This window comes from Erwinia sp., assembly GCF_049696395.1.
Taxonomy (GTDB): Bacteria; Pseudomonadota; Gammaproteobacteria; order Enterobacterales; family Enterobacteriaceae; genus Erwinia.
Genome location: NZ_JBAVTT010000107.1, coordinates 1 through 41991, shown reverse-complemented (window position 1 = coordinate 41991; position 41991 = coordinate 1). Strand labels below are relative to the sequence as shown.

The 41991-nt window shown below is 54.2% G+C and carries 34 protein-coding genes and 1 riboswitch; of the genes, 18 read left to right on the top strand and 16 right to left on the bottom strand.

Annotation, left to right across the window (positions count from 1 at the left end; genetic code table 11):
* The 8 genes from ftsI to WCC56_RS13860 form a co-directional block, all read right to left on the bottom strand.
* A partial coding sequence (gene ftsI, locus WCC56_RS13895; RefSeq protein WP_424692944.1) for a peptidoglycan glycosyltransferase FtsI occupies positions 1 to 1132 on the bottom strand: 1132 nt, incomplete at its 3' end.
* A gap of 8 nt (positions 1133 to 1140) precedes the next feature.
* Complete coding sequence (gene ftsL, locus WCC56_RS13890; protein ID WP_424692943.1) at positions 1141 to 1461, bottom strand: cell division protein FtsL; 321 nt, start codon at positions 1459 to 1461, stop codon at positions 1141 to 1143.
* Positions 1458 to 2399 (bottom strand): 16S rRNA (cytosine(1402)-N(4))-methyltransferase RsmH, encoded by a 942-nt coding sequence (gene rsmH, locus WCC56_RS13885; RefSeq protein ID WP_424692942.1) that lies wholly within the window; start codon positions 2397 to 2399, stop codon positions 1458 to 1460. The genes ftsL and rsmH overlap by 4 nt, the downstream gene beginning before the upstream one ends.
* 2 nt (positions 2400 to 2401) lie before the next feature.
* Positions 2402 to 2860, bottom strand: a complete 459-nt coding sequence (gene mraZ / locus WCC56_RS13880; RefSeq protein ID WP_424692941.1) for a division/cell wall cluster transcriptional repressor MraZ — start codon at positions 2858 to 2860, stop codon at positions 2402 to 2404.
* 546 nt (positions 2861 to 3406) lie between these two features.
* Positions 3407 to 4417 (bottom strand): catabolite repressor/activator, encoded by a 1011-nt coding sequence (gene cra / locus WCC56_RS13875; RefSeq protein WP_424692940.1) that lies wholly within the window; start codon positions 4415 to 4417, stop codon positions 3407 to 3409.
* Positions 4418 to 4613: 196 nt separating this feature from the next.
* The gene (ilvN, locus tag WCC56_RS13870; RefSeq protein ID WP_013200745.1) at positions 4614 to 5105 is read right to left on the bottom strand and encodes an acetolactate synthase small subunit; all 492 of its coding nucleotides are present in this window, start codon (positions 5103 to 5105) and stop codon (positions 4614 to 4616) included.
* Between the two features lie 2 nt (positions 5106 to 5107).
* Complete coding sequence (gene ilvI, locus WCC56_RS13865; RefSeq protein WP_424692939.1) at positions 5108 to 6832, bottom strand: acetolactate synthase 3 large subunit; 1725 nt, start codon at positions 6830 to 6832, stop codon at positions 5108 to 5110.
* Between the two features lie 16 nt (positions 6833 to 6848).
* Positions 6849 to 7208, bottom strand: a complete 360-nt coding sequence (locus WCC56_RS13860) for a hypothetical protein (RefSeq protein ID WP_424692938.1) — start codon at positions 7206 to 7208, stop codon at positions 6849 to 6851.
* A gap of 542 nt (positions 7209 to 7750) precedes the next feature.
* On the opposite strand from WCC56_RS13860, the gene leuA reads away from it, so the two are divergent.
* From leuA to leuD, 4 genes are read left to right on the top strand one after another with little or no spacing between them, the layout of a single operon-like run.
* Positions 7751 to 9319 (top strand): 2-isopropylmalate synthase, encoded by a 1569-nt coding sequence (gene leuA / locus WCC56_RS13855; RefSeq protein ID WP_424692937.1) that lies wholly within the window; start codon positions 7751 to 7753, stop codon positions 9317 to 9319.
* Between the two features lie 2 nt (positions 9320 to 9321).
* Complete coding sequence (gene leuB / locus WCC56_RS13850) at positions 9322 to 10410, top strand: 3-isopropylmalate dehydrogenase (protein ID WP_424692936.1); 1089 nt, start codon at positions 9322 to 9324, stop codon at positions 10408 to 10410.
* Positions 10411 to 10412: 2 nt separating this feature from the next.
* Positions 10413 to 11810: a 3-isopropylmalate dehydratase large subunit gene (leuC, locus tag WCC56_RS13845; RefSeq protein WP_424692946.1), complete on the top strand. Its 1398-nt coding sequence runs from the start codon at positions 10413 to 10415 to the stop codon at positions 11808 to 11810.
* Between the two features lie 9 nt (positions 11811 to 11819).
* A complete protein-coding gene (leuD, locus tag WCC56_RS13840) occupies positions 11820 to 12425 on the top strand; it encodes a 3-isopropylmalate dehydratase small subunit (protein WP_424692935.1) in 606 nt (201 codons plus the stop codon).
* A 40-nt stretch (positions 12426 to 12465) separates the two neighbouring features.
* Here leuD and WCC56_RS13835 read toward each other — a convergent pair whose 3' ends face one another.
* The gene (locus WCC56_RS13835; protein WP_424692934.1) at positions 12466 to 13644 is read right to left on the bottom strand and encodes a sugar efflux transporter; all 1179 of its coding nucleotides are present in this window, start codon (positions 13642 to 13644) and stop codon (positions 12466 to 12468) included.
* Between the two features lie 243 nt (positions 13645 to 13887).
* On the opposite strand from WCC56_RS13835, the gene sgrR reads away from it, so the two are divergent.
* From sgrR to thiQ, 4 genes are all read left to right on the top strand, one after another.
* The gene (sgrR, locus tag WCC56_RS13830) at positions 13888 to 15549 is read left to right on the top strand and encodes an HTH-type transcriptional regulator SgrR (protein ID WP_424692933.1); all 1662 of its coding nucleotides are present in this window, start codon (positions 13888 to 13890) and stop codon (positions 15547 to 15549) included.
* 35 nt (positions 15550 to 15584) lie between these two features.
* Positions 15585 to 15691: riboswitch (TPP riboswitch) on the top strand.
* 42 nt (positions 15692 to 15733) lie between these two features.
* A complete protein-coding gene (thiB, locus tag WCC56_RS13825; protein WP_424692932.1) occupies positions 15734 to 16720 on the top strand; it encodes a thiamine ABC transporter substrate binding subunit in 987 nt (328 codons plus the stop codon).
* Positions 16696 to 18306 carry a thiamine/thiamine pyrophosphate ABC transporter permease ThiP gene (gene thiP, locus WCC56_RS13820; RefSeq protein WP_424692931.1) on the top strand — a complete coding sequence of 537 codons (1611 nt, stop codon included), beginning with the start codon at positions 16696 to 16698 and terminating at the stop codon, positions 18304 to 18306. The genes thiB and thiP overlap by 25 nt, the downstream gene beginning before the upstream one ends.
* A complete protein-coding gene (gene thiQ / locus WCC56_RS13815; protein ID WP_424692930.1) occupies positions 18290 to 18991 on the top strand; it encodes a thiamine ABC transporter ATP-binding protein ThiQ in 702 nt (233 codons plus the stop codon). Before thiP ends, thiQ begins: the two co-directional genes overlap by 17 nt.
* Here the strand turns inward: thiQ and WCC56_RS13810 are convergent.
* Positions 18978 to 19745 (bottom strand): DedA family protein, encoded by a 768-nt coding sequence (locus WCC56_RS13810; protein WP_424692929.1) that lies wholly within the window; start codon positions 19743 to 19745, stop codon positions 18978 to 18980. The two genes, thiQ and WCC56_RS13810, sit on opposite strands and share 14 nt — an antisense overlap.
* A gap of 229 nt (positions 19746 to 19974) precedes the next feature.
* Between WCC56_RS13810 and polB the strand changes: the two genes are divergently transcribed.
* From polB to rluA, 3 genes are all read left to right on the top strand, one after another.
* The gene (polB, locus tag WCC56_RS13805; protein WP_424692928.1) at positions 19975 to 22335 is read left to right on the top strand and encodes a DNA polymerase II; all 2361 of its coding nucleotides are present in this window, start codon (positions 19975 to 19977) and stop codon (positions 22333 to 22335) included.
* Between the two features lie 132 nt (positions 22336 to 22467).
* Positions 22468 to 25374 (top strand): RNA polymerase-associated protein RapA, encoded by a 2907-nt coding sequence (rapA, locus tag WCC56_RS13800; protein WP_424692927.1) that lies wholly within the window; start codon positions 22468 to 22470, stop codon positions 25372 to 25374.
* A gap of 42 nt (positions 25375 to 25416) precedes the next feature.
* Complete coding sequence (rluA, locus tag WCC56_RS13795; protein ID WP_424692945.1) at positions 25417 to 26070, top strand: bifunctional tRNA pseudouridine(32) synthase/23S rRNA pseudouridine(746) synthase RluA; 654 nt, start codon at positions 25417 to 25419, stop codon at positions 26068 to 26070.
* 53 nt (positions 26071 to 26123) lie between these two features.
* On the opposite strand, the gene djlA is transcribed toward rluA, so the two are convergent.
* On the bottom strand, positions 26124 to 26951 hold the full coding sequence (gene djlA / locus WCC56_RS13790; protein ID WP_424692926.1) for a co-chaperone DjlA: 828 nt from the start codon (positions 26949 to 26951) through the stop codon (positions 26124 to 26126).
* Between the two features lie 148 nt (positions 26952 to 27099).
* Here djlA and lptD point away from each other — a divergent pair, with 148 nt between their 5' ends.
* The 6 genes from lptD to apaH all read left to right on the top strand — a co-directional run bounded on the left by lptD (position 27100) and on the right by apaH (position 33937).
* Positions 27100 to 29499, top strand: coding sequence for an LPS assembly protein LptD (lptD, locus tag WCC56_RS13785; RefSeq protein WP_424692925.1), 2400 nt, complete (start codon positions 27100 to 27102; stop codon positions 29497 to 29499).
* 54 nt (positions 29500 to 29553) lie between these two features.
* Complete coding sequence (gene surA / locus WCC56_RS13780; protein WP_424692924.1) at positions 29554 to 30849, top strand: peptidylprolyl isomerase SurA; 1296 nt, start codon at positions 29554 to 29556, stop codon at positions 30847 to 30849.
* A complete protein-coding gene (pdxA, locus tag WCC56_RS13775) occupies positions 30839 to 31831 on the top strand; it encodes a 4-hydroxythreonine-4-phosphate dehydrogenase PdxA (protein ID WP_424692923.1) in 993 nt (330 codons plus the stop codon). The genes surA and pdxA overlap by 11 nt, the downstream gene beginning before the upstream one ends.
* Positions 31824 to 32657, top strand: a complete 834-nt coding sequence (rsmA, locus tag WCC56_RS13770; RefSeq protein ID WP_424692922.1) for a 16S rRNA (adenine(1518)-N(6)/adenine(1519)-N(6))-dimethyltransferase RsmA — start codon at positions 31824 to 31826, stop codon at positions 32655 to 32657. Before pdxA ends, rsmA begins: the two co-directional genes overlap by 8 nt.
* Before the next feature lie 4 nt (positions 32658 to 32661).
* Positions 32662 to 33039: a Co2+/Mg2+ efflux protein ApaG gene (gene apaG / locus WCC56_RS13765; protein WP_424692921.1), complete on the top strand. Its 378-nt coding sequence runs from the start codon at positions 32662 to 32664 to the stop codon at positions 33037 to 33039.
* 67 nt (positions 33040 to 33106) lie between these two features.
* Positions 33107 to 33937 carry a bis(5'-nucleosyl)-tetraphosphatase (symmetrical) ApaH gene (gene apaH, locus WCC56_RS13760; protein ID WP_424692920.1) on the top strand — a complete coding sequence of 277 codons (831 nt, stop codon included), beginning with the start codon at positions 33107 to 33109 and terminating at the stop codon, positions 33935 to 33937.
* An 83-nt stretch (positions 33938 to 34020) separates the two neighbouring features.
* On the opposite strand, the gene folA is transcribed toward apaH, so the two are convergent.
* Positions 34021 to 34503 (bottom strand): type 3 dihydrofolate reductase, encoded by a 483-nt coding sequence (folA, locus tag WCC56_RS13755; protein WP_424692919.1) that lies wholly within the window; start codon positions 34501 to 34503, stop codon positions 34021 to 34023.
* A 189-nt stretch (positions 34504 to 34692) separates the two neighbouring features.
* Between folA and WCC56_RS13750 the strand changes: the two genes are divergently transcribed.
* Positions 34693 to 35307, top strand: a complete 615-nt coding sequence (locus tag WCC56_RS13750) for a LysE family translocator (protein ID WP_424692918.1) — start codon at positions 34693 to 34695, stop codon at positions 35305 to 35307.
* A 189-nt stretch (positions 35308 to 35496) separates the two neighbouring features.
* Here WCC56_RS13750 and WCC56_RS13745 read toward each other — a convergent pair whose 3' ends face one another.
* From WCC56_RS13745 to dapB, 4 genes are all read right to left on the bottom strand, one after another.
* Entirely contained in the window at positions 35497 to 36240 is a 744-nt protein-coding gene (locus tag WCC56_RS13745) for an acid phosphatase (protein WP_424692917.1), read from the bottom strand.
* A 210-nt stretch (positions 36241 to 36450) separates the two neighbouring features.
* Positions 36451 to 39675 (bottom strand): carbamoyl-phosphate synthase large subunit, encoded by a 3225-nt coding sequence (gene carB, locus WCC56_RS13740; RefSeq protein WP_424692916.1) that lies wholly within the window; start codon positions 39673 to 39675, stop codon positions 36451 to 36453.
* A gap of 14 nt (positions 39676 to 39689) precedes the next feature.
* Positions 39690 to 40835: a glutamine-hydrolyzing carbamoyl-phosphate synthase small subunit gene (gene carA, locus WCC56_RS13735; protein ID WP_424692915.1), complete on the bottom strand. Its 1146-nt coding sequence runs from the start codon at positions 40833 to 40835 to the stop codon at positions 39690 to 39692.
* A gap of 466 nt (positions 40836 to 41301) precedes the next feature.
* Positions 41302 to 41991: 4-hydroxy-tetrahydrodipicolinate reductase (gene dapB / locus WCC56_RS13730; RefSeq protein ID WP_424692914.1), on the bottom strand; the 690-nt coding region annotated here is incomplete at its 5' end.

Below are 41991 nucleotides of genomic sequence, written 5' to 3'. Positions count from 1 at the left end.
TATCTACTAACGCTGAGGATGGCATCGCTAACGCCAGCTTTGAAACACCGACGTTACTCGATTTCTGCAGAACCCCGGTCAGGGTCAGTTCGTTGTAGCGCGCCACGTCTTTAATTTCATGGCCATTCACGCGATACGGTACGGTATTCAGCACGCTGTTTTCTTTCACCACGCCACGTTGCAGCGCGGTCATCACCACCATCGGTTTCACGGTGGAGCCCGGTTCAAAGATGTCGGTAATCGCGCGGTTACGCATCACGTCTTTGGTGGTGCCGGACAGATTGTTTGGGTTGTAAGCTGGGCTGTTAGCCATCGCCAACACTTCACCGGTAGCCACATCTACCAGGACGGCAGTACCTGACTCCGCTTTGTTGAAAGCCACCGCATTGTTCAGCTCACGATAAACCAGCGCCTGCAGACGTTCGTCGATGCTCAGGGCCAGATTGTGAGCAGCACGACTGTCAACAGAGGAGATGTCTTCAATGACACGACCTTGACGGTCTTTACGTACGGTGCGCTCACCGGGTGAGCCAGTCAGCCATTTGTCGAAGCTTTTCTCAACGCCTTCAATGCCCTGGCCATCGATATTGGTGAAACCGATCAGGTGCGAGGTGACCTGACCTGCCGGATAGTAACGGCGGGACTCTTCACGCAGGAAGATGCCCGGCAGCTTCAGTTTCTTGATGTAATCGCCAATGGCGGGATTGACCTGGCGGGCCAGATAAACAAAGCGGCCTTTTGGATTGGCATTGACACGTGCAGCGAGCTGGTCCAGAGGAATAGACAGCGCGTCGGAGAGTGCTTTCCAGCGGCTATCCAGCGTAATACCGCCCTTATCGTGAAGTTCTTTCGGGTCAGCCCAGATAGCATTGACCGGTACGCTGACGGCCAGTGGGCGTCCTGCACGGTCGGTAATCATGCCCCGGGAAGTAGGAACAGCCTGCACGCGCAGAGAACGCATATCGCCTTCACGCACCAGCTTATCAGGATTGATCACCTGCAGATAAGCCACGCGGGAAAGCAGGCCAACCAGGCCGATAAAAATGCAGCCACACAACAACGCAAAACGCCAGCTTACAAAGCTGGCCTGATTCTCAGTGCGTTTTACCTTCTTGTTGCTTCCGGCTTTCATTCAGTCCCTTAAGGTTGTACCACGATGTTTTCCTGCGATGGATCGACATGCTGCATTTGCAGTTTTTCCGTTGCCGTCCTCTCAACCCGACTATGATCGCCGAGGGCATTCTCTTCCAGGATCAGGTTGCGCCATTCAATATCCAGCGCATCCCGCTCCAGCACTAACTGTTCGCGCTGTGCGGTAAGCAGGCGCGTTTTATGCGCCGTCGTCACCACAAAAACCGCTGAGATCAGCACAGCGACAGCGAGGATCACCGGAATTTTACCGTGGCGAAGAATATCGCCGCCGATAACGCCCGGTAAGCTATGCCGCTCGTTGCCAATCATGATGCCGTCCTCTCTGCAACGCGTAAGACAGAACTACGGGCCCTTGGGTTTTCTTTCACTTCCTCTTCACCTGGCATCATTTTGCCAAACGCTTTGAGGTGGCGGCCGCCCAGTTTAGCCAGCTGCGCTTCTGTCATCGGGATCCCGGCTGGAACCTGAGGTCCACGACTTTGTTCGCGCATAAAGCGTTTAACGATGCGGTCTTCCAGCGAATGGAAGCTGATCACCGATAAACGGCCTGCTGGCGCCAGCGCAGTCAGTGCGCCTTTCAACGCCTGCTCAATCTCTTCAAGTTCGCTATTCACCCAAATGCGGATCGCCTGGAAGCTGCGGGTTGCCGGGTGCTTAAACTTGTCTTTCACCGGCGTGGCGGCATAGATTACGTCCGCCAGTTCTTTGGTCCGAGTCATCGGCTGTTCGCGATTGCGTTCAACGATGGCGCGAGCAATACGCTTAGCAAAACGTTCTTCGCCAAAGGTCTTCAGCACAAAAGCGATGTCGCTCTCATCTGCCTGCAGTAACCATTGTGAAGCAGATTGTCCTTTGGTTGGGTCCATGCGCATGTCCAGCGGCCCATCACGCATAAAGGAGAATCCGCGTTCAGCATCATCCAGCTGCGGCGATGAGACGCCAAGATCCAGCAAAATCCCATCGATCTTCCCCGTCAGACCCAGCTCTTCGGCATAGTCAGCGAGGGCAGAAAAAGGGCCATGAATGATCTTGAAACGTGGGTCGGTGATCTCTGCTGCGGCGGCAATCGCCTGCGGATCGCGGTCTATGGCGTAGAGACGGCCTTGCTCTCCCAGTTGAGAGAGGATCAGGCGCGAATGTCCACCTCGTCCAAAGGTGCCATCGAAATAGATGCCGTCAGATTGAATGTTGAGGCCGTTTACCGCCTCATCTAACAGCACCGTGGTATGTTTGAAATTATCCTGCATAGCTATAGTGACAAATCCTGCAAACGCTCAGATAACGGTTCCTGAGTCGACTGCTCTGCGTCAATATCCTCCCTGACTTGTTGATACCAGGTCTGTTCATCCCACAGCTCAAACTTATTGAACTGTCCAACCAGCATCACTTCTTTGGTCAAATTCGCATGCTGACGTAGCGTTGTGGCTACCAGCAAACGACCTGCATTATCCATCTGACATTCGCTGGCATGTCCCAGTAACAGGCGCTGAACGCGGCGTTCGGCTGGGTTCATGCTCGATAAGCTAGCCAGTTTACGTTCAATAATTTCCCACTCGGGCAGGGTATAAAGCAGCAGGCACGGCTGGTGAAGGTCAATGGTACACACCATTTGCCCTTGTGATTCCCCGATCAGCGTTTCGCGATAGCGCGTAGGCACGGCGAGCCGTCCCTTGCTGTCAAGATTGACTAACGTTGCCCCACGGAACATGCCAGCCTCACCCTCCAGTTACCCCTGTTCACCACTTTACACCACAAATTCCCACCAAAGGAGTTTACGGAGCGAAGGAAAACATTGTCAAGGCGCAGCAGAGGTTGAAGAGAATTATTTCTGAGTCGGTTAAAACTGAGAGGAGTTAAAAATAACGCGGTCTGGTCAGGAATTTAAAAATAAACTAATGAATAGTGGCAGGAAATTCTGCGGTAAAATTAGATTGTTCAAAAATATGCCAGTTTTACGCCGTAAATTCTCTGCCCTCAACTTTGCGACGTGGGCGGCATTTTAGGGTATTTCCTAAGAGATTCCCACCTCAGTCGCGCTGCGCCTGAGCTTATGTCGCCTGGTTTATCCTAAATTTTTAATAATCAGGCAGATTTAGATAAATGATAAGCGGCGGCTGAGTCGCCTTTACTTTTATTTACGTGTCATCCGCTATCCAAAAACTCCAGACAATTTAGCCGTACTGAACGTCCGCTGGCTTTTTTAAAGAGTTCAAAATGGAAAAAGGCAGCCAGGCTGCCTTTTTATGTGGAAATGTTAACTAGCTTTACGGCTTAACCTGCCGCGCCGATAAAGGTTTCGCCGGATACGCGTTAATCCTGGCTTCGGTTTTCGCGGTTCATCCAGGCTCGCCAGCACCAGTTCCAGCACGCGTTCAGCCACGTCACGGTGACGCTGACCCACTGCAAGTACAGGACAATCAAGGAAATCCAGCAGTTCATGATCGCCGAAGGTGGCAATCGCAAGATTGCTGGGCAAGCGCCCCTCACGTTTCAGGGTCACGTCCATCACGCCCTGAAGCAGGCCAAAGGATGTGGTGAACAACGCGTCTGGCATAGCGTGCGTCTCCAGCCATTTTTCGAACATAGCAGCGGCCGCAGTGCGTTCAAAGCTGTTGGCATAGATATAGTCGATGGTCCGCTCATCCCCTTTCCAGGCATCCCGGAACCCCATCTCACGCAGGAAGCTGACCGATAACTCCGGTAACGCACCCATAAAGAGAATCGATTCTACCGGTTGCTTACGCAGTTCAGCTGCCAGCATTTCGGCATCATCCTGATCGGCACCCACCACGCTGGTGAAATGCTCGCGATCCAGCGCACGGTCAAGGGCGATGATCGGAAGCGGATCGTTGATCCAGCGTTGATAGAAAGGGTGCTCCGGTGGCAACGAGGTTGAAACGATGATCGCATCAACCTGACGCTGCAACAGATGCTCCACACAGCGCATTTCGTTGTCGGGCTGATCTTCAGAACAGGCAATCAGCAGCTGATATCCGCGTTGGCGGGCCTGACGTTCAAGGTAATTCGCGATACGCGTATAGCTGGTATTCTCCAAATCAGGAATAACCAGGCCTATTGAACGCGTTCGCCCCGCGCGAAGACCAGCAGCCACCGCGTTGGGATGGTAATTATGCTCGCGCACTACTGCCATGACCTTTTCTACTGTTTTGTCGCTGACACGATACTGCTTAGCTTTGCCGTTGATAACATAGCTGGCAGTCGTGCGCGAGACACCGGCCAGGCGCGCAATTTCATCCAGTTTCACAATAACCCCACGCTAGCACCGTGACGGCGCAGAAAATAGCCACGTCCCGGCTATGGATAAGAGATTTGTTACATCTAACAGCAGAACAGTTTAGCGAGCAACCGGTTTTAGTTCTGTGCGTCAGCTTTCAGACAAAAAATAAAAAACCCAGCATTACGCTGGGTTAGCAGAAGAGAGCGATAATCACCTGGCGCGATTAACGCATAATGCGGTCACCACGAGAAACGCCAACGATACCGGAACGGGCTACTTCAACAATTTCCGCGACTTCGCGCACGGTGTTGAGGAACGCATCCAGCTTATCGCTGGTGCCGGTAAGCTGAACCGTATAAAGCGAAGGTGTGACATCCACAATCTGCCCACGGAAAATTTCAGCACTGCGCTTCACTTCTTCGCGACCATAACCAGTCGCCTGAACTTTAACCAGCATCACTTCACGCTCAACGTAAGCGCCCTGACCTAATTCAGTGACTCGCAGCACGTCTACCAGCTTATGCAGCTGCTTTTCGATCTGCTCCAGCACTTTGGCATCGCCAACGGTCTGGATGGTCATCCGTGACAGCGTCGGGTCATCCGTTGGCGCTACGGTCAGACTTTCAATGTTGTAGCCGCGCTGGGAAAACAGGCCAACCACGCGGGACAATGCGCCGGATTCGTTTTCCAGCAGTACTGATAAAACACGACGCATAATTAAGTCCTCTCCGTTTTGCTAAGCCACATTTCGTCCATTCCGCCGCCGCGGATGTGCATCGGGTAGACGTGCTCGGTGCCATCGACGTTAACGTCGACAAACACCAGACGCCCTTTGCCTAACTCTTCCAGTGCCTGAGTCAGTTTGGCTTCCAGATCTTCCGGACGGCTGATGTTAATGCCGACATGACCGTAAGCTTCTGCCAGCTTGACAAAATCAGGCAGTGATTCCATATAAGACTGAGAGTGGCGACCTGAGTAAATCATGTCCTGCCACTGTTTCACCATGCCCAGCACGCGGTTGTTCAGGCTCAGTACCAATACCGGAAGATCGTACTGTAAGGCAGTAGACAGTTCCTGAATGTTCATCTGGATGCTGCCATCACCGGTGACACAAACCACAGTGGCTTCTGGCACCGCCAGCTTCACCCCCAGCGCCGCTGGCAGGCCGAAGCCCATCGTGCCGAGGCCGCCGGAGTTGATCCAGCGACGAGGCTTATCAAACTGATAGTAAAGCGCGGCGAACATCTGATGCTGGCCCACATCAGAAGTGACGTACGCTTCGCCATTGGTCAGACGACAGATAGTTTCGATAACCGCCTGCGGTTTGATCTGGTCACTCTTACGATCAAACTCCAGACACTGGCGGGAACGCCATTGATCGATACTCTGCCACCAGTCGCGAAGACTGTCGAAATCCTGCTGCTTATCGCCCTGCTCCATCAGTTCAAGCATCTGCGTCAGCACTTGCTTCGCATCGCCGACGATTGGCACATCTGCCGGCACGGTCTTCGAAATTGACGTTGGATCGATGTCGATATGCAGCACGGTGGCATTCGGGCAATATTTTGCCAGATTGTTGGTGGTGCGGTCATCAAAGCGCACGCCTACGGCGAAGATCACGTCAGCGTTATGCATGGTCATATTGGCTTCATAGGTGCCGTGCATTCCCAACATGCCCACGCTCTGCCGGTGCGTGCCAGGGAAAGCCCCTAAGCCCATCAGTGAACAGGTTACTGGCAGATTCAGTTTTTCGGCGATCTGACGAAGCTCCTCATCACAACCGGAATTCACCACGCCGCCACCGGCATAGATAACAGGCTGTTTAGCGGCCAGAAGCGTCTGTAAAGCGCGCTTAATCTGACCCTTGTGTCCCTGCGTCGTCGGGTGGTACGAACGCATACTGACTTCTTCAGGCCAGACATAAGGTAATTTGTTTGCCGGGTTCATCATGTCTTTTGGTAAATCGATGACCACCGGTCCTGGGCGTCCACTGGCTGCCAGCCAGAACGCCTTTTTCATGATGGTCGGGATATCTTCAGGCGACTTCACCATAAAGCTGTGCTTCACCACCGGGCGGGAAATCCCGACCATGTCGCACTCCTGGAAAGCGTCGTAACCAATCAGTGAAGAAGGTACCTGACCGGAGAGCACAACCATCGGGATGGAGTCCATATAAGCAGTGGCGATACCGGTGATAGCATTGGTTGCGCCTGGGCCGGAGGTGACCAGCACCACGCCCACTTCGCCTGTTGAGCGAGCGTAACCGTCCGCCATATGGACCGCGCCCTGCTCGTGACGTACCAGTATATGATCGATTCCGCCTACGGTTTGTAGCGCGTCATAGATATCAAGTACTGCCCCGCCGGGGTAGCCGAATACATGTTTAACGCCCTGATCGATCAACGATCGGACGACCATCTCGGCTCCTGACAACATCTCCATTTTTGCCTCCAGGCTTTTAAGGTGCTGAATTATCTTTTACCCCGCAATCCGTCAGTGAAAAAGAGACGAGCGGGCAGATAAGGTCAAAACCTGTGTTTATGCAAAGACGCTGGAAATCATTTCCAGAATCCAGGTACAGGGTGAATCCCTGGCTATTTTTATGCGTTGATGGACGTACCATAACCGTAGAAAAGTTGGCAGGCAAACCTCTGATCTCCGGTTTTACAGAATACCAGGCCCGCAAGGCACTACCGCCAATGGCGACTTGTCGACAAATACACTGACCAAAGGCTGAAAGAAAAGCGGTTTGTCCTGGTAGGGAATTCTTTTGCAGTGCGATCGTTTTGTTATCGAAACACCTGTAGGCTGAATTCAAGCTCACCTGTTCAAACATCGCGCCTAATTTAGTTTAATCTGCTGCCAGTATTTAACTTTCAAACATAATTATCTGAAGAAAATCCCCTTACCCGTGGCAGTAACCCATAAGTTTTTCCTATGCAAGTCATTGATTAACCACTTTTTTAAACACCTCTGTTCTGCGAATTATCCGTGCGCCATCCCTGTTGATAAATATCATCTTTACCCCTCCTTCCTTTTTGTTCTGCGCACAGGCGTCACGTCAGAATATCTTTCCTGAGCCACTTTGCCCGCAGCCGTTATAACCTTACGGCTAAGGTTGACATCGCCCCCGCAAATCAAGTATCAATAAGGGAACAGCAAATTTATGAGGTCTGAAGACATGATTCGTACCGCTCGCCTACTCGGTCTACTACTAAACGCATCCCAATTGCGCGGTAGACTTGTGGGCGAAGAAATGAATCAGTGATTCAGGCTTACAAACCTAAAGAACCCGCGCCGATGCGCGGGTTTTTTTATGCTCGTAGCACTGGTAAAGCAAACACGACAAGGAATATCCCGATGAGCCAACAAGTTATTATTTTCGATACCACTCTGCGTGATGGCGAACAGGCCTTACAGGCCAGCCTGAGTGTGAAAGAAAAGCTGCAGATCGCCTTCGCGCTGGAGCGCATGGGTGTGGACGTGATGGAAGTGGGTTTCCCAATTTCTTCCCCTGGTGATTTTGAATCCGTCCAGACCATTGCGCGTCAGATCAAAAACAGTCGTGTTTGCGCCCTCGCCCGCTGCGTAGAGAAAGATATTGATGCCGCTTATGAAGCTCTGCGCGTCGCTGAGGCTTACCGCATCCATACCTTCCTGGCTACTTCGCCAATGCACATCGCCACAAAATTGCGCAGTACGCTGCCAGAGGTGATTGAGCGTGCCGTCACCATGGTGAAACGCGCCCGTAACTATACCAACGACGTTGAGTTTTCCTGTGAAGATGGTGGACGTACGCCGATTGATGATCTGTGCCGCGTAGTGGAAGCCGCAATCAATGCAGGCGCTACCACCATCAACATCCCGGATACCGTCGGCTACACGCTGCCGGAAGAGTACAGCAACATCTTCGCTCAGCTGCGCAACCGCGTGCCGAACATCGATAAAGCCATTCTGTCTGTGCATACCCATGACGATTTGGGCATGGCAACAGGCAATGCGATTGCCGCCATCCAGGCTGGCGCTCGCCAGGTTGAGGGGACCATCAACGGACTGGGCGAACGTGCCGGTAACTGTGCGCTGGAAGAAGTGATCATGGCGATCAAAACCCGCAGCCAGTTGATGAAGGTGAACACCAACATCAATCACCATGAAATCTACCGTACCAGCCAGATGGTCAGCCAGATTTGTAATATGCCTATCCCGGCTAACAAAGCCGTGGTCGGCACTGGCGCCTTCGCCCACTCTTCTGGTATCCACCAGGACGGCGTGCTGAAGAACCGCGAAAACTACGAAATCATGACCCCGGAATCGATCGGTCTGAATAAAATTCAGCTGAACCTGACGTCCCGCTCCGGGCGTGCCGCCGTGAAACACCGCATGGATGAGATGGGTTATAAAGAAAACGACTACAACCTGGATAATCTGTACGACGCCTTCCTGAAGCTGGCTGATAAGAAAGGCCAGGTGTTCGACTACGATTTGGAAGCGCTGGCGTTCATCAACAAGCAGAACGAAGAGCCGGAATATTTCCGTCTGGATTACTTCAGCGTGCAGTCAGGCTCCAGCGTGATGGCTACCGCCTCAGTCAAACTGGCCTGCGGTGAAGAAGTGAAATCCGAAGCGGCAACCGGTAATGGCCCGGTCGACGCGGTTTATCAGGCTGTTAACCGCATTACCGACTTTGATGCCGAACTGGTTTCCTATCAGCTCACGGCAAAAGGCCACGGGAAAGATGCGCTGGGTCAGGTTGATATCGTGGTGAAATATAACGACCGCAAATTCCACGGTGTAGGTCTGGCCACGGATATCGTTGAGTCTTCTGCTAAAGCGATGATCAACGCCCTAAACAACATCTGGCGCTCCCGTCAGGTTGAGCAGGAACTGCAGCGCAAATCTCAAACCAACGATCATAAGGAAGTGGTGTAATCATGGCGGATACTTACCATATTGCCGTGTTGCCAGGTGATGGCATCGGCCCGGAAGTGATGGCTCAGGCGAACAAAGTGCTGACTGCCGTTCGTGAGCGCTTCAATCTGAGCATCACCACCAGCGACTATGACGTTGGCGGAATTGCGATTGATCGCCACGGCGAACCGCTGCCTGCGGCTACCGTTACCGGTTGTGAACAGGCCGACGCGATCCTGTTTGGTTCAGTCGGTGGCCCAAAATGGGAACACCTTCCACCAGCCGAGCAGCCAGAACGCGGCGCACTGCTGCCTTTGCGTAAGCACTTCAAACTGTTCAGCAACCTGCGCCCGGCCAGCCTGCATAAAGAGCTTGAGGCGTTCTGCCCACTGCGCAGTGATATCGCGGCTAAAGGGTTTGATATCCTGGTGGTGCGTGAGCTGACCGGCGGCATCTATTTCGGCCAGCCGAAGGGCCGTGAAGGCAGCGGCCAGCACGAGCGCGCTTTCGATACCGAGGTGTATCACCGATTTGAGATTGAGCGCATTGCCCGTATTGCTTTTGAATCAGCGCGTAAACGTCGTAACAAAGTGACTTCAATCGACAAAGCCAACGTGTTGCAATCCTCCATCCTGTGGCGCCAGATAGTTAATGAAGTGGCGCAGGATTACCCGGACGTAGAGCTGTGTCATATGTATATCGATAACGCCACCATGCAGCTGATCAAAGAGCCGTCGCAGTTCGACGTGATGCTTTGCTCCAACCTGTTTGGCGATATCCTTTCTGATGAGTGTGCGATGATCACCGGCTCGATGGGCATGTTGCCTTCTGCCAGCCTGAACGAGCAGGGTTTTGGCCTGTTTGAACCGGCAGGCGGGTCGGCCCCGGATATCGCAGGCAAAAACATTGCCAACCCGATTGCCCAAATCCTTTCTCTGTCGCTGCTGCTGCGCTTCAGCCTGAATGCAGCAGAAGCCGCCGATGCGATTGAACAAGCCATCAGCCGTGCACTGGCTGAAGGTCACCGCACGGGCGATTTAGCCGGTGGCGGCAAGTCCATCGGCACTGAGGAAATGGGTACAATTATTGCCCGGTACATTCGCGAAGCCTGATGATGAAAACATTATACGAGAAGCTGTTTGATGCGCATCTGGTGCACGATGCACCAGGAGAGACGCCGCTGCTGTATATCGACCGGCACCTGGTGCATGAAGTGACGTCAGCGCAGGCCTTTGATGGCCTGCGTGCCCACAACCGACCGGTGCGCCAACCGTCCAAGACCTTCGCTACGATGGATCACAACGTCTCTACTCAGACCCGTGATATCAATGCTAGCGGTGAGATGGCACGTATCCAGATGTCGATGCTGATCAAAAACTGTGAAGCCTTCGGCGTGCGTTTGTATGACCTCAAGCACCCTTTCCAGGGCATCGTGCATGTGATTGGTCCTGAACAGGGCTTGTCCCTGCCTGGCATGACTATCGTCTGTGGCGACTCGCATACTTCCACCCACGGAGCTTTTGGCGCGCTGGCTTTTGGTATCGGCACATCTGAAGTTGAGCATGTCCTGGCGACGCAGACGCTGAAGCAGTCCCGTGCGAAAACCATGAAGATTGAAGTCATTGGTCAAACGGCAGCAGGCATCACCGCTAAAGACATTGCGCTGGCGATCATTGGCAAGACCGGCAGCGGTGGCGGCAATGGCCATGTGGTTGAATTCTGTGGCCCGGCGGTAGAACAGCTGAGCATGGAAGGCCGCATGACGCTGTGCAATATGGCGATTGAACTGGGGGCTAAAGCGGGCCTGGTTGCGCCGGATGACACCACCTTTGCGTATTCCAAAGGTCGCCAGTTTGCACCGAAAGGGGCTGAATGGGATGAGGCTGTGGCTTACTGGCGAACGCTGAAATCCGACAGCGGCGCGAAGTTTGACAAAGTGGTCACCTTAAATGCGGCTGACATCGCACCGCAGGTGACCTGGGGAACCAACCCAGGCCAGGTAATTGCCATTAACGACTTGATTCCCGATCCGGCCTCTTTCAGCGATCCGGTTGAGCGCGCCTCAGCGGAGAAAGCGCTGGCCTATATGGATCTGAAGCCTGGCATCAGGCTGACCGATGTGAAGATCGACAAAGTCTTTATTGGTTCCTGCACTAACTCACGCATTGAAGATCTGCGAGCGGCGGCTTCGGTAGTCAAAGGCCATAAAATCGCGCCCGGCGTTCAGGCCTATGTCGTGCCGGGTTCCGGGCCGGTAAAAGCTCAGGCTGAAGAGGAAGGACTGGATAAAATCTTCCTGGAGGCAGGTTTTGAATGGCGTCTGCCTGGCTGCTCGATGTGTCTGGCCATGAATAACGACCGCCTGAACCCGGGTGAGCGTTGCGCCTCCACCAGCAACCGTAACTTTGAAGGTCGTCAGGGTCGCGGTGGCCGTACGCACTTGCTGAGCCCTGCTATGGCTGCGGCGGCTGCAGTGGCGGGCCATTTTGCTGACATCCGCGAACTGATTTAAAGAGGCTGTATGGCGAAGAAATTTACCCAACATACCGGCATCGTGGTGCCGATGGATGCGGCCAACGTCGATACCGATGCGATCATCCCCAAGCAGTTTCTGCAGATGGTGACGCGCACCGGTTTTGGTCGCAACCTGTTTTATGACTGGCGTTACAGCGATGCCGAAGGGCAGATCCCCAACCCGGACTTCGTGCTGAACAAGCCCGAGTTTAGCGGCGCCAGCATTATGCTGACGCGGGAAAACTTTGGCTGTGGCTCATCCCGTGAACATGCGCCCTGGGCGCTGACTGACTATGGGATCCAGGCGATTGTCGGCAGTGATTTTGCCGATATCTTTGCCAATAACTCGTTTAACAATCAGCTGTTGCTGGTGTCGTTAAGTGAGGAAGAAGTCGAAGAGTTGTTCCAACTGGTTGCCAGCCAGCCAGGCGTGGCTATCACGGTTGATCTGGAAAAACAGCAGGTCGTAGCCGGTGAGAAACACTATGCGTTCAGCATTGACAGTTTCCGCCGTCACTGCCTGATTAACGGGCTGGATAACATAGGCCTGACGCTGCAGCATGACGCCGAAATCTCGGCTTATGAGCAGACCCAGCCAGCATTTTTACGCTAGTTTTTTATCAGCGGGCGGAAGCACTTCCGCCCGTTACTCCTCACACATCCTTCACCCTGGCCGACATCACCAACGCGCCAATTGACAGCACCAGCGCCGCCCAGTAAACCGAATAATGGCCAAAGGTTTCTGCTAACGCGCCTTGTATTACGCCAGCCAGAATCACTCCCGTCGAAATACTGTTAGTAAATAGCGTCGTTGCTGCGCCTGGTCTTCCCGGCATCAGGTCCTGGAAATAAAGCATGCCAATCCCGGCGACGATGCCGATAAAGATGGCATTGAAGATCTGCAACGCCATCAGGGCGGTTTTGGAGTGAAACACCACCAGCCCCAGATAGAATACCGTTCCGGACGCGACCGCAAACAGCATCATATTACGTTTACCGAAGCGCTTCACGTAATGCCCTGCCAGCAACATGGCCGGAATCTCTAACCCGGCCGCCACGCCCATCAACAACCCGGCCAGCTTGTCCGGAAGGCCCAATACGCTGCTGATATACAGCGGCATATCAATGATATACATGGTATTGCAGGTCCACATCAGCAGCGATGCCAAAAACAGCAGCCGCACATCTTTATTCTTCCACGCGCTGATTTGGGTGATCACCACTTCAGGCGGCTGTTCAACGCGGGGAACGGAAGGAAGAGCAAACCAGATCAGCGCAACGCAGACCACAAACAGCCCGGCAGCAATTAAAAACATGGTGGTGAAGCCGTAATTCAGCGCCAGCGCAAAAGACAACGGCGGCCCGACAACCCAGGCAAGCGACAGTTGGGCACGCATCACCGAACTGAACATCACCACTTCCCGCGCAGAGCTGTCGGCATATTCGCGAGCAAGGGCGAAGATTTGCGGCATCGACACGCTTGCCAGCGCGGAGAGCAAGACACCAAAGGTGATCAGCGTCAGATAGTCCCGGTTAAAGGCAAAGATCAGCGCATTACCTATCGCCATCACACAGCAAAACAGGATCAGCATGCGGCGGTCGCCCCGGTTGTCCGAGCGCTTTGCCAACAGAATGCTGACGGCGATACCGGCTATCGCATTGAGGGTATAAAACAAGCCTACCCAGAAGGGACGTACGGCAACTTCACGGGTCAGGAACAGACTGAGAGTCGGTGCCTGTAACGCACCAGCCACGCCAACCATAAACGACACGGCCATAAAAGCGACGTAAACGGGATTGATGCGGCGGCGACGCGTGAGAAGCGATTTCATGCCTGATCCTTGAAAGAAATGGTCGCCACAAGTGTGGATCGACAAACAGCAAGCATAGAAGAAAACACGGACCAGCGAAAAAAGCCAGCAGGGTTAGCCGCTGGCTGGTGAAAAGCACCTTACTCAGAATCAACGATGTCAGAGCGCATTCAAAGAATGTCTCCCGCTCTTTCATCTGCGGGCATTATCGACCTAATATAAAGAAGAAAAAACAGACGGCTTTTCCACAAGGGTTCCTCTTTTATGTCTTCTGCCCGCTTACAACAACAGTTCATCCGCCTGTGGCAGTGCTGCGAAGGCCAGCCGCAGGAGACCACGCTCAATGAGTTGGCCGTGCAATTGAGCTGCTCCAGACGGCATATGCGTAACCTGCTTAATGGGATGCAGGAACAGGGCTGGCTGGAATGGCAGGCAGAATCCGGAAGAGGAAAACGATCGAAGCTCAGCTTCCATTATACGGGTCTGGCACTCCAGCAGCAGCGGGCTGTGGAGCTGCTGGAGAACGACCGTATCGATCAGCTGGTGCAGCTGGTTGGCGATAAAAATGCGGTCAGACAGATGCTGATCTCGCATCTGGGCAGGAGTTTCCGTCAGGGAAAACACATTCTCCGCGTGCTTTATTATCGTTCGCTTATGAATCTGTTACCCGGCACGCCGCTTCGTCGTTCTGAAACCCACCTTGCCCGCCAGATTTTCAGCAGCCTGACGCGCATAAATGAGGAAAACGGGGAAATCGAAGCCGATATCGCCCACCACTGGCAACAACTTTCTCCCTTGCACTGGCGGTTCTATCTGCGTCCGGCAATCCACTTTCATCATGGTCGTGAACTGCAGATGGCCGACATCATCAGCACGCTTGAAGGACTGAAGCCGCAGCCTCTGTTTTCCCATTTTGATCGCATTGACTCCTCGGCACCCTGGACGCTGGATATTCATCTGCATCAGCCTGATAACTGGCTTCCCTGGCTGCTGGGCAGCGTCAGTACCATGATCCTGCCAAAAGAGTGGCCCAGCCTGCCGGACTTCGCCCGCCAGCCAATTGGCACCGGCCCTTATGCGGTGGTACGCAATCAGAGCACTCAACTCAGGATCCAGGCTTTTGATGACTATTTTGGCTACCGGGCGCTGATTGATGAAGTGAATATTTGGGTACTTCCGGAAATCAGCGATGAGCTGGTTTATTCCGGAGTAAAGCTGGAAGGGAAAGGCCTGGAAGAAAAATCAGAAGAGAGTCGGCTGGAAGAAGGCTGTTATTTCCTGCTGTTTGATCAGCGGTCTGAGCTGGGGCGTGACGAGCAAATCCGGCGCTGGGTCAGCATGCTGTTTAACCCGATCGCCTTACTGAATCATGCCGGTATTGGCTATCAACGTTACTGGTTCCCGGCTTATGGTCTGTTGCCGCGTTGGCACCATCGCCGCGATATGGCCACCAGCAAGAAGCCCGAAGGGCTGACTTCTCTCACGCTGACCTGGTATAACGATCACGTTGAGCATCAGGGTATTGCCAATGCGTTGCGCCCTATTCTGGCCGAGCAAGGCGTGGAGCTGATCGCTCAGCAGGTGGATTATGACGTCTGGCACCGTGGCGAAGCCGAAAGCGATATCTGGCTTGGGAGTGCCAACTTCACCCTGCCGCTGGAATTTTCCTTGTTTGCGCTGCTGTACGAAATTCCGCTGGTGCAGCATTGCATCACGCTGGACTGGGAAAAAGACGCGCAGCTTTGGCGTGAGCAGAAGCTGCCGCTGGCGGACTGGAGCAAACAGCTGATCAACACCTGGACGCTTCACCCGCTGTTCCATCACTGGCTGCTGCTGGAAGGTCAACGCAGTATGCGCGGCGTCAGAATGAATACGCTCGGCTGGTTTGATTTTAAATCTGCCTGGTTCGCGCCTGACGAAGCATGATGCTTTCGTTACAGCGCGGAAGTCACTAGAATAGGCCGTTCTCAACGGGGTGCGTTCGCGGTGTTCCACTGCCAACGCTGAGACAAACCCGTCGAACCTGATCCGGATAATGCCGGCGTAGGGATTTGAGACTGTCCAGATTGCTCAGATCCTTTGCGACCCCCTAACTTTCAAGGAACGCAAAGTGTTAAAAAAAGTTCTGCCTCTGCTGATCCTCAGCACCTTCCCTGCTTTTGCGGCTAAACCCGTCCTGACTGTGTACACCTACGACTCTTTTTCCGCTGACTGGGGCCCTGGCCCGGCCATCAAAAAAGCGTTTGAAGCTGACTGCGGCTGCGAACTGAAATACGTGGCGCTGGAAGATGGCGTCTCGTTGCTTAACCGTCTGCGGATGGAAGGCAAAAACAGCAAAGCTGATGTGGTGCTTGGCCTTGATAACAATCTGCTGGATGCGGCTGAGAAAACCGGCCTGTTCGCACAAAGTAAGGTGGACACCAGCAAGGTCACCGTCCCAGGCGGCTGGAGCGATAAGACCTTTGTGCCTTATGACTACGGCTGGTTTGCCTTTGTTTACGACAAAACCAAACTGCAAAACCCACCCAAGAGTCTGAAAGAGCTGGTCAACAGCGATAAGCCACTGAAGATTATCTACGAAGACCCGCGCACCAGTACGCCGGGCCTTGGTCTGCTGCTGTGGATGCAGAAAGTATTTGGCGACCAGGCACCGGAAGCCTGGCAAAAGCTGGCTAAGAAAACGGTCACCGTCACCAAAGGCTGGAGCGAAGCGTACGGGCTCTTCCTGAAGGGGGAAGGCGACATGGTGCTGAGCTACACCACCTCTCCGGCTTATCACCTGATTGAAGAGAAGAAATCACAGTATGCTGCCGCCAACTTCAGCGAAGGTCATTACCTTCAGGTGGAAGTTGCCGGACAGCTGAAGGCGAGTAAGCAGCCGGAACTGGCGCAGAAGTTTATGAAATTCATGCTGGATAAACCCTTCCAGGACAGCATCCCTACCGGCAACTGGATGTATCCAGTGGTTAAAAGCACGCTGCCAGCCGGGTTTGATACCCTCACCGTGCCAGCCACCTCGCTACAATACACGCCACAGGAAGTCGCCAGTCAACGCAGCCAATGGATCAGTACATGGCAACGCGCCGTCAGCCGCTGATTGCTGGCCCGTTAGTGCCCGGCGCGCTGGCAGCCACGCTGCTGGTCGTCGTGGCCCTGACGGCCTTCAGCGCGTTATGGCTTAGTGCTCCGGAGATCCACTGGCTGGATCTCTGGCAGGATGATTATCTGTGGCACGTTCTGCGCTTCTCCTTCTGGCAGGCGTTTCTCTCCGCCGTACTGGCGGTTGGGCCAGCCATTCCACTTGCGCGGGCGCTGTATCGTCGGCGTTTCCCCGGCAGAGACACGCTGTTAAGACTCTGCGCGATGACGCTGGTGTTGCCGGTGTTAGTCGCTGTCTTTGGCATACTCAGCGTCTATGGCCGGACTGGTTGGCTGGCCGACCTCTGCACGCTTCTGGGCGTTCCCTATACCTTCACCCCTTATGGGTTGCAGGGTATTTTGCTGGCCCACGTCTTCTTCAACCTGCCGCTGGCCGCTCGTCTGCTGCTGCAGGCGCTGGAACAGATCCCTGGCGAGCAGCGCCAACTCGCGGCACAGCTTGGCTTGCGGGGCTGGAACCATTTCGTGATAGTCGAATGGCCTTGGCTGCGGCGGCAAATTCTGCCTGCGGGTGCGCTGATCTTTATGCTTTGTTTTGCCAGTTTCGCCACGGTGCTCTCGCTGGGCGGCGGGCCAAAAGCCACCACCATCGAACTGGCAATATTCCAGGCCCTGAACTTTGATTACGATCCTGGACGCGCCGCTTTGCTGGCGATGCTCCAAATGATCTGCTGCCTGGGGCTGGTGATGTTTAGCCAGTGGCTTAGCAAAGCGCTGCCTTCAGGCACGGCAAGCATCAACGGGTGGCGAAATCCTGAGGACTGCTGGCCAGCAAAAGCCTGGGATGCACTGCTGATCCTTTGCGCGCTGGTGTTACTGCTGCCTCCACTGCTGGCGGTCATTGTCGATGGAGTGAATCAGGGCCTGCCAGCCGTATTGCGGCAACCGGCCCTCTGGCAGGCAACCTTTACCTCTTTACGTATTGCGCTTGGCGCTGGCTTGCTCTGCGTGATCCTGACCGTCATGCTGTTGTGGAGCAGTCGTGAACTGCGCCTTCGGCAGCGTGTTTTTCTCGGACAGTCCATTGAGCTGAGCGGCATGTTGATTCTGGCGATGCCGGGCATTGTGCTGGCGACCGGCTTCTTTCTGTTGCTGAATGCCACCGTCGGCCTGCCGGACTCCGCCGATGGCATCGTCATATTCACCAACGCACTGATGGCGATTCCTTACGCCATGAAGGTGCTGGAAAACCCGCTGCGTGATATTGCCGAGCGCTATAACAGGCTCTGTCTGTCGCTGGATATTCGCGGCTGGAACCGTTTCACACTGATAGAGTTACGCGCGTTAAAGCGCCCTGTTGCTCAGGCGCTGGCTTTTGCCTGCGTGCTGTCGATTGGCGATTTTGGTGTGGTGGCGCTGTTTGGTAATGAAAATTTCCGCACGCTGCCCTTTTATCTGTACCAACAGATTGGCTCATACCGCAGCGAAGAGGGCGCGGTAACGGCCCTGCTGCTACTGCTGCTCTGTTTCCTTTTGTTCACCCTGATTGAAAAACTGCCGGGACGCCATGCTGACGCTGACTAATCTGACTTACCTTTATAACCATTTGCCGATGCGTTTTTCACTCAGCATGCAGGCAGGGGAAAGGTTGGCGATCCTTGGCCCAAGCGGCGCGGGGAAAAGTACCTTGCTGAGTCTGGTCGCCGGTTTTCTCACCCTAAACAGCGGCAGCTTGCAGCTGAATGGCGAAGATCACAGCCATACGCCGCCTGCGAAGCGGCCGGTCTCCATGCTGTTCCAGGAGAACAATCTTTTCCCGCATTTGACGGTGGTGCAGAATATCGGCCTTGGCCTGCACCCCGGGCTGAAGCTGAATCATCAGCAGAAGCAGGCATTGCAGGAAATCGCCCGAAGGGTTGGGCTGGAAGCCTTTCTGGATCGCCTGCCTTCACAGCTCTCCGGTGGGCAAAGACAGCGTGCGGCGCTGGCTCGCTGCCTGGTTCGTCAGCACCCGCTGCTGTTACTGGATGAACCCTTTTCCGCACTGGATCCGGCGCTGCGTAAAGAGATGCTGCAACTGGTCGATGAAGTCTGTCTGGAGAGGAATATCACCCTGCTGATGGTGTCGCACAGTATTGAGGATGCCGCGCGAATAGCGCCACGCAGCCTGTTGATTGTTGAGGGTCGGGTTTACTGGGATGGCAGCACCGAAGTGCTGCTGAACGGAGAAGTCCCTGAAGCCGCGGTGCTGGGCATCAGTGTCCGATAAAGACCTGCCACAGCAGATGACGGAACACCGGCATCATCGGGTGGAACTGCAAGGCCACAAAACTGGCGATGGCAATAACGAGGGTCAACGGAGCCAGCCAGCGCAGGCGGCTTAACGGCAGATAAGCCGTTGCCCAGTCGGCCTGTTTTTTCGACCGCAGCCAGCGCCAGCCCAGCCAGCATCCCAGCCAGACCAACAACGCCACGGCCAATAGCAGCCATTTGAACATGCTGCTGCTGGCATCTTTCGGCACATCAATGGCCACGCCAGCCAGAATACCAGGCAGCAGATACAGCGGTGGCCAGAGCACGCAGCCAATGATATTCGGCGGAATAAACTTCCTGACCGGCAGTTCGAGCATCCCCGCCACCAGCGGGATCAGCGGACGTGTAGGCCCAACAAAGCGCCCAACAATGATGGTAAACATGCTGTGCTGATGCAGCGCATGCTCGGTTTTATCCATCAGCCCCTGATGCTTTTTAATAAAGGACCATCGGTGCAGCGGCCCTTTGAATTGCCAACCAATGAGATAGGAAACCCAGTCGCCAACCAAACAGCCAATGGTGCCCGCCAGCCAGGCCGGATAGAGGCCAATCTGCCCGCTGCCAATCAGTGCGCCAAACGAAGCCATTAAAACAGTGCCCGGCAACAGCAGACCGACCAGTGCCAGAGATTCAAAAAAAGTGATCAGCCCCACAGCCAGCAACGACCAGGCCAGTGATTGCGTTATAAGATGTTGCAGCCAGGCTTCCATACTTTCCACATTCTGTTTTGATTGAGGTCGGATTGTCCTGAGACGCCCGTACTGCGTCAAGGCCTGTTTTGTATGAACTCATTGATGGCAGGCTGATTAAGACTATTGCCAGCCCAGGCGGGACGGCAACCGCCGTTTACTCTGGCTGAGCACATTCTCTGCTCATCAAGCTATACTGTATAAATAAACATGCTATTCTTGAGCAAAGAATCAACTTAAAGGGTTTCAGGTGAACGATGCACGCGCAGGCTTCCTGCTTACTCGCCACTGGCGGGACACGCCCTCAGGCACCGAAGTGGTGCTTTGGCTGGCCACGGACAGTGGCCCGCAGAGAGTGGTGCTTCCTCCACAGGAATCCGTCGCGTTCATTCCACAAGAGTATCAGGCACAGGCTGAGGCATTACTTAAACAGGAACGCCACTTCCGCTTTGCGCCGCTGGAGCTGAAAGACTTCCGTCATCGTCCGGTGGTTGGCTTGTATTGTCGTCAGTATCGCCAGTTACAAAAGCTGGAGAAGCTGCTGCGCGAGAATGGCGTAATGGTCTATGAAGCGGACGTAAGGCCTCCGGAGCGTTATCTGATGGAGCGCTTTATCACTTCTCCCGTCTGGTTTAGCGGCCAGCCCGCCGGAAACAGCCTGATCAACACCCGACTGAAGCCCAATCCCGACTACCGGCCGCCGCTGAAGTGGGTTTCTCTGGATATTGAAACGACGCGCCACGGCGAACTGTACTGCATCGGTCTTGAAGGCTGCGGGCAACGAGATGTCTATATGCTGGGTCCGGAGAACGGTGATGCCAGCCAGCTGGACTTCAATCTGGAATATGTTTCCAGCCGGCCACAGCTGCTGGAAAAACTGAATGCCTGGTTTGTGCAGCACGATCCCGACGTATTAATTGGCTGGAACGTGGTGCAATTTGACCTGCGCGTGCTGCAAAAACACGCCGACCGTTATGGCATTCCTCTAAAACTTGGACGCAACAATGAGCCGTTGGAGTGGCGTGAGCACGGCTTTAAGCCCGGCGTGTTCTTCGCTCAGGCAACCGGCAGGCTGATCGTGGATGGCATTGAGGCGTTGAAATCGGCGTTCTGGAACTTCGCCTCTTTCAGTCTTGAAGCGGTCTCACGGGAACTGCTGGGGGAAGGCAAAGCCATCAACAATCCCTGGGACAGAATGCAGGAGATCGATCAACGCTTTGCAGAAGACAAACCCGCCCTCGCCCTTTACAACCTGAAGGACTGCGAGTTAGTCACCCGCATTTTCCAGCACACTCAGCTGATGCCGTTTCTGCTGGAACGCTCAACGGTTAACGGCCTGGCTGTCGATCGCCACGGTGGATCAGTTGCGGCATTCGGCCACCTTTATTTACCTCGTATGCACCGCGCTGGTTTTGTCGCGCCTGGGCTGGGGGAAGTCGCCCCCGAAGCCAGCCCCGGCGGCTATGTGATGGACTCCACCCCGGGCCTGTATGATTCGGTGCTGGTGCTGGATTATAAAAGCCTGTATCCGGCGATCATCCGCACCTTTCTGATCGATCCCGTTGGGTTGGTAGAAGGTCTTGCCCACCCGGATGACCAGGATTCTGTCAGTGGATTCAAGGGCGCGCGTTTCTCCCGAACCACGCACTGCCTGCCTGAAATCGTTAATCAAATCTGGCAGGGCCGTGAAGCCGCCAAAAAAGAGGGCAATAAACCGCTTTCGCAGGCGCTGAAAATCATCATGAATGCCTTCTATGGCGTATTGGGCACCAGCGCCTGCCGCTTTTTTGATCCCCGTCTGGCCTCCTCCATCACGCTGCGCGGCCATGAAATCATGCGGCAAACCAAAGAGCTGGTTGAAGCCGAAGGCTACGACGTGATTTACGGCGATACCGATTCGACCTTTGTCTGGCTGAAAAAGCCTCACGATCAGCCGTCTGCTAACGCCATTGGTCAACAGCTGGTAGAGAAGGTCAATGCCTGGTGGAAGCACCATTTGCAGCAGGAATTTGGCCTTGATAGCGCGCTGGAGCTGGAGTTTGAAACCCATTTCAGCCGTTTTCTGATGCCCACTATTCGTGGAGCCGAGCAAGGCAGCAAAAAACGCTATGCCGGGCTGATCTGCGAAGGCGAAACGGAACGCATGGTGTTTAAGGGGCTGGAAACCGTTCGCACCGACTGGACGCCGCTGGCCAAGAACTTCCAGCAGGAACTTTATCGGCGCATTTTTAAAAAACTGCCTTACCGGGATTATATCCTTGAAACCGTGCGGCAATTGCTGGATGGCGAGCTCGATGAACAGCTGATTTACGGCAAAAGGTTACGTCGCCCGCTGAATGATTATCAGCGTAATGTGCCGCCACATGTCCGCGCAGCAAGGATTGCGGACGAACAGAATGAGAAGCTGGGCCGTCCTCTGCTTTACCAGAACGGCGGAAAAATTCGCTATGTGATGGCCACGTCCGGCCCGGAGCCTCTGGAAGCGCGTATCACTCCTCTAGACTACGATCATTACCTGACAAAGCAGCTCCAGCCGGTGGCTGAGGGGATTTTACCCTTCCTCCAGGATGACTTTGCTACACTGGTTACAGGTCAGTTGGGTCTTTTTTGACAGGTGACGAACGCGTCGCCATCCAGTACCATAGCGCCCTTCCTGATGATTAGAATTTTCTGCCGGGCACTGAGTGCCGGGCGGTCATGCTATTGCCTGCCATAACCTCTAAGAGAATCGAGCCGAATATCTATGCCTTTTACACTTGGTCAACGCTGGATCAGCGATACGGAAAGCGAATTGGGATTGGGCACTATTGTCGCGATCGACACGCGCATGGTGACTGTGCTGTTCCCTGCCACCGGCGAAAACCGTCTTTATGCCCGAAATGATTCTCCAATCACCCGTGTGATGTTCAATCCAGGCGACACCATTACCAGCCATGAAGGCTGGCAGCTGGAAGTGGCAGAAGTCACGACGGAAAACGGTCTGATAACTTACCTCGGCACGCGTCTGGATACTGAAGAGACCGGCGTGCTGATGCGTGAGGTGATGCTCGACAGTAAGCTGGTCTTCAGCAAACCTCAGGATCGTCTGTTTGCTGGTCAGCTGGATCGTATGGATCGCTTTGCCCTGCGCTTTCGTGCACGCAAATACCAGAGTGAACAGTATCACCTTGCGGTAAGCGGCCTGCGTGGCATGCGCACCAGTCTGATCCCTCACCAGCTGCACATTGCCCACGATGTTGGCCGCCGCCATGCCCCGCGTGTTTTGCTCGCGGATGAAGTTGGCCTCGGCAAAACCATCGAAGCCGGGATGATCATCCACCAGCAACTGCTGGCAGGCCGTGCTGAGCGCGTGCTGATCGTGGTGCCTGAAACCCTGCAACATCAGTGGCTGGTTGAGATGCTGCGCCGCTTTAACCTGCGTTTCGCCCTGTTTGACGATGAGCGCTATGCGCAGGCACAGTTGGACAGCGATAATGCCTTCGACACTGAACAGCTGGTGATCTGCTCTCTCGACTTTGTGCGTCGCAACAAGCAGCGCCTGGAGATGATGGCGGATGCCTCCTGGGACCTGCTGATTGTGGATGAAGCTCACCACCTGGCGTGGTCAGAAGGGCAGCCGAGCCGTGAATATCAGGTCATCGAACAACTGGCCGAACAGATCCCCGGCGTCCTGTTGCTGACCGCCACACCAGAGCAGCTGGGCATGGAAAGCCACTTTGCCCGTCTGCGTCTGCTGGATCCAAACCGTTTCCATGATTTTGCTGCCTTTGTTGAAGAGCAGCAGCACTTCCGCCCCATCGCCGATGCGGTGACCGGACTGCTGGCGGATAAATCGCTCAGTCCGGTTGAGATGAATATGCTCAACGACCTGGTTGGCGAACAGGATATCGAGCCACTGTTGCAAATCGCCAACAGCGACCGTGAAGGGAAACTTGAAGCGCGCCAGGAATTGATCAGCATGCTGATGGATCGCCACGGCACCAGCCGCGTGCTGTTCCGTAACACCCGTAACGGGGTAAAAGGCTTCCCGAAACGCGAACTGCACCAAATCCGTTTGCCGCTGCCAACGCAGTATCAAACCGCGATTAAAGTTTCCGGCATCATGAGCGCACGTAAGTCTGTCGATGAGCGTGCTCGTGACATGCTGTACCCGGAGCAAATTTATCAGGAGTTTGAAGGCGACAGCGGCACCTGGTGGAACTTCGACCCGCGTGTTGAGTGGCTGATGGGCTTCCTGACCAGCCAGCGCGATAAGAAAGTGCTGGTGATCTGTGCCAAAGCAGCCACGGCTCTGCAGCTTGAGCAGGTCCTGCGTGAGCGTGAAGGAATCCGCGCGGCAGTCTTCCACGAAGGTCTGTCTATTATTGAACGCGACCGTGCGGCCGCCTGGTTTGCTTCTGAAGAAGAGGGTGCCCAGGTTCTGCTCTGTTCTGAAATAGGCTCTGAAGGCCGTAACTTCCAGTTCGCTCATCAGATGGTGATGTTCGACCTGCCGTTTAACCCGGACCTGTTAGAGCAGCGAATTGGCCGTCTTGACCGTATTGGTCAGGCGCACGACATCCAGATCCACGTCCCTTACCTGGAAAAAACCGCTCAGTCGGTGCTGGTGCAGTGGTATCACGAAGGTCTGGATGCCTTTGAGCATACCTGCCCGACTGGCCGCGCTATTTATGATACAGCCTACGCTCAGCTGGTTGAGTATCTGGCCGCCCCTGAACAGACTCAGGGTCTGGAAGAGTTTATTGCCGACTGCCGCAAACAGCATAACGCGCTGAAAAGCCAGCTTGAGCAGGGGCGAGATCGCCTGCTGGAACTGAACTCAAACGGCGGCGAGAAAGCTCAGGCGCTGGCAGAGAAAATCGGCGAGCAGGATAACGATACCGACCTGGTGAACTTTGCGCTCAACCTGTTTGATATCGTCGGGATCAACCAGGAAGATCGCAGTGATAACCTGATTGTACTGACACCAGGCGATCATATGCTGGTGCCAGACTTCCCAGGTTTGCCAGAAGATGGCTGCACCATCACCTTCGATCGCGGTCAGGCTTTGTCCCGGGAAGACGCGCAATATGTCACCTGGGAACACCCGATCATCCGCAACGGTTTGGATTTGATCCTTTCAGGAGATACCGGAAGCTGCGCGCTGTCACTGCTGAAGAACAAAGCCTTACCAGTGGGAACCTTGCTGGTTGAGTTGATCTACGTGGTGGAAGCTCAGGCACCTAAACATCTGCAACTGACCCGCTTCCTGCCACCCACACCGGTGCGCATGCTGGTTGACCGTAATGGCACGAACCTGGCTGGTAAGGTCGAGTTCGAAAGCTTTAACCGTCAGCTGAACGCGGTGAATCGCCATACCGGCAGCAAACTCGTTAACGCCGTGCAGCAGGATGTTCATCAGATCCTGCAACTGGCCGAAGAAGAAGCCGCTGCTCAGGCTCGTCAGGTGATTGACGTCGCCCGCCGTGAAGCCGATGAAAAGCTCAGCGCCGAACTGTCTCGCCTCGATGCACTGAGCGCGGTCAATCCTAACATCCGTCAGGATGAGATTGACGCGCTGGAAAGCAACCGCGAGCAGGTTCTGTCCGCGCTGAACGAGGCTGGCTGGCGTCTTGATGCGCTGCGTCTGATTGTCGTAACGCATCAGTAACTCAACATGGGGCGGTGTATGCCGCCCCTGACAGGCAACAAGATGGAACCCTATAACCCACCGCAAGAACCCTGGCTCCATATCCTGTATCAGGATGAGCACATCATGGTGATCAACAAGCCCAGCGGATTGCTGTCCGTTCCCGGACGCCTTGAAGATCATAAAGACAGCGTTATGACCCGCGTCCAGCGTGATTTCCCTGCGGCGGAATCGGTGCATAGATTGGATATGGCGACCAGTGGTGTGATCGTAGTAGCGTTAACTAAAGCGGCTGAGCGTGAGCTTAAGCGTCAGTTTCGCGAGCGGGAGCCACAGAAGAGGTATATTGCCAGAATCTGGGGACATCCGGAGAAAGCCAAAGGTCTGGTCGATCTGCCGCTGATTTGCGACTGGCCAAACCGGCCAAAGCAGAAGGTGTGTTTTGAAACGGGGAAGTCTGCCCAGACGGAATATGAAGTGCTGGAGTTTGCCGATGACAACAGTGCCCGTATTCAGCTGAAGCCCATTACCGGCCGTTCTCATCAGTTAAGGGTGCATATGTTGGCGCTGGGTCATCCCATTCTGGGGGATAATTTCTATGCCCATCCAGAGGCGAAAGCCATGGCACCGCGACTGCAACTGCATGCTGAAATGCTGACCATTACGCATCCGCATTACCACACGCCAATGACCTTCCGTCAGCCTGCTGATTTTTAACGAGTAAGGGCGGAATCTCTTCCGCCCTTACCGTTAGCTTAGCCTGCAACGCCCTACTTAAAGCCTTTCTCACGTTTAATCAGATCGTAAGCCGCCTGAATTTCCTGCGTTTTCTGCTTGGCCATTTCCATCATCTGCGGTGGCAGACCTTTGGCAACCAGCTTGTCCGGATGGTGTTCGCTCATCAGCTTGCGATAGGCGCGCTTGATGGTGGTGCCATCATCACTGCTTTTCACGCCCAGCACGCTACAGGCATCCTCCAACGTTGGTCCACGTCTTGCCTGACCAAAGCCGCCCTGTGAACCCGCGCCGCTGTGATAATCACCGCCGCCGCCAAACTGCTGGCCGCTTTCCATCATCCGCAGGAACTGATCGAACTGAGTTTTGGAAATGCCCAACTCTTCCGCGATAACAAACAGCACCTGACGCTCGTTAGGATGAAGAGACCCATCGGCAAACGCCGCCTGAATCTGAATTTCCAGAAACATCCTAATCAGGTCAAAGCGGCCAAAGCAGGCGCTACGCAGTTCACGCAATTTACTGCGTAACGGGTAATCGCCCTCTTTTCCCTCACGGAAGGCACGCTGAGCCGAGGTTCTGGCTTCGCCATGCAGCTGCATACGATCCATCAGCAGTGAAGCCATCTGAATATCCGCGTCAGTCACTCGTCCTTTTGATTTGGTCAAATGCCCCATCACCTGAAAGGTGGTGCGGAAAAACAGGGACTGTCTGGTTTGCTGGTTAGCAAAATAGCCCTGTCCTTTAACGGCCCGCGCTTTATCAATCAGATGGCCAATCAGCAGGCCGAATGCTAAACCCCAGAAGCCGGTGCCGCTCAACAAACCGAGCACAAGGCCAATTACTTTTCCCCAATAGCGCATATACTCCTCATTTCGCCATGCTGAAGGCTAAAAATTGCATTATCATACCTGTCATTTAACTCAGAGCCTAACGGCAACGCGGCCAGACGACCAGGATTAACACTAGCGCAACGCAGTTGAGTGCGATAGTCTCTGACCGTTTGTCGGCATGATGCCAGCTATCACGGAATTCTCGATACCGCGTATGAAAAAAAGATTACCTACTTTGCTGGCCACGCTTATCGGCACAGCGATTTACAGCCAGCAAGGCCTGGCCGACGACCTCGCATCACAATGTATGCTGGGTGTACCAAGCTATAACCGTCCTCTGGTCCAGGGAAAAACGAACAATGACTTACCGGTAACGATTAACGCCGATAGTGCCAAAGGTAATTACCCGGATAACGCCGTGTTTACTGGCAATGTCGATATCCAGCAGGGTAACAGCCGTCTGCTTTCTGACGAGGTTCAGCTGCATCAAAAGCAGCAACCTGGCCAGCCGACGCCTGTGCGAACCGTGGACGCGTTAGGTAATGTGCACTACGACGACAATCAGGTCATCCTGAAAGGTCCGAAAGCCTGGTCAAACCTGAACACCAAAGACACCAACGTCTGGAACGGAGACTACCAGATGATAGGCCGTCAGGGCCGTGGAACTGGCGATCAGATGAAACTGCGTGGCCAGAACCGTTATACCATTATGGAAAACGGCACGTTTACTTCCTGTCTGCCTGGCGATAACAGCTGGAGCGTGGCGGGAAGCGAGATTATCCAGGACCGCGAAGAGCAGGTTGCTGAAATCTGGAATGCCCGCTTTAAGATTGGCTCAGTCCCGGTGTTGTACAGCCCATACTTGCAGTTGCCTCTTGGCGACCGCCGCCGCTCAGGTTTCCTGATCCCGAACGCCAAATACGGCAGTTCCAACGGATTTGAATTCATTCTGCCGTATTACTGGAACATTGCGCCGCAGGCCGATGCCACCATTACGCCTCATTATATGAGTAATCGTGGGCTGCAGTTACAGAACGAATTCCGCTATCTGACTCAGGCTGGTGCCGGTCTGATGGAGTTCGATTATTTGGGATCGGACAACCAGTACGAGAAAGACGCAACCTCACGCAATATTTCAGACAGTACCGACTCCAAGCGCTGGTTATTCTTCTGGAAGCATGCCGGTGTCTATGACCAGAACTGGCGCTTCAACGCGGATTACACCAAGGTTAGCGATCCTTATTACTTCACCGATCTGGATTCTACCTACGGCAACTCGACTGACGGGTACGTCACGCAGAAATTCAGTATTGGTTATGCCGAGAAAAACTGGGACGCGACGCTGTCGACCAAACAGTTCCAGATCTTCTCAACCAACGCCAGCCGCGATGTGTATCGTGCTGAGCCGCAGTTCGACTTTAACTATTACCAGAACGATGTCGGTCCGTTTGACACCCACCTTTATGCGCAGGCGGTGAAGTTCACCAACGTCAACGAAGAGTTGCCTGATGCAACCCGTTTGCACGTAGAGCCGACCATCAACCTGCCGCTGTCCAACGGCTGGGGAAGTCTGAATACCGAAGCGAAACTGCTGGCAACACATTATCAGCAGGATGATATTGAGTATTACAACAGCCTCAGTTCCAGCCAGGACAACCAGCTGAAAAGCAACGTGAACCGCGTCATGCCGCAATTTAAAGTTGACGGCAAGATGGTCTTCGACCGCAATATGGACTGGTCTGAAGGTTACACGCAGACGCTGGAACCGCGTATGCAGTACCTTTATCTGCCTTATCGCGATCAGAGCGATATCCGCGCTTATGACTCCACGCTGCTGCAAAGTGACTACACCGGCCTGTTCCGCGACCGCACTTACAGTGGTCTGGATCGCATTGCCTCAGCCAACCAGGTGACCAGCGGTGTGACCACGCGAATTTTTGATAACGATCTGGTTGAACGTTTTAACGCTTCTATAGGTCAAATCTACTCGTTTACTCCATCCCGAACTGGTCTGGAGAACGCAGACAGTGACGATCGCGGCAGTCTGGTGTGGGCAGGTGACACTTACTACCGTATCAGCGACCGTTGGAGCACCCGTGGTGGCCTGCAGTATGACACCCGTCTTGATAACGTGTCGCAAGGCAATGCCGTACTGGAATACCGCCGCGATGCTGACCGCATGGTGCAGTTGAACTACCGTTACACCAGCCCGGAATATATTGCCCAAACGTTATCCACGGTGACCAACCCTGGCTATCAGGATGGAATTTCTCAGGTTGGCGCCACGGCGAGTTGGCCGATTGCTGATGCCTGGTCGGTGGTTGGCGCCTGGTACTACGATACCAAAGCCAAACAGCCTGCCGATCAGTTGCTTGGTGTGCAGTACAGTTCCTGCTGCTATGCCATTCGTCTGGGTTACGAACGTAAAATCACCAGCTGGAACAGCGATAACAGTACCAGTAATTACGACAATAAAATCTCGTTCAACATTGAATTACGTGGCCTGAGTCCTTCTTATAGCCTCGGCACCGGTCAAATGCTGCGTGAGGGCATCTTGCCTTATCAACGCTCTTTCTGATGTTGTGATAAATACAATGCAAACCCGCAGTGCGGATAGAAGAATGGAAAAAGTATGAAGAACTGGAGAATGCTGATCCTTGGTGCAGCGCTGACCGCCAACACCGCGTTTGCAGCCCCGCAAGTTGTTGATAAAGTCGCCGCTGTAGTAAACAACGGCGTAGTACTGGAAAGTGATGTCGACGGCATGATGCAGTCGGTAAAAGGCCAGGCTCAGCAGGCTGGTCAGCAACTGCCTGATGATAAAACCCTGCGTCATCAAATCGTGGAACGTCTGGTCATGGACAACATTTTGCTGCAGATGGCAAAACAGTCCGGGATCCAGGTGACGGATGCTCAGCTTGATCAGGCTATCCAGAACATCGCCGCTCAGAACAAAATGAGTGCAGACCAGCTGCGCAGTCGTCTGGCGTATGATGGGATGAATTATTCGACCTACCGTGAGCAGATCCGCAAGGAGATGACCATTTCGGAAGTGCGTAATAATGAAGTCCGTCGTCGCGTCACCATTCTGCCGCAGGAAGTGGATTCGCTGTCGAAGCAGGTTGCTTCTCAGAACAATGCCAGCACCGAGTTAAACCTCAGCCACATCCTGTTGCCACTGCCGGAAAACCCGACTCAGCAGCAGGTTGACGATCAGGAAACCCTCGCTAAGCAGCTGGTGAGCCAAAGTAAAAATGGCGCTGACTTCGGCAAGCTGGCGATCACCTACTCTGCCGATCCTCAGGCGCTGAAAGGCGGCAACATGGGTTGGGGCAAGATTCAGGAGCTGCCTTCTCTGTTCGCGCAGGCGCTGGTTACGGCGAAGAAAGGCGACATCATCGGTCCAATCCGCTCAGGTGTTGGCTTCCACATCCTGAAAGTTAACGATGTGCGCGGCGAGAGCCAGAATGTGTCAGTGACCGAAGTTCACGCTCGCCATATTCTGCTGAAGCCGTCTCCGGTAATGACTGATGAGCAGGCTCGTCAGAAACTGGAACAGGTTTCTGCTGAGATCAACAGTGGCAAAATGACCTTCGCTAATGCCGCTAAAGAGCTTTCTCAGGATCCAGGTTCAGCAAATCAGGGCGGCGATTTAGGCTGGAGCTCCCCGGAGATGTATGACCCGGCGTTCCGCGATGCGCTGTTGAAGCTGAAAAAAGGCCAGTTGAGCACGCCAGTGCACTCCTCCTTCGGCTGGCATCTGATCCAGTTGCTGGATACCCGTCAGGTGGACAAAACTGACGCAGCACAGAAAGAGCGTGCTTACCGTCTGCTGTTCAACCGTAAGTTTGCTGAAGAAGCACAGACCTGGATGCAGGAGCAGCGTGCTGCCGCCTACGTGAAAATCCTGGATGCGAATGCTCAGTAATCAACGTGTGGTGATCACTCCCGGCGAGCCTGCCGGGATTGGTCCTGATGTTACCCTTCAACTGGCCCAGCGTGACTGGCCAGTTGAACTGGTTGTGTGCGCCGATCCAGCTTTGCTGCTCGAACGGGCAGCAAAGCTGGGTTTACCTCTGACCCTGAGAGACTATCAGCCTGGTTCAGCGGCCCAGCCGCAACAGGCCGGGACGCTGACTGTCGTTCCCGTTACCCTGCCGCACCCCGTTAACGCAGGCGAGCTTTGCGTGGCGAACAGCCATTACGTGCTGGCAACGCTGGCACGAGCCTGTGACGGCTGCCTCAACGGTGAATTTTCTGCGTTAATCACCGGTCCGGTCCATAAAGGGGTGATTAACGACGCGGGTATCCCTTTCAGCGGCCACACTGAATTCTTTGCTGAACGTTCACAGCGTGAACGTGTAGTGATGATGCTGGCGACAGAAGAGCTGCGGGTGGCGTTGGCTACCACGCATCTGCCGCTAAAAGACGTCTCTGAAGCGATTACCCGCGACAGCCTGCATGAAGTTATCGGTATTCTGCACGCTGACCTGAAAAGTAAATTCGGCTTAGCCTCCCCGCACATCTTTGTTTGTGGCTTAAATCCCCACGCGGGTGAAGGTGGGCATATGGGTCGGGAAGAGATCGATGTTATCATCCCTGCCTTGGACGAACTTCGTCAGCAGGGAATGCAGCTGACCGGACCATTGCCGGCAGATACGTTGTTCCAGCCAAAATATTTGCAACATGCCGATGCCGTGCTGGCGATGTATCACGACCAGGGGCTTCCGGTGCTAAAATATCAGGGATTCGGGCGCGCGGTGAATATCACCCTCGGCCTGCCCTTTATCCGCACGTCCGTTGACCATGGCACCGCCCTTGAACTGGCAGGCCTGGGGAACGCTGATGCGGGCAGCTTTATTACGGCGCTTAACCTCGCCATCACCATGATCAAGAGCAGTAATGAATAATCGCGTCCATCAGGGCCACTTCGCCCGCAAACGTTTCGGACAGAACTTCCTGAACGATCAGTATATTATCGACAGCATTGTCTCCGCCATTCACCCGCAAAAAGGCGAGGCCATCGTCGAGATTGGTCCCGGTCTTGGGGCGTTAACCGAACCGGTTGGCGAGCGTCTGGACGCCATGACCGTCATTGAAATCGACCGTGATTTGGCGGCTCGTCTGCAAACCCATCCGTTTTTGGGCCCTAAGCTGACGATCTTCCAGCAGGACGCCATGGCCTTTGACTTCGCTGAGTATGCCCGCGAAAAAGGTCAGTCTCTGCGCGTGTTTGGTAATCTGCCTTACAACATCTCCACGCCGTTGATGTTCCATCTTTTCAGCTATGCCACGGCCATCCGTGATATGCATTTTATGCTGCAAAAAGAGGTCGTTAATCGGTTAGTAGCCGGCCCAGGCAGCAAAGCCTATGGCCGTCTCACCGTCATGGCACAGTATTACTGTCAGGTGATCCCGGTGCTGGAAGTGCCACCAGAATCCTTTACGCCTGCGCCTAAAGTTGATTCAGCGGTGGTGCGTTTAATGCCACATGCGAAAATTGAACATCCGGTCACCGATATGCGAGTGCTGACCAGGATCACCACAGAAGCCTTTGGTAAGCGCCGTAAAACACTGCGCAACAGTCTGGGGCATCTGTTCTCGCTGGAAGTCTTGCAGGAGATGAACATCGACCCGACTTTACGGGCAGAGAACATCACTGTGGCGCAATATTGCCAGTTAGCAAACTGGCTGATTGCGCATCCTCAGACCCAGCCTCAGCCGCAGGAGAAGTAGCAGAATGATCGATACGCCCCGTGTATGTGTCCATGTTCAGAGCGCTTATATTCCTTCGCAATCTGTTCCTGAAGAAGATCGGTATGTTTTTGCTTATACCGTCACCATACGCAATCTGGGGCGTCACGCCGTTCAGCTGCTCGGTCGTTACTGGTTGATTACCAACGGCAATGGCCGTGAAACCGACGTTCAGGGTGAAGGTGTGATTGGCGAGCAGCCGCACATCCAACCCGGCAATGAATTTCAGTACACCAGCGGCGCCGTTCTCGAAACACCCATGGGCACCATGCAGGGACATTACGTCATGATCGATCATGAAGGCGAAAGCTTCCAGGTTGAGATCCCGGTGTTCAGGCTGGCTGTCCCAAGCCAGCTCCATTAATTCATCTGATAGCACAGACGGTGAGCGGGCTTAACGGCTCAGGAATTCGTCTGCCTGGAAAGGTTCAATGAGCACATATCTGATCGGTGACATCCACGGATGCTATGACGAACTTCACTCCCTGCTGGAGCAGGTCGCTTTCGATCCCCAACAGGATACGCTGTGGCTGACTGGCGATCTGGTTGCCCGTGGGCCGGGTTCGCTGGACGTGCTGCGCTACGTGCGTTCGCTGGGTGACTGCGTCCGTCTGGTCTTAGGCAATCACGATCTGCATCTGCTGGCCGTGTTCGCTGGCATCAGCCGTAATAAGCCGAAGGATCGCCTGACGCCGTTACTGGAAGCTGAAGATGCCGATGAGCTGATTAACTGGCTTCGTCGTCAGCCGCTGCTGCAAGTGGATGAAGAGAAAAAGCTGGTGATGGCGCATGCTGGTATCACGCCACAATGGGATATTGAAACCGCGAAAGCCTGTGCCCGTGAAGTGGAAGCCGTCCTCTCCAGTGATACCTATCCACTGTTCATCGACGCCATGTACGGTGACATGCCCAATAACTGGACCCCAGAACTTACCGGGCTGGCTCGCCTGCGTTTCAGCACCAATGCGTTAACGCGGATGCGTTTCTGCTTCCCGAACGGGCAGCTGGATATGATCTGCAAAGACACGCCGGACACGGCGCCAGCGCCGCTGAAACCCTGGTTCGAAATCCCGGGCCCGGTTGCGAATGACTACACCATTGTTTTTGGTCATTGGGCTTCGCTGGAAGGCAAAGGCACTCCTGAAGGGATTATTGGACTGGATACCGGCTGTTGCTGGGGCGGCACGCTGACCATGCTGCGCTGGGAAGATAAAGCCTGGTTTGTTCAGCCTTCCAACCGGGCGCAAGCGCTGGAAGAGTAGAGGCACAAAAACAAAAAAAGCGGCTTACCCTGCAACAGACGCCAGGATGGCGTTGTTGACTGCGAGGGTAAGCCGCTTTTTTATTAACGACGTTGCAGAATTTCGAAGCAGAAACTGTGGCTGTTCTTCTCATCCGCGTCGTGGAATTCACTGAAGGTTGACTGCCACTCTTCCGGCTCAAAATCCGGGAAGGTTGTGTCACCCACCACTTCAGCATCAATGTGCGTCAGATACAGACGATCGGCACGCGGCAACAGCTGTTCATAGATGCGACCGCCACCGATGACCATCACTTCTTCCACTTCTCCGGCTGCCTGCAACGCTTCATCAATTGAGGTCACCCAAGTCACGCCTTCAGCCTCGCCCGGCTGGCTGCTGATCACAATATTCAGTCTGCCAGGCAGCGGGCGTCCAATGGACTCCCAGGTACGGCGCCCCATGATCACAGGCTTATCCAGGGTTTGGCGTTTAAACCAGGCCAAATCTGCTGGTAAGTGCCACGGCATGGCATTGTCCATTCCAATAACGCGGTCGGCCGCCATGGCCGCAATCAGGCTTATCATCATAGAAACTCAGTAAAGGGGGTAAAATTGGCGCCATCATACGTAAAGGTGAAACTTTCGTCGATACCCCTACCGGGGGATTTGCGTAAAGGTTCTTCAAGGTAACGTTTGCGTTGTATTTGCTCTGGCAGATAGCTTAAAAACCCCGCGAACGTGCTAGAATCCGCCCCTCAATTGCTACAGGATGCCACCATGTTAGAGACCAGCTTGATTATCGCCACGATTGCGGCTCTGGGAATGCTTTCTCCCGGCCCGGATTTCTTCCTGATTATCAAGAATGCCGCCCGTTATCCCCGTTCAGCCGCCATGTTTACCGCGCTGGGAGTCAACTGTGCCGTAGCCACTCATATGGCTTATTGCGTGGCAGGTCTGGCCGTGGTGATCACCACCACGCCGTGGCTGTTCATGATGCTGAAATACGTTGGCGCCGCGTATCTGATCTTCATTGGTGTGCAGGCCTTGCTGTCGCGTGGCAACAGCAAAATGGATCTCAGCAACATTGAGCCTGAATCCACTTCGCTGAAGAAAGCCTTCCTGCAAGGCTACCTCTGTAACCTGCTGAACCCGAAAGCCACGCTGTTTTTCCTGTCGATGTTTACTCAGGTGCTGAACGTGCATACCGGCTTTGGTGAGAAAATTTGGTACGCCGGGATCATCCTGATGCTCTCTTCAGTTTGGTGGCCATTGCTGATTGTGATCATTCAGAGCGCACCAGTTCGCCGGGGTCTGGCGAAGGCGCAGAAGCTGGTCGACAAGCTGCTGGGCGGCGTATTGATTGCGCTGGGTATCAAGGTCGCGCTTTCCTGATCGGCAACGCCAGAGCGGCTTCACGTTTAACGCATACGGGAAGCCGCTCAATATGACTGATTACGGCAAACGCTGCTGGTAATCGGCATCAAACACCTGCACTTTGACCCGCGCCAGAAAGGGTGACTGGAGGGTACGAACGGGGATGAAACAGCGCATCGGACAGGGCCAGATGCGCCGGGAAGGACGTTAAGAAGGGGCGTTGTTCAGCTTAGAAAATTCCACTTTGGCTTTTTGCAGTTGTTCTGCAAAAGCGGGGTCGGCATGCAGACGCGCAACCACCGCAGAGGCAACAAGGCGCGCAGCCGTCACATCGCTCTGCCAGTGATAGCCGCAAATCACCCGGCTCTGGCCCATTTCATAACCCCGCTTCAGGATCGCAGCCTGCTTATCCGCATTAATTTCCGACAGCACCAGCGCGGTTGCCCACCCGATGGTGGTATGCCCGGAAGGGTAAGAGCCGTTTTTGGACAGTGTGCTCTCCTCATCAGAACGGCAGGTTGGCTCGTTATAGAAGGCAAAAGGCCGTACGCGCATGTAGTGATTTTTTGCGGAACGGGTAGCCAGATCGCCCGCATCTTCACGCATTTTCATCACCAGCCGGTAAATCTCAGGCGTTTTCTCTTTGGTGATCGCCATACCAAAAGCTTCAGAGAAAGCGTCTGCCACACCATCGCCTGCCACATGAGCATCCTTCCAGGCTTGCTTGCCTCTCGGCGTATTTCTCAGCTGTTTGCCGATGTCGTACTGCGCTTTGTCATTGAGAAAATCAATACTGTCGATTGCAGGCGGTGGCGGCAGCAGGCTCAGGCTGTCGGCAACCTGAGATTCCTGCAGGAAATAAGCATCAGGTTGAGTGGTGACATCTTTGGCGGCAAAGGCTGTCTGCATGGAGGTCGCGCAGATCAGTGTGGCTATTAACAGTTTTTTCATGATGAGGTCCCTGATGTTTCGTTCGGGCATCGTTGCCCTGATGGAGGAGTCAAACAGAGGTAAAGCCTGCGAAGGATAAGCGAGTGTGCCGGGCAGCACTTTTAGCAACATCACAAAAATGACAGTTTTATGACAAGACGCGTTTCGGGAGGGATGACAGGCAAAAAAAATCCCCGCCGAAGCGGGGGATCAGTCATCGCTGACAGGGGCTTAGCCCTGGATCAGCGCGTGCATTTCCTGCACGGAGATAACCTGCGCGGTAGGATCTGCGCTCAGTGAGTTTGCCGTAGCAAAAGCACCGTTCAGCGTGGTGTCGTAGTGCACCTTGTACTGCAGGGCGCTGCGGCGGATCAGTTTGGAATCCTCAATCGCCTGGCGTCCTGCGGTGGTGTTAACGATGTAAGCGTACTCACCGTTTTTCAGGCGGTCCTGGATATGAGGACGGCCTTCATGCACCTTGTTGACCAGACGGATGTTGATCCCTGCTTCTCCCAGCACCACTGCGGTACCGTGCGTGGCATCCAGTTCGAAGCCCATTGACTGCAGCTTGGTTGCCAGGGCAACGATACGCTTCTTGTCGCCATCACGGACGGACAGTAACGCACGGCCAGCTTTCTTCATGTTGCTCTGCGCGCCCAGCATGGCTTTAGAGAAGGCTTCTGCGAAGGTCCCGCCCACGCCCATCACTTCACCGGTGGAACGCATTTCAGGGCCGAGGATTGGGTCAACGCCCTGGAACTTGTTGAACGGTAACACCACTTCTTTCACAGAGTAGTAAGGAGGAATAACTTCTTCCGTCACGCCCTGCTCTGCCAGCGTTTTGCCTGCCATGACGCGGGCCGCTACTTTAGCCAGTGGCACGCCCGTTGCCTTGGAAACAAACGGCACGGTACGGGCGGCACGTGGGTTCACCTCAATCAGGTAAACTTCGTTATCTTTCACCGCAAACTGCACGTTCATCAGGCCACGAACGCAGAGTTCGAAGGCCAGCTTTTCAACCTGCTGACGCATCACGTCCTGGATCTCTTTGCTCAGCGTGTAGGCTGGCAGAGAACAAGCGGAGTCACCTGAGTGCACGCCTGCCTGCTCAATGTGCTCCATGATGCCGCCAATCAGCACGCGCTCACCGTCGCAAATCGCATCCACGTCGACTTCAACCGCATCATCCAGGAAGCGGTCCAGCAGCACTGGCGCATCGTTAGACACGGCAACCGCATTCTGGAAGTAACGCTTCAGGTCGATGTCGTCATAGACGATTTCCATCGCACGGCCGCCCAGGACATAGGAAGGACGCACAACCAGCGGATAGCCAATCACAGCGGCTTTCTCAACGGCCTGTTCAATCGCGGTAACGGTTGAGTTAGCAGGCTGCTTCAGGCCCAGGCGCTCAACGGCCTGCTGGAAACGCTCACGGTCTTCAGCACGGTCGATCGCATCAGGGCTGGTACCGATAATCGGCACGCCAGCGGCTTCCAGCTCACGAGCCAGTTTCAGTGGAGTCTGGCCGCCGTACTGCACGATCACGCCTTTAGGCTTCTCGATACGCACGATTTCCAGCACGTCTTCCAACGTTACCGGCTCGAAGTACAGGCGGTCTGAAGTGTCGTAGTCAGTTGAAACGGTTTCAGGGTTACAGTTAACCATGATGGTCTCGTAACCGTCTTCACGCAGCGCCAGCGAAGCATGTACGCAGCAGTAGTCGAACTCAATGCCCTGGCCGATACGGTTTGGACCACCGCCCAGCACCATGATTTTCTCACGATCGCTGTTAGGGTTGGATTCACACTCTTCTTCATAGGTGGAGTACATGTAAGCGGTATCGGTAGAGAATTCCGCTGCACAGGTATCAACACGCTTGTAAACCGGGTGCAGGTTGTATTGCTCACGCAGCTTACGCACTTCGGATTCAGCCACGCCAGCCAGCGCAGACAGACGCGCATCGGCAAAGCCTTTACGCTTCAGCGCACGCAGGAAGTCCGCTGTCAGGCCATTCACGCCTTCACGGGCAACCTGGCCTTCCAGCTGAACCAGCTCTTCAATCTGCACCAGGAACCAGCGGTCAACGTTGGTCAGGGCAAAGATCTCTTCCACGCTCATGCCGGCACGGAAAGCATCGGCGATGTACCAGATACGGTCTGAACCGGCATCTTTCAGCTCATGGCGGATCACCGTCATCGCTTCCGGGTCGTTCAGGTCGACTTTCGGGTCGAAGCCGTGTGCGCCAACTTCAAGGCCACGCAAGGCTTTCTGCATGGATTCCTGCAAAGTACGGCCAATCGCCATCACTTCACCCACCGATTTCATCTGCGTAGTCAGGCGGTCATTCGCCCCGGCAAATTTCTCGAAGTTGAAGCGAGGGATTTTGGTCACAACGTAGTCGATAGAAGGTTCGAACGAGGCCGGAGTTAATCCACCGGTGATGTCGTTCATCAGTTCATCAAGCGTGTAACCCACGGCCAGTTTGGCGGCAATTTTAGCAATCGGGAAACCCGTCGCTTTAGAAGCCAGGGCAGAAGAGCGGGAGACGCGCGGGTTCATCTCGATGATGATCAGGCGGCCATTCGCCGGGTTAACGGAGAACTGCACGTTTGACCCACCGGTTTCCACGCCGATTTCACGCAGTACCGCCATCGAGGCGTTACGCATGATTTGATATTCTTTATCGGTCAGCGTCTGGGCTGGTGCCACGGTGATGGAGTCACCGGTGTGGATGCCCATCGCATCGAAGTTTTCAATCGAGCAGACGATGATGCAGTTGTCGTTTTTATCACGCACCACTTCCATCTCGTACTCTTTCCAGCCAATCAGCGACTCATCAATCAGCAGCTCATTGGTCGGGGAAAGATCCAGACCGCGTTCGCAAATCTCTTCAAACTCTTCGCGGTTGTAAGCAATGCCGCCACCGGAACCGCCCATGGTAAAGGAAGGACGGATGATGCAAGGGAAGCCAACGTCAGCGGCAACCGCGTGCGCTTCTTCCATGTTGTGTGCGAAGCCTGAACGGGCTGTATCCAGACCGATGCTCTTCATGGCCTTATCAAAGCGCTGGCGGTCTTCGGCTTTGTCGATAGCATCCGCTGTGGCACCAATCATGGCCACGCCGAACTCTTCCAGCACGCCCTGACGTTCCAGTTCCAGCGCACAGTTCAGCGCAGTCTGGCCGCCCATGGTTGGCAGAACCGCATCCGGACGCTCTTTTTCGATAATTTTGCGCACAACTTCCCAGTGGATAGGCTCGATGTAGGTCGCATCAGCCATTTCCGGGTCAGTCATGATGGTTGCCGGGTTGGAGTTCACCAGGATAACGCGGTAACCCTCTTCACGCAGGGCTTTACAAGCCTGAGCGCCTGAGTAGTCGAATTCGCAGGCCTGGCCGATCACGATCGGACCAGCGCCAAGGATCAGGATACTTTTTATGTCGGTACGTTTTGGCATTTTCTCGCTCCTGATTATTTAGCGGTTGAACGGTAAGCTTCGATCAGTTCGATAAAGTGATCGAACAGCGGCGCAGCATCGTGTGGGCCCGGGCTGGCTTCAGGGTGCCCCTGAAAACTGAACGCGGCTTTATCGGTGCGGTGAATACCCTGCACCGTCTGGTCGAACAGCGAGGTGTGAGTCACTCGCAGGTTTGCCGGTAAGTTGGTTTCATCAACGGCGAAACCGTGGTTCTGTGCGGTGATCATTACGGTGTTGTTATCCAGGTCTTTCACCGGATGGTTGCCGCCGTGGTGGCCCAGTTTCATCTTGACGGTTTTTGCACCGCTGGCCAGTGCCAGTAACTGGTGGCCAAGGCAGATGCCGAACACAGGAACGTCGGTTTCCAGGAAGGCTTTGATTGCCGCAATAGCGTAATCACAAGGCTCCGGATCCCCAGGTCCGTTTGAAAGGAAGATGCCATCCGGGTTCATCTTCAGCACGTCTTCTGCGGGTGTCTGTGCCGGAACGACAGTCAGGCGGCAGCCACGGTCAACCAGCATACGCAGGATGTTGCGCTTCACACCGTAGTCATAAGCCACTACGTGGAAAGGCAGGTCGGCTTCTTTCTTCGCGTCCGGCAAGCCGTCCAGCGTCCAGCTGCCTTGCAGCCAGCTGTAGGTTTCACTGGTGGTCACTTCTTTCGCCAGATCCATTCCTTTCAAGCCTGGGAAGGCTTTCGCCTGCTGCAGAGCCAGTTGAGCATCTGGTGCGTCGCTGGCGATGATGCAGCCGTTCTGAGCCCCTTTTTCGCGCAGCAGACGGGTCAGCTTACGCGTATCGATATCGGCAATAGCGACAATGTTGTGGCGCTTCAGGTACTCAGACAGCCCTTCCTCATTACGGAAGTTGCTGGCAATCAGCGGCAGGTCACGAATGACGAGGCCCTGAGCATGTACCTGAGAGGATTCTTCGTCAGCGGAATTGGTGCCGACATTGCCGATATGGGGATAAGTAAGAGTAACGATCTGGCGGGAATAGGAAGGATCAGTGAGGATTTCTTGATAACCGGTCATTGAAGTGTTGAAAACAACTTCCCCCACTGCCGATCCTGTTGCCCCGATGGCCCGACCGTGGAATTGGGTTCCGTCTTCCAGAACCAGTAGCGCTGACTTAATCAAAACATCCTCCTGAGAATAAACAGTCACATTATTTGCATATTAATTCATAACAGAGCCATAAATCAATGCAAAAACCGCCTGAATTCTCGATTTTTGGCAAATTGCGCGCATTCTAATGATCGCTCACTCTGTTGTCTACCCCGCAGGTCACTTTTTCATAGTCTTTTACTCAACTGGCGGGGAAATCGGAGGATTTACCCTGAAAAGCACAGACATCCAGGCCATATAACCGGTTGCCTGAGAGATTGTGCATGAAAAAAGGGAAAAAGGAGTGAGAAATTGGACCAAATGGTCAAAATTAACATTTATTGCAGATAAAAAGATGGATAACCAAGTAAAAAAACAAACTGAGCATGAAAAACAAACGAAGCACTCATTATTTAAAAATAAAAAGGGCAATAAAATTATTGCCCGCCCAATCAGAAAGTTATGATTGAAATAACCACATCACGATGGTGCACAACACTTATAAATCATCAAGATTAAGCACACTTCGCATGTCATAAAGACCTGCTTTACGCGAACTTAACCAGTCAGCTGCACGAACTGCGCCTTTAGCGAAGGTCATACGGCTTGAAGCCTTGTGGGTAATCTCTACACGCTCACCAATATCTGCAAACATCGCGGTATGTTCACCAACGATATCGCCAGCACGAACGGTGGCAAAACCGATAGTTTGCGCCTTGCGTTCGCCGGTATGGCCTTCACGGGCATACACTGCGTGCTCATTTAAATCCCAGTCCATTGCATCAGCAATCGCTTCACCCATTGCCAGCGCGGTACCTGATGGCGCATCTACTTTATGGCGGTGATGAGCCTCAACGATTTCGATATCGGCATAGTCACCCATCACTTTGGCGGCTTTCTCCAGCAGTTTCAGCACGAGGTTGACGCCCACGCTGAAGTTAGCTGCAAACACGATAGCAATCTCCTGTGACGCTTCTTTGATGGCAGCCTTGGCCGAGTCATCAAGTCCGGTGGTACCGATAACCATCGCTTTCTGGTGCTGGCGACAAAAATCCAGATAAACCAGCGTGCCTTCAGGGCGGGTAAAGTCGATCAGCACGTCGAAGTTGTTCACCACGGCTTCCAGGTTATCGCTCACCTTCACGCCCAGTGGGCCAGTCCCGGCCAGCTCACCAGCGTCAACACCCAC

What these genes read in the sequence shown, in the direction of transcription:
- ftsL (WP_424692943.1), bottom strand. Translation starts at nt 1,461, where the DNA reads ATGATTGGCAACGAGCGGCATAGCTTACCGGGCGTTATCGGCGGCGAT.
- djlA (WP_424692926.1), bottom strand. Translation starts at nt 26,951, where the DNA reads ATGCGCTATTGGGGAAAAGTAATTGGCCTTGTGCTCGGTTTGTTGAGC.
- rsmA (WP_424692922.1), top strand. Translation starts at nt 31,824, where the DNA reads ATGAATAATCGCGTCCATCAGGGCCACTTCGCCCGCAAACGTTTCGGA.
- rluA (WP_424692945.1), top strand. Translation starts at nt 25,417, where the DNA reads ATGGAACCCTATAACCCACCGCAAGAACCCTGGCTCCATATCCTGTAT.
- carB (WP_424692916.1), bottom strand. Translation starts at nt 39,675, where the DNA reads ATGCCAAAACGTACCGACATAAAAAGTATCCTGATCCTTGGCGCTGGT.
- WCC56_RS13745 (WP_424692917.1), bottom strand. Translation starts at nt 36,240, where the DNA reads ATGAAAAAACTGTTAATAGCCACACTGATCTGCGCGACCTCCATGCAG.
- mraZ (WP_424692941.1), bottom strand. Translation starts at nt 2,860, where the DNA reads ATGTTCCGTGGGGCAACGTTAGTCAATCTTGACAGCAAGGGACGGCTC.
- WCC56_RS13810 (WP_424692929.1), bottom strand. Translation starts at nt 19,745, where the DNA reads ATGGAAGCCTGGCTGCAACATCTTATAACGCAATCACTGGCCTGGTCG.
- thiQ (WP_424692930.1), top strand. Translation starts at nt 18,290, where the DNA reads ATGCTGACGCTGACTAATCTGACTTACCTTTATAACCATTTGCCGATG.
- lptD (WP_424692925.1), top strand. Translation starts at nt 27,100, where the DNA reads ATGATGCCAGCTATCACGGAATTCTCGATACCGCGTATGAAAAAAAGA.
- sgrR (WP_424692933.1), top strand. Translation starts at nt 13,888, where the DNA reads ATGTCTTCTGCCCGCTTACAACAACAGTTCATCCGCCTGTGGCAGTGC.
- apaG (WP_424692921.1), top strand. Translation starts at nt 32,662, where the DNA reads ATGATCGATACGCCCCGTGTATGTGTCCATGTTCAGAGCGCTTATATT.
- rapA (WP_424692927.1), top strand. Translation starts at nt 22,468, where the DNA reads ATGCCTTTTACACTTGGTCAACGCTGGATCAGCGATACGGAAAGCGAA.
- leuC (WP_424692946.1), top strand. Translation starts at nt 10,413, where the DNA reads ATGAAAACATTATACGAGAAGCTGTTTGATGCGCATCTGGTGCACGAT.
- WCC56_RS13750 (WP_424692918.1), top strand. Translation starts at nt 34,693, where the DNA reads ATGTTAGAGACCAGCTTGATTATCGCCACGATTGCGGCTCTGGGAATG.
- ilvN (WP_013200745.1), bottom strand. Translation starts at nt 5,105, where the DNA reads ATGCGTCGTGTTTTATCAGTACTGCTGGAAAACGAATCCGGCGCATTG.
- rsmH (WP_424692942.1), bottom strand. Translation starts at nt 2,399, where the DNA reads ATGCAGGATAATTTCAAACATACCACGGTGCTGTTAGATGAGGCGGTA.
- pdxA (WP_424692923.1), top strand. Translation starts at nt 30,839, where the DNA reads ATGCTCAGTAATCAACGTGTGGTGATCACTCCCGGCGAGCCTGCCGGG.
- folA (WP_424692919.1), bottom strand. Translation starts at nt 34,503, where the DNA reads ATGATGATAAGCCTGATTGCGGCCATGGCGGCCGACCGCGTTATTGGA.
- ilvI (WP_424692939.1), bottom strand. Translation starts at nt 6,832, where the DNA reads ATGGAGATGTTGTCAGGAGCCGAGATGGTCGTCCGATCGTTGATCGAT.
- leuD (WP_424692935.1), top strand. Translation starts at nt 11,820, where the DNA reads ATGGCGAAGAAATTTACCCAACATACCGGCATCGTGGTGCCGATGGAT.
- thiP (WP_424692931.1), top strand. Translation starts at nt 16,696, where the DNA reads ATGGCAACGCGCCGTCAGCCGCTGATTGCTGGCCCGTTAGTGCCCGGC.
- apaH (WP_424692920.1), top strand. Translation starts at nt 33,107, where the DNA reads ATGAGCACATATCTGATCGGTGACATCCACGGATGCTATGACGAACTT.
- WCC56_RS13835 (WP_424692934.1), bottom strand. Translation starts at nt 13,644, where the DNA reads ATGAAATCGCTTCTCACGCGTCGCCGCCGCATCAATCCCGTTTACGTC.
- leuA (WP_424692937.1), top strand. Translation starts at nt 7,751, where the DNA reads ATGAGCCAACAAGTTATTATTTTCGATACCACTCTGCGTGATGGCGAA.
- leuB (WP_424692936.1), top strand. Translation starts at nt 9,322, where the DNA reads ATGGCGGATACTTACCATATTGCCGTGTTGCCAGGTGATGGCATCGGC.
- surA (WP_424692924.1), top strand. Translation starts at nt 29,554, where the DNA reads ATGAAGAACTGGAGAATGCTGATCCTTGGTGCAGCGCTGACCGCCAAC.